The 56,971-nt window shown below is 67.0% G+C and carries 47 protein-coding genes and 1 tRNA gene (1 of these 48 cut by a window edge); 31 read left to right on the top strand and 17 right to left on the bottom strand.

What is annotated here, in order from left to right; all coding sequences use genetic code 11:
• Positions 1-838 carry the beginning of a xanthine dehydrogenase molybdopterin binding subunit gene (gene xdhB / locus ACTJKQ_RS23445; RefSeq protein ID WP_440598246.1) on the bottom strand. The gene continues 1,511 nt to the left of window position 1, outside the view, so 838 of the gene's 2,349 nt are visible here — the first part of the coding sequence; its start codon is at positions 836-838; the stop codon falls past the left edge of the window.
• The gene (xdhA, locus tag ACTJKQ_RS23440) at positions 835-2,346 is read right to left on the bottom strand and encodes a xanthine dehydrogenase small subunit (RefSeq protein ID WP_440598245.1); all 1,512 of its coding nucleotides are present in this window, start codon (positions 2,344-2,346) and stop codon (positions 835-837) included. The genes xdhB and xdhA overlap by 4 nt, the downstream gene beginning before the upstream one ends.
• A gap of 104 nt (positions 2,347-2,450) precedes the next feature.
• Here xdhA and ACTJKQ_RS23435 point away from each other — a divergent pair, with 104 nt between their 5' ends.
• The 12 genes from ACTJKQ_RS23435 (at position 2,451) to ACTJKQ_RS23380 (ending at position 16,481) form a co-directional block, all read left to right on the top strand.
• The gene (locus tag ACTJKQ_RS23435; protein WP_121943578.1) at positions 2,451-3,383 is read left to right on the top strand and encodes a LysR family transcriptional regulator; all 933 of its coding nucleotides are present in this window, start codon (positions 2,451-2,453) and stop codon (positions 3,381-3,383) included.
• Between the two features lie 79 nt (positions 3,384-3,462).
• Positions 3,463-5,049, top strand: a complete 1,587-nt coding sequence (locus ACTJKQ_RS23430; RefSeq protein WP_440598244.1) for an ABC transporter ATP-binding protein — start codon at positions 3,463-3,465, stop codon at positions 5,047-5,049.
• A complete protein-coding gene (locus ACTJKQ_RS23425; RefSeq protein WP_116749156.1) occupies positions 5,042-6,115 on the top strand; it encodes an ABC transporter permease in 1,074 nt (357 codons plus the stop codon). Before ACTJKQ_RS23430 ends, ACTJKQ_RS23425 begins: the two co-directional genes overlap by 8 nt.
• Complete coding sequence (locus tag ACTJKQ_RS23420; protein WP_056060799.1) at positions 6,115-7,035, top strand: ABC transporter permease; 921 nt, start codon at positions 6,115-6,117, stop codon at positions 7,033-7,035. Before ACTJKQ_RS23425 ends, ACTJKQ_RS23420 begins: the two co-directional genes overlap by 1 nt.
• A gap of 109 nt (positions 7,036-7,144) precedes the next feature.
• A complete protein-coding gene (locus tag ACTJKQ_RS23415) occupies positions 7,145-8,311 on the top strand; it encodes a BMP family ABC transporter substrate-binding protein (protein WP_056060802.1) in 1,167 nt (388 codons plus the stop codon).
• 387 nt (positions 8,312-8,698) lie between these two features.
• Positions 8,699-9,682, top strand: a complete 984-nt coding sequence (locus ACTJKQ_RS23410) for an aromatic ring-hydroxylating dioxygenase subunit alpha (protein ID WP_440598243.1) — start codon at positions 8,699-8,701, stop codon at positions 9,680-9,682.
• Entirely contained in the window at positions 9,682-10,734 is a 1,053-nt protein-coding gene (locus ACTJKQ_RS23405) for an adenosine deaminase (protein ID WP_056747408.1), read from the top strand. Before ACTJKQ_RS23410 ends, ACTJKQ_RS23405 begins: the two co-directional genes overlap by 1 nt.
• A gap of 215 nt (positions 10,735-10,949) precedes the next feature.
• Positions 10,950-12,524 (top strand): methyl-accepting chemotaxis protein, encoded by a 1,575-nt coding sequence (locus ACTJKQ_RS23400; protein ID WP_108498050.1) that lies wholly within the window; start codon positions 10,950-10,952, stop codon positions 12,522-12,524.
• 179 nt (positions 12,525-12,703) lie between these two features.
• Positions 12,704-13,804, top strand: a complete 1,101-nt coding sequence (locus ACTJKQ_RS23395) for a BMP family ABC transporter substrate-binding protein (protein WP_440598242.1) — start codon at positions 12,704-12,706, stop codon at positions 13,802-13,804.
• A gap of 112 nt (positions 13,805-13,916) precedes the next feature.
• Positions 13,917-15,215 carry a guanine deaminase gene (gene guaD, locus ACTJKQ_RS23390; RefSeq protein ID WP_440598241.1) on the top strand — a complete coding sequence of 433 codons (1,299 nt, stop codon included), beginning with the start codon at positions 13,917-13,919 and terminating at the stop codon, positions 15,213-15,215.
• Positions 15,216-15,295: 80 nt separating this feature from the next.
• Complete coding sequence (gene dcd / locus ACTJKQ_RS23385) at positions 15,296-15,868, top strand: dCTP deaminase (protein ID WP_015012892.1); 573 nt, start codon at positions 15,296-15,298, stop codon at positions 15,866-15,868.
• Positions 15,869-16,004: 136 nt separating this feature from the next.
• Positions 16,005-16,481 carry a hypothetical protein gene (locus ACTJKQ_RS23380; protein ID WP_436075645.1) on the top strand — a complete coding sequence of 159 codons (477 nt, stop codon included), beginning with the start codon at positions 16,005-16,007 and terminating at the stop codon, positions 16,479-16,481.
• On the opposite strand, the gene ACTJKQ_RS23375 is transcribed toward ACTJKQ_RS23380, so the two are convergent.
• The 3 genes from ACTJKQ_RS23375 to pcp all read right to left on the bottom strand — a co-directional run bounded on the left by ACTJKQ_RS23375 (position 16,433) and on the right by pcp (position 19,915).
• Positions 16,433-18,130: a diguanylate cyclase gene (locus ACTJKQ_RS23375; protein ID WP_440598240.1), complete on the bottom strand. Its 1,698-nt coding sequence runs from the start codon at positions 18,128-18,130 to the stop codon at positions 16,433-16,435. The genes ACTJKQ_RS23380 and ACTJKQ_RS23375 overlap by 49 nt on opposite strands.
• A complete protein-coding gene (locus tag ACTJKQ_RS23370; protein ID WP_440598239.1) occupies positions 18,130-19,119 on the bottom strand; it encodes a delta(1)-pyrroline-2-carboxylate reductase family protein in 990 nt (329 codons plus the stop codon). The genes ACTJKQ_RS23375 and ACTJKQ_RS23370 overlap by 1 nt, the downstream gene beginning before the upstream one ends.
• Before the next feature lie 121 nt (positions 19,120-19,240).
• Positions 19,241-19,915 carry a pyroglutamyl-peptidase I gene (pcp, locus tag ACTJKQ_RS23365; protein WP_099729462.1) on the bottom strand — a complete coding sequence of 225 codons (675 nt, stop codon included), beginning with the start codon at positions 19,913-19,915 and terminating at the stop codon, positions 19,241-19,243.
• Positions 19,916-20,027: 112 nt separating this feature from the next.
• On the opposite strand from pcp, the gene ypfJ reads away from it, so the two are divergent.
• From ypfJ to ACTJKQ_RS23325, 8 genes are all read left to right on the top strand, one after another.
• Positions 20,028-20,912 (top strand): KPN_02809 family neutral zinc metallopeptidase, encoded by an 885-nt coding sequence (gene ypfJ / locus ACTJKQ_RS23360; RefSeq protein ID WP_056747416.1) that lies wholly within the window; start codon positions 20,028-20,030, stop codon positions 20,910-20,912.
• Between the two features lie 34 nt (positions 20,913-20,946).
• Positions 20,947-23,136: a cyclic nucleotide-binding domain-containing protein gene (locus tag ACTJKQ_RS23355; protein WP_440598238.1), complete on the top strand. Its 2,190-nt coding sequence runs from the start codon at positions 20,947-20,949 to the stop codon at positions 23,134-23,136.
• A 124-nt stretch (positions 23,137-23,260) separates the two neighbouring features.
• A complete protein-coding gene (locus tag ACTJKQ_RS23350; protein ID WP_440598237.1) occupies positions 23,261-23,683 on the top strand; it encodes a group II truncated hemoglobin in 423 nt (140 codons plus the stop codon).
• A gap of 113 nt (positions 23,684-23,796) precedes the next feature.
• Positions 23,797-24,390 carry a LemA family protein gene (locus ACTJKQ_RS23345; RefSeq protein ID WP_015012900.1) on the top strand — a complete coding sequence of 198 codons (594 nt, stop codon included), beginning with the start codon at positions 23,797-23,799 and terminating at the stop codon, positions 24,388-24,390.
• A gap of 19 nt (positions 24,391-24,409) precedes the next feature.
• Complete coding sequence (locus tag ACTJKQ_RS23340) at positions 24,410-25,501, top strand: M48 family metalloprotease (RefSeq protein WP_440598236.1); 1,092 nt, start codon at positions 24,410-24,412, stop codon at positions 25,499-25,501.
• 40 nt (positions 25,502-25,541) lie between these two features.
• On the top strand, positions 25,542-26,015 hold the full coding sequence (locus tag ACTJKQ_RS23335; RefSeq protein WP_440598235.1) for a RidA family protein: 474 nt from the start codon (positions 25,542-25,544) through the stop codon (positions 26,013-26,015).
• 28 nt (positions 26,016-26,043) lie between these two features.
• Positions 26,044-26,310, top strand: coding sequence for a DUF7661 family protein (locus tag ACTJKQ_RS23330; protein ID WP_082753478.1), 267 nt, complete (start codon positions 26,044-26,046; stop codon positions 26,308-26,310).
• A gap of 120 nt (positions 26,311-26,430) precedes the next feature.
• Positions 26,431-28,497: a bifunctional 2',3'-cyclic-nucleotide 2'-phosphodiesterase/3'-nucleotidase gene (locus ACTJKQ_RS23325; protein WP_440598234.1), complete on the top strand. Its 2,067-nt coding sequence runs from the start codon at positions 26,431-26,433 to the stop codon at positions 28,495-28,497.
• A 139-nt stretch (positions 28,498-28,636) separates the two neighbouring features.
• Here the strand turns inward: ACTJKQ_RS23325 and ACTJKQ_RS23320 are convergent, their stop codons facing one another.
• Positions 28,637-29,383, bottom strand: coding sequence for a Smr/MutS family protein (locus tag ACTJKQ_RS23320; RefSeq protein WP_409557804.1), 747 nt, complete (start codon positions 29,381-29,383; stop codon positions 28,637-28,639).
• A 185-nt stretch (positions 29,384-29,568) separates the two neighbouring features.
• Entirely contained in the window at positions 29,569-30,282 is a 714-nt protein-coding gene (gene radC, locus ACTJKQ_RS23315; RefSeq protein WP_288853526.1) for a RadC family protein, read from the bottom strand.
• Between the two features lie 88 nt (positions 30,283-30,370).
• Between radC and ACTJKQ_RS23310 the strand changes: the two genes are divergently transcribed.
• Both ACTJKQ_RS23310 and ispH read left to right on the top strand, forming a co-directional pair.
• On the top strand, positions 30,371-30,835 hold the full coding sequence (locus ACTJKQ_RS23310; protein WP_056060856.1) for an FKBP-type peptidyl-prolyl cis-trans isomerase: 465 nt from the start codon (positions 30,371-30,373) through the stop codon (positions 30,833-30,835).
• Positions 30,835-31,830 carry a 4-hydroxy-3-methylbut-2-enyl diphosphate reductase gene (gene ispH, locus ACTJKQ_RS23305; protein ID WP_440598233.1) on the top strand — a complete coding sequence of 332 codons (996 nt, stop codon included), beginning with the start codon at positions 30,835-30,837 and terminating at the stop codon, positions 31,828-31,830. The genes ACTJKQ_RS23310 and ispH overlap by 1 nt, the downstream gene beginning before the upstream one ends.
• Before the next feature lie 126 nt (positions 31,831-31,956).
• On the opposite strand, the gene ACTJKQ_RS23300 is transcribed toward ispH, so the two are convergent.
• On the bottom strand, positions 31,957-32,685 hold the full coding sequence (locus ACTJKQ_RS23300) for a CBS domain-containing protein (RefSeq protein WP_440598232.1): 729 nt from the start codon (positions 32,683-32,685) through the stop codon (positions 31,957-31,959).
• A 168-nt stretch (positions 32,686-32,853) separates the two neighbouring features.
• Here ACTJKQ_RS23300 and ACTJKQ_RS23295 point away from each other — a divergent pair, with 168 nt between their 5' ends.
• The 5 genes from ACTJKQ_RS23295 to mnmH all read left to right on the top strand — a co-directional run bounded on the left by ACTJKQ_RS23295 (position 32,854) and on the right by mnmH (position 37,812).
• Positions 32,854-33,792, top strand: a complete 939-nt coding sequence (locus ACTJKQ_RS23295; protein WP_440598231.1) for a threonine/serine dehydratase — start codon at positions 32,854-32,856, stop codon at positions 33,790-33,792.
• Positions 33,793-33,962: 170 nt separating this feature from the next.
• On the top strand, positions 33,963-35,279 hold the full coding sequence (gene serS / locus ACTJKQ_RS23290; RefSeq protein ID WP_395455973.1) for a serine--tRNA ligase: 1,317 nt from the start codon (positions 33,963-33,965) through the stop codon (positions 35,277-35,279).
• A gap of 33 nt (positions 35,280-35,312) precedes the next feature.
• Positions 35,313-35,402: transfer RNA gene (locus ACTJKQ_RS23285), tRNA-Ser, on the top strand.
• 251 nt (positions 35,403-35,653) lie between these two features.
• Complete coding sequence (gene selD / locus ACTJKQ_RS23280; protein WP_260666636.1) at positions 35,654-36,706, top strand: selenide, water dikinase SelD; 1,053 nt, start codon at positions 35,654-35,656, stop codon at positions 36,704-36,706.
• The gene (gene mnmH / locus ACTJKQ_RS23275) at positions 36,706-37,812 is read left to right on the top strand and encodes a tRNA 2-selenouridine(34) synthase MnmH (RefSeq protein ID WP_440598230.1); all 1,107 of its coding nucleotides are present in this window, start codon (positions 36,706-36,708) and stop codon (positions 37,810-37,812) included. The genes selD and mnmH overlap by 1 nt, the downstream gene beginning before the upstream one ends.
• On the opposite strand, the gene ACTJKQ_RS23270 is transcribed toward mnmH, so the two are convergent.
• The 5 genes from ACTJKQ_RS23270 to ACTJKQ_RS23250 all read right to left on the bottom strand — a co-directional run bounded on the left by ACTJKQ_RS23270 (position 37,813) and on the right by ACTJKQ_RS23250 (position 44,202).
• On the bottom strand, positions 37,813-40,149 hold the full coding sequence (locus tag ACTJKQ_RS23270; RefSeq protein WP_440598229.1) for a CHASE2 domain-containing protein: 2,337 nt from the start codon (positions 40,147-40,149) through the stop codon (positions 37,813-37,815).
• 103 nt (positions 40,150-40,252) lie between these two features.
• Positions 40,253-41,941, bottom strand: coding sequence for a FecR domain-containing protein (locus tag ACTJKQ_RS23265; protein ID WP_440598228.1), 1,689 nt, complete (start codon positions 41,939-41,941; stop codon positions 40,253-40,255).
• Positions 41,942-42,069: 128 nt separating this feature from the next.
• Positions 42,070-42,768 carry a response regulator transcription factor gene (locus ACTJKQ_RS23260; RefSeq protein ID WP_056060880.1) on the bottom strand — a complete coding sequence of 233 codons (699 nt, stop codon included), beginning with the start codon at positions 42,766-42,768 and terminating at the stop codon, positions 42,070-42,072.
• A 118-nt stretch (positions 42,769-42,886) separates the two neighbouring features.
• Complete coding sequence (locus ACTJKQ_RS23255) at positions 42,887-43,894, bottom strand: formylglycine-generating enzyme family protein (protein WP_440598247.1); 1,008 nt, start codon at positions 43,892-43,894, stop codon at positions 42,887-42,889.
• A 47-nt stretch (positions 43,895-43,941) separates the two neighbouring features.
• Positions 43,942-44,202: a hypothetical protein gene (locus ACTJKQ_RS23250; RefSeq protein ID WP_015013035.1), complete on the bottom strand. Its 261-nt coding sequence runs from the start codon at positions 44,200-44,202 to the stop codon at positions 43,942-43,944.
• Between the two features lie 179 nt (positions 44,203-44,381).
• On the opposite strand from ACTJKQ_RS23250, the gene ACTJKQ_RS23245 reads away from it, so the two are divergent.
• Positions 44,382-46,391, top strand: coding sequence for a CHASE2 domain-containing protein (locus ACTJKQ_RS23245; RefSeq protein WP_440598227.1), 2,010 nt, complete (start codon positions 44,382-44,384; stop codon positions 46,389-46,391).
• Between the two features lie 35 nt (positions 46,392-46,426).
• Positions 46,427-49,843 carry a FecR domain-containing protein gene (locus ACTJKQ_RS23240; protein WP_440598226.1) on the top strand — a complete coding sequence of 1,139 codons (3,417 nt, stop codon included), beginning with the start codon at positions 46,427-46,429 and terminating at the stop codon, positions 49,841-49,843.
• A 200-nt stretch (positions 49,844-50,043) separates the two neighbouring features.
• On the opposite strand, the gene ACTJKQ_RS23235 is transcribed toward ACTJKQ_RS23240, so the two are convergent.
• A complete protein-coding gene (locus ACTJKQ_RS23235) occupies positions 50,044-51,345 on the bottom strand; it encodes a tryptophan--tRNA ligase (RefSeq protein WP_056060893.1) in 1,302 nt (433 codons plus the stop codon).
• Positions 51,346-51,401: 56 nt separating this feature from the next.
• Positions 51,402-52,070, bottom strand: coding sequence for a site-2 protease family protein (locus ACTJKQ_RS23230; RefSeq protein ID WP_288853237.1), 669 nt, complete (start codon positions 52,068-52,070; stop codon positions 51,402-51,404).
• A 255-nt stretch (positions 52,071-52,325) separates the two neighbouring features.
• Between ACTJKQ_RS23230 and ACTJKQ_RS23225 the strand changes: the two genes are divergently transcribed.
• A complete protein-coding gene (locus tag ACTJKQ_RS23225) occupies positions 52,326-53,474 on the top strand; it encodes a methyl-accepting chemotaxis protein (RefSeq protein WP_440598225.1) in 1,149 nt (382 codons plus the stop codon).
• 113 nt (positions 53,475-53,587) lie between these two features.
• On the opposite strand, the gene ACTJKQ_RS23220 is transcribed toward ACTJKQ_RS23225, so the two are convergent.
• Complete coding sequence (locus ACTJKQ_RS23220; protein ID WP_056060901.1) at positions 53,588-54,223, bottom strand: L-threonylcarbamoyladenylate synthase; 636 nt, start codon at positions 54,221-54,223, stop codon at positions 53,588-53,590.
• Positions 54,224-54,320: 97 nt separating this feature from the next.
• Positions 54,321-55,178: a 3',5'-nucleoside bisphosphate phosphatase gene (locus ACTJKQ_RS23215; protein WP_440598224.1), complete on the bottom strand. Its 858-nt coding sequence runs from the start codon at positions 55,176-55,178 to the stop codon at positions 54,321-54,323.
• A 183-nt stretch (positions 55,179-55,361) separates the two neighbouring features.
• Between ACTJKQ_RS23215 and ACTJKQ_RS23210 the strand changes: the two genes are divergently transcribed.
• A partial coding sequence (locus tag ACTJKQ_RS23210; RefSeq protein WP_440598223.1) for a methyl-accepting chemotaxis protein occupies positions 55,362-56,971 on the top strand: 1,610 nt, incomplete at its 3' end.

Below are 56,971 nucleotides of genomic sequence, written 5' to 3'. Positions count from 1 at the left end.
AGTCCTCGTCCCGGTCCAGCCGCAGCTTGATGGGGCGGCCCAGCTTGTTCGCGGCCACGGCGGCCCACACAGCCAGGTGTCCGGCCTGGGTCTCCTTGCCGCCAAAGCCACCGCCCATGCGGCGGCATTCCACCTTGACCGCGTGGTTGTCGATGCCCAGCGCGTGCGCCACCCAGTGCTGCACCTCGCCAGGGTGCTGGGTGCTGGAGTAGATCCACCACTGCTTTTGCTCCAGCGGCATGGCGTAGGCGATCTGGCCTTCCAGATAAAAATGCTCCTGGCCGCCGACTTCAAACGCTCCCTGCATGCGGTGCGCCGATTGCGCGAGGCCCGTGGCCGCATCGCCCCGGCGCACAAACACCGGCGGCAGCACATAGCTTTGCGCCTTCAGCGCGTCCTGCACCGTCAGCACGGCAGGCAGGGGGGTGATGTCGAGCTTCACGGCCCGCACCGCGCGGCGCGCTTGCATGACCGAGTCGGCCACCACCAGGCCGATCACCTGGCCGACAAACTGCACGCTGTCCAGCGCAAACACGGGCTCGTCGTGTCCGAACGCGGCCAGGATCTTGTCGCCGGGCACGTCGGTTGCCAGCACCACGCCGCGCACGCCGGGCAGCGCGAGGGCGGCGGTGGCATCCACCCCATTCAGGGTGCCGTGGGCCACGGTGGAAAGGATGGGCGCCGCATACAGCGTGCCCTTCACCTCCGGCAGGTCGTCGATGTAGTGCGCGGCGCCCGCCACCTGGGCGCGGGCGCTTTCGTGGATGTGCGACTGGCCCATGGCGGCGCGGGCGGGCGCGGGCAGGGCGGTCTCTGCGATGGTGTGGGGGGCGTTCATACGGCGGCCTCCAGCGTCAAGGTGTCCAGGCTGACCGAGGGCTGGCCCTGGCTCTCCAGCCAGTAGCGTTGCAGCAGGTTGCCCAGCACCTGGCGGCGGTAGGCGCCGCTGGCGCGCATGTCGGAGATGGGGCTGAACTCGGCCTGCAGCACCGCAGCGGCGCGCAGCGCGGTGGCCTCGGTCCAGGGCTGGCCGGTCAGGGCGGCTTCGGTCTGCCGCGCACGGGCCGGTGTAGCAGCCACGCCGCCCGCGCCAATGCTGGCGCGCTGCACGGTGCCGTCAGCGATGTCGAGGTTGAGCACCAGGCAGACGGCGGAGATGTCGTCGTCAAAGCGCTTCGAAATCTTGTAGGCCCGCAGCTGTTCTTGGGCCGAGGGGCGGGGCACCACGATGCGCACCAGCAGCTCGTCCGGCGCCATCACGTTTTGCCGATAGCCGGTGTACAGGTCTTCCAGCGGCAGCTGGCGCTCGCCCCGGGCCTGGCTGGCCAGCACCACCTGGGCGCGCAGCGCGATCAAGAGGGGCATGGAGTCGCCAATCGGCGAGCCGTTGGCCACATTGCCGCCCAGCGTGCCCGAGTTGCGCACGGGCAGCCCCGCAAACCGCGTGGCAAATCGATGCAGCTGCGGCCACTGTGCGGTGAGGGCTGCAAACGCGTCGGTCAGCGTGACCGCAGCGCCGATGTGGATGGCGTCGGGGTGCTGCGCCACCTGCCGCAGCTCGGCCGCGCGGGTCACATCCAGCACCTGGGTGTATTGCTTGTGCTGCTTGGTCACCCACAGCCCCACGTCGGTACAGCCCGCCACCACCTGGGCGCCTGGGTGGGCGGCGCGTGCTGCCAGCAGCTCCGGGAGGGTGGAGGGCACGATATAGGCCGAATCGGTCGCATGCGCTAGTGCATCATGCCTAAGCAGCTTCAATTTTTGTAGCACTTCGGCCTCGTTGACCGCCATGCCGGGCAGCGACGCCATCTGCTGGGCGGCATCGAGGATGGGGCGGTAGCCGGTGCAGCGGCACAGGTTGCCCGAGAGTTCTTCCTGCGCCAGTTCGCGGGTGATGGGTTGGCCGTGGCAGACATGGTTCTGGTACATGCCGAAGAGGCTCATCACGAAGCCCGGCGTGCAGAAGCCGCACTGGGAACCGTGGCACTGGACCATGGCTTCTTGGGCGGGGTGCAAAGTGATGGCTTGCCGCGCCGCAGCGGGGGCGTCGCCCACTGGCTGGATCAGCGGATCTTCCGCCAGGTCTTCCACCGTCCACAGTGCCATGCCGTCCACAGAATGGGCCAGGCGGATGCAGCTGTTCACGGCGCTGTAGTGCAGCTGGCCGTCGCGTTCTTCGCCCAGCACCACGGTGCAGGCGCCACAGTCGCCTTCGCCGCAGCCTTCCTTGGTGCCGGTGTTGCCCAGGTCTTCGCGCAGCACCTCCAGCAGGGTGCGGTCGGGTGGTACATTGCCCAGCGCCACGGGCTGGCCTCGGCGCAGGAATTGCAAGGGTCTTGTTGTCATGACAAACGCCACTTCGATCTTGGATGGAAAGGTTCAGCAGAGGGTAGAGCGCACTACCGCCACCGGCATATGCGCAAGCTTATGGCACCCATGCCCACACCGCTATGAGAGACCACGCCCTTTTCGACAAGATAGACCTCCATCTCATAAGGGTCTTGCACACCGTGCTCACAGAACGCAGCGTATCGAGGGCCGCCGTCCGACTGGGCATGCACCAGCCGGCGGTGTCGGCTGCGCTCAAAAGGCTGCGCGACCTGTCGGGCGACCCTCTGCTGGTGCGCTCCGGCGCCAGCATGATGCCCACCGACGCCGCGCTGCGCATGGTGGAGCCCGCCGGGGCCATCCTGCGGGCGGCGGAGGCCCTGTTTTCGGATGCGCGTGGGTTTGACCCGCGCACGGCCACCCGCACCTTCCGCGTGGCCGCCAGCGATTACCTCGACCCCCTTTTTCTACCCCAGCTCGTGGCCCGCATCAAGGTCGAAGCGCCCTTGTGCCCCATCGAAATCCTGCCCCTGTCGGCCGACACGCACTACCACGCCCATCTCGCGCAGGGCGAGGTGGATGTGGTGATTGGCAACTGGCCCCAGCCGCCGGACGACCTGCACATGGGCCGCCTGTTTGGTGACGAGGTGGTGTGCCTGGTCGGCAAAGACCACCCCGCCGTGCGGCGCGGCTGGGACGTGGAAAGCTGGCTGGCCGCCGAACACATCGCGCCCACGCCCACCCACCCCGGCGCGCGCGGCGTGATCGACGCCCACCTGGACAGCCTGGGCATGCAGCGCCACATCACGGCGCGCTGCGCACATTTCAGCCTCATCCCCAGCATCGTGGCATCGAGCTTGCTTGTGCTGACCACCGGCCGCCAGTACTGCGAGCGGTATGTGGAGCAACTTCCGCTGGCTATATTGCCGTGCCCGGTGCCGTTTCCTCGGCTCATGTACTACCAGCTGTGGCACGCCCGCACGCACCACTCGGCGGCGGCCGCCTGGCTGCGAGATTGCGTGAAAACCGTGGCTGCTTCGCTACGAAAAGAATAGCTGCTTGAGCATGCTGAACAAGCGCCATGAGGTATTTTCATTCTTATAACAAGTTGTAAAACTGAGAGACAATCCCCGCATGAGTTCTCCCCCCAATCCTTCAGCGCCTGGTGCGGCGCCGCCACGGCTGCAGCTGGTGGGCATCACCAAGCGCTACCCGGCCGTGGTGGCCAACAGCGGCGTGTCGCTCACGGTGCTGCCGGGTGAAATCCACGCGGTGCTGGGCGAAAACGGCGCGGGCAAGTCCACGCTGATGAAAATCATCTACGGCTCGGTCAAGCCCGATGAAGGCAGCGTGTTCTTCAACGGCCAGGCCGTGCAGGTGCGCAACCCGCAAGAAGCGCGGGCCCTGGGCATCGCCATGGTGTTCCAGCATTTCAGCCTGTTCGACACCCTCACGGTGGCCGAGAACGTGTGGCTGGGCCTGGACAAGAGCCTGACGCTGGCCGAAGTGACCGGCCGCATCACCGCCAAGGCCGCCGAATACGGCCTTGACATCGACCCCCTGCGCCCCGTGCACACGTTGAGCGTGGGCGAAATGCAGCGGGTGGAAATCATCCGCGCGCTGCTCACCAACCCCAGGGTGCTGATCCTGGACGAGCCCACTTCGGTGCTCACGCCCCAGGCGGTCGAAAAGCTTTTTGTGGTGCTGCGCAAGCTGGCCAGCGAGGGTTGCAGCATCCTCTACATCAGCCACAAGCTGCACGAAATCCGCGCGCTGTGCACTGCCTGCACCGTGCTGCGTGGCGGCAAGGTGACGGGCGTGTGCAACCCGGCCGAGGAATCCAATGCATCGCTGTCGCGGCTGATGATCGGCGCCGAGCCGCCGGCGCTGGAACACCGTGCCGTGCAGACTGGCGCCACGGTGCTGCGCGTGCAGGGCCTGTCGCTGCCGCGCGCTGACCAGTTCGGCGTGGACCTGATCGACCTGCAGTTCGAGGTCAAGGCGGGCGAGGTGGTGGGCATTGCCGGGGTGTCGGGCAACGGGCAAAAAGAGCTGCTCTACGCGTTGTCGGGCGAAGACCAGCGGGCTGACGCGGCCTGCATCCAGGTGTCCGGCCAGAACGCGGGCCGCATGGGTCCCGGCCATCGCCGTGCGCTGGGCCTGCATTTTGTGCCCGAAGAGCGCTTGGGCCGGGGCGCCGTGCCCACCATGGGGCTGGCGCACAACCTGCTGCTCACCCGCACCAATTCGGTCGGCGGCAGTGGCTGGATCAAGGTGGGTGCGCTGCAAAAACATGCCGAGGACATCATCCGACGCTTCAATGTGAAGGCGGGTGGACCCAACGCAGCGGCCAAGTCGCTGTCGGGTGGCAACCTGCAGAAGTTCATCGTGGGGCGCGAGATTGACGCCAACCCCAAGCTGCTCATCGTCTCGCAGCCCACCTGGGGCGTGGACGTGGGTGCCGCCGCACAGATCCGGGGCTCCATCCTGGCCCTGCGTGACGCAGGCTGCGCCGTGCTGGTGGTGAGCGAGGAGCTGGACGAATTGTTTGAAATCTGCGACCGGCTGCATGTGGTGGCCAAGGGGCATCTGTCGCCCTCGGTGCCCCGCGCCGAGGCCACCGTGGAGCGCATCGGTGAATGGATGAGCGGGCTGTGGCATGCCGATGTGCAAGCGCACCTCGCACAACAGGCCAAGGCAGGGGAGGTGCAGCATGCTTAAGCTGGAACCACGCCCCCAGGCGTCCAAGCTCTGGACCTATGGCTCGCCCCTGCTGGCGCTGGCCTTTACCGTGTTGATCGGTGTGGCCCTGTTCATTGCGCTGGGCAAAGACCCGGTGCGCGGGCTGCAGGTGTTCTTCTGGGAGCCCATCAAGACGCAGTACGCCATTGGCGAACTCATGGTCAAGGCCACGCCGTTGTTGCTGATTGCGCTGGGGCTGGCCGTGTGTTTCCGCTCCAACGTGTGGAACATCGGCGCCGAAGGCCAGTTTGTCATCGGCGCCGTGGTGGCGGGCGGCGTGGCGCTGCTGGCCGACAAGACCACGGGCCCCTGGATCGTGCCCGCCATCCTGCTCGCCGGGGTGCTGGGTGGCATGGCCTGGGCGGGGCTCACGGCGCTGCTGCGCGACAAGTTCAACGCCAACGAAATCCTGGTCAGCCTGATGCTGGTCTATGTGGCTACGCTGGTGCTGGGCTACCTGGTCTATGGCCCGTGGAAGGACCCGATGGGCTACAACTTTCCGCAGACCAAGACGTTCGAGAAGGTCACGCAGATCCCGCGCCTGATGCAGGGCTCGCGCGTGTCCATCGGGCTGCTGCTGGCACTCGCAGGCGCTGGGGCCTTGTGGGTGTTCCTGTTCCGCACGCGGGCGGGCTTTGCCCAGCAGGTGGGCGGGCTGGCACCGGCAGCAGCGCGTTACGCGGGCTTTTCGTCGCGCCGCGCGCTGTGGACGGCGCTGCTGATCTCGGGCGGCGCCGCTGGCCTGGCCGGTGCGCTGGAGGTGGCAGGGCCCATCGGCCAACTCACGCCCTATGTGCCTGCGGGCTACGGCTTCGCGGCCATCATCGTGGCCTTTGTGGGGCGGCTGCACCCGGTGGGCATGATCCTCTCCGCCATCCTCATGAGCATGTTCTACATCGGTGGTGAACTGGCGCAGTCGCGCCTGGGCCTGCCCAAGTCGCTCACCGGCGTGTTCCAGGGCCTGCTGCTGTTCACGCTGCTGGCCTGTGACACGCTGATTGCCTACCGCATCCGCTGGGTCGGCAGCAAGAAAGGAGGTGTCTGATGGAGTCTTATGCACTGCTCATCGGCGCCACGCTCAGCGCGGGCACCGTGCTGGCCATTGCGGCCCTGGGCCTGCTCATCAACGAAAAGGCGGGCATCGTCAACCTGGGGGCCGAGGGCATGATGCTCTGCGCCGCCATTGCAGGCTTTGCCACCGTGGTGCACACGGGCAACACCTGGCTGGGCTTTGCGGCAGGCATGGCGGCCGGTGCCGTGCTGGCTGCCATCTTTGGTGTGCTGGTGATCTGGCTCAACACCAACCAGTACGCCACGGGGCTTGCGCTCAGTCTGTTCGGCGTGGGCTTCTCCGCGTTTGCGGGCATAAGCTACGTGCAGGCCAAGCTGCCCGAGCTGCCCAAGTACGCTATTCCCGTGCTGGGCGATGTGCCGCTCCTCGGGCCAGCGCTGTTCCAGCAGCACCCGCTGGTGTATCTCACCATGCTGCTGGTGGCGGGGTTGATCTGGTTTCTGTACCGCTCGCGCGCCGGGCTGGTGCTGCGGTCGGTGGGCGAATCGCCTGAGTCAGCCCATGCGTTGGGCTACCCGGTGCGGCGCATCCGGCTGGCGGCCGTGGTGGTGGGCGGGGCGCTGTGCGGTCTGGCCGGGGCTTACATCTCCACTGTCTACACCCCGCTGTGGGTCGAGGGCATGGTGGCCGGGCGCGGCTGGATTGCGCTGGCGCTCACCACCTTTGCCACCTGGCGCCCGGCACGGGTGTTGCTTGGTGCTTATCTGTTTGGTGGCGTGACCATGCTGCAGTTCCATTTGCAGGCCACGGGCGTGCAGGTGGCCAGCCAGTTGCTGAGCATGCTGCCGTATGTGGCCACCATCGTGGTGCTGGCGCTGATCTCGCGCAATCCGGCGTGGATCCGCATCAACATGCCGGCCTCGCTGGGCAAACCGTTTTATCCGGGCTCCTGAAAGGGCTAGCCCACCGGAAAATCTGGTTACCCTGCGGTAGATCGCACCATAATCATTGTTTTCGTCCCCCAACCTTTGCAAGTCCTACTTCTTCGATAAGGAAACCGACATGACTGATCTGCAGAAACGCTCCCTGCTCAAGGTGGCAGCGCTCTCCGCTGTGGCTGCTGCTGCCCTGGTGGGCTGTGGCAAGAAGGAAGAACCGGCACCGGCCCCTGCGCCTGCACCGGCCCCTGCCGCAGAAGCACCGGCACCCAAGCCCGAGCCACTGAAGATCGCGTTTGCCTATGTCGGCCCGGTGGGCGACGGCGGCTGGTCGTTCGCGCACGACAACGGTCGCAAGGCCATCGAGAAGGAATTTGGCGACAAGGTCGTGACGAGCTTTGTGGAAAGCGTGCCCGAGTCTGCTGACGCAGAGCGCGTGCTGCGCGACCTGGCCGGCCAGGGCAACAAGCTGATCTTCGGCACCACCTTCGGCTACATGGAGTCCATGCTCAAGGTCGCGGAAGACAACAAGGGTGTGAAGTTCGAACACGCCACCGGCTACAAGACGGCCGAAAACCTGCGCACCTATGACAGCCGCACCTACGAAGGCGCGTACATGGCCGGCATCATCGCTGGCGCCATGACCAAGTCCAACACGCTGGGTGTGGTGGGCTCGGTGCCGATCCCTGAGGTGATCCGCAACATCAACAGCTTCACGCTGGGTGCGCAGTCGGTCAATCCCAAGATCAAGACCAAGGTGGTGTGGGTGAATGAATGGTTCAGCCCACCGAAGGAAACCGAAGCCGCGACCAGCCTGATCAACGGTGGCGCCGACATCCTGTTCCAGAACACCGACTCTCCCGCCGTGCTCAAGACCGCCCAGGAAAAGGGCAAGCGCGCCTTCGGCTGGGACAGCGACATGACCGCCTACGGCCCCAAGGCCCACCTGGCATCGGCGGTGATCAACTGGGGCCCGTACTACGTCAAGGCCACCAAGGACGTGCTGGACGGCACCTGGGCTTCGGGCCAAAGCTGGTGGGGTGTGAAGGAGGGCGCTATCGACATCGTCTCCATCGCTGAAGACGTGCCTGCCGACACCAAGGCCAAGGTCGAAGCCGTGAAGAAGGGCCTGGCCGACGGCAGCTTCAGCATCTGGAAGGGCCCCATCGTGGGTCAGGACGGCAAGCCCGTGCTGGAAAAGGACGCTGTGGCCGACGACAAGTTCCTGGGCGGCATCAACTTCTATGTCAAGGGCGTGGAAGGCAAGATCCCTGGCGGCGACAAGAAGTAATTCGCACCGCGTTCATCAGCAGTTCTTGCGAGCTGCTGTGACAAAGGGCCGCCTTGGGGTGGCCCTTTTGTTTTGCAGGCGTGCTTGTGGCCTGCAGCATTGAGAACCTGTTCAAAGTCTTTTTGGAGTCGCACAAGTACCCTGCCGGGATGGGATGCAATGCGCGGTGCGCAGCCAATAGCCCGTGCTATTGGCAAGCTTTGCTCCTCCGCAGACCGCCCTGCAAGGCACTTGCCCGAAGGGTTGGAGTGAAATCGGGCGATTGGACGCCCCGGCTGCTTGCATGGGCATGAGCCCACGCGGCGCACCCAAAGCATCCGCTCATCCCGATTGCACTCCAATGCAATCTCCAAAAAGACTTTGAACAGGTTCTAAGGAGCAAGGACGATGTTGGAATCTACGTTGTGGCACCCGGTGGCACTGTCAGAAGCCGTGGCGGCGCAGGCGCCGCTGGCCGTGCAGGTACTGGAGCAACCCGTGGTGTTGTGGCGCGACAGCGAAGGCGCCGTGCTCGCGCTGGCCGACCAGTGCCCGCACCGGGGCGCCCGCCTGTCGCTGGGCCGCGTGACGCCCCAGGGCCAGTTGGAGTGCCCCTACCATGGCTGGCAGTTTGCGGCCGGTGGGCAATGCACGCACGTGCCTGCACTGCCCACCTTTGCGCCCCCGGCCACGCACTGCGTCCGCCATTTCGAGGTGCAGGAGGCCTATGGCCTGGTGTGGGTGCGCATCGTACCGGGCGAGCAGGGACTGCCTGGGTTTGCGGCGGAGGGGGATGCTCGCCTGCGCAAGCTCAACTGCGGTCCCTACGACGTGGCGGCCAGCGCGCCGCGCATCGTCGAGAACTTTCTGGACATGTCGCATTTCGGCTTTGTGCACGAAGGCTGGCTCGGCAGCCGTGAGGCGACGGCCATCGACGATTACCGCGTGGAGCCCACGCCCACAGGCCTCCTGGCCACGGGCTGCAAGGCCTGGCAACCGCAATCCAACCTGCATTCCACGGCGGCCGCCCAGGTCGAATACACCTACGAAGTCACGGCCCCCTATGGGGCCGTGCTGACCAAGGTGCCCGAGGCGGGCACCACGGCGGTCGATGGCTGGCGCGAGTCCATTGCGCTGTTCATCTGTCCGGTGACGCCGGTGCGCAGCCGGGTGTGGTTCCGCCTGGCCGTGGCGGATTTCGAATCGCCGGACGAGAAACTGCAGGCCTTCCAGCACACCATCTTCACGCAGGACCAACCCGTGCTGGAGTCGCAGACGCCACAGTGCCTGCCACTCGACCTGCGCGCGGAGTTGCATACCGCTGCCGACAAGGCATCATCTGCGTATCGCCGCTTTCTGCGCCAGAGTGGCATCACCTTTGGAGTCTGCTGATGTTCAAGATCCCCCCCATCTCCGCCGAGCGCCTTCCCAGCCTGCTGCGTGCCATGCCCAAGGCCGAGCTCCATATCCACATCGAGGGCTCGCTGGAGCCCGAGCTGATCTTTACGCTGGCGCAGCGCAATGGGCTGACGTTGCCCTATGCCAGCGTGGACGCCTTGCGCAGCGCCTATGCGTTCACCAATCTGCAGAGTTTTCTGGACATCTACTACGCCGGTGCGAGTGTGCTGCTGCATGAACAGGATTTTTACGACATGGCGCGCGCTTACCTGGGTCGTGCGGCGCGCGACAACGTGCTGCACACCGAACTCTTCTTCGACCCGCAAACCCATACCGCACGCGGCGTGGCGATGGAGACCGTCATCAACGGTCTGCACCGTGCCTGCCAGGATGCCCGCGCCGAACTGGGAATCAGCGCCACGCTGATCCTGTGCTTCCTGCGCCACCTGAGCGAGGAGTCGGCATTCGAAACGCTGGAGCAGGCCATGCCGCTGCTCGACAAGATAGTGGGTGTGGGCCTGGACTCCAGCGAACTGGGGCACCCGCCCGAGAAGTTTGCCCGCGTGTTCGCCCGCTGCCGCGAGCTGGGCCTGCACCTGGTGGCCCATGCGGGGGAGGAGGGGCCTCCCGCCTACATCTGGAGTGCGCTGGATGTGCTCAAGGTCGAGCGCATCGACCATGGCGTGCAGGCGGTACACGACGCTGCCCTGATGCAGCGCCTGGCGCAAGACCGCATTGCGCTCACGGTGTGCCCGCTTTCCAACCAGAAGCTGTGCGTCTTCCCCAACCTTGCAGACCACAACCTCGGCAAGCTGCTCGATGCCGGGCTGGCTGCCACCGTGAATTCGGACGACCCTGCCTACTTTGGCGGCTACATCAACGAGAACTTCACCCAGGTGTTTGCGGCCACGGGCCTCACGGCCAAACATGCCTACCAGTTGGCTTTCAACAGTTTTGAAGCCAGCTTTGCAGGCAATGCCGACAAGCGGGTGTGGGAGCACAAGCTCAAGGAAGCGTTCGAGCGTTGCGTGGAGCACGACTACTGAGCTTCGGGTAGCGCGCAGTGGGCTTGGGACATGGCGCCCGGGGGACTGTCGCCAGTGCGGCAGGGGCCTGATCTGGGTAAACCCTTAAAATAGTAAGTATTCGTTCGAATTGCTTCCGGCCCAGGCCCACGGGGTGATCCACCACCATGGCCCTTACCCTGCGCTCCCTTGTGGAGTGCACGGGTGCCGTGTTGCCCCCTTTTTTGGAGCCTTCCATGTTTCTCAGTCAAATCTCCATTGGCAAGCGCCTGACCCTGGTGCTTGGCCTCATCCTGGCGCTGTTTTTTGCCAGCAGCGTGGTGGCCGTGGTCAAGCTCAGCCAGCTGGGCCGGGAGATCGACGCCATGGTCAACGACAACATCAAGACCGAGCGCGCGGGCTCGGACTGGCTGCGCCACACCACATCGGGCGTGCAGCGTGCGGCAGCCATTGCCAAGAGCAGCGACGCGAGCCTGATCCCCTACTTTGCACCCGCCACGGCCGCGTCGATCCGCGATACCAACGAGCTGCAGAAATTCATCGAGTCCAAGATGGACACGCCGGAGAAGAAGCAGCTTTTTGCCAAGGTGGGTGACCTGCGCAAAGACTACCTGGCGGCCCGCGAGGAAGTGAGCAAGTTCAAGCAGGCGGGCGATGCCGAGAACGCCAACAAGGTTTTCACCGAGCGGTTTGAGCCCACCTCCCGCAGCTATCTGGCGGGTGTGCAGCAGATGGTGGATGGCCAGCGCGCCGAGCTCGATGCTGCCGGCAAGCGCAGCGAAGAGCTGCGTGCCCAGACCACGCTGCTGTTGCAGATCTGCACCGGCGTGTCGCTGCTGCTGGGCGCCTTGCTGGCCTGGCTGCTGACCACCAGCATCACGCGTCCGCTGCGCAAGGCCGAGGCCATTGCAGAGACCATCGCCAACATGGACTTGACGGGTGCCCCCCAGGCGAGCTACGCCAATGACGAAACCGGCCACCTGCTGCGCGCGCTGGATGCCATGCGCAGCGCGCTGCACCGTTCGCTGCAGCAAGTGCGGGGCGTGGTGGACAGCATCTCCACCGCCAGCACCCAGATCGCGATTGGCAACCAGGACCTGAGCGCGCGCACCGAGCAGACAGCCAGCAGCCTGCAGGAGACCGCCAGCTCGATGGAAGAGCTGACCAGCACCGTGCGCCAGAGCGCCGATTCGGCCGTGCAGGCCAACCAGCTGGCCGTGTCGGCGGCGCAGGTGGCCCAGCGCGGTGGCGATGTGGTGGCACAGGTGGTGACCACCATGGACGAGATCAACACCAGCAGCAAGAAGATTGCCGACATCATCGGCACCATCGACGGCATCGCGTTCCAGACCAACATCCTGGCCCTCAACGCCGCGGTGGAAGCCGCCCGTGCAGGCGAGCAGGGCCGAGGCTTTGCCGTGGTGGCCAGCGAAGTGCGCTCACTGGCCCAGCGCTCGGCCCAGGCGGCCAAGGAAATCAAGACGCTGATTGGCGTGTCGGTGGAAAAGGTCGAGTCGGGTGCTGCCCTGGTGCAGAACGCTGGCACCACCATGGGCGAGATCGTGAGTTCCGTGCGCCGCGTGACCGACATCATTGGCGAGATCAGCGCAGCCGCTTCGGAGCAGAGCCAGGGCATTGGCCAGGTGAATGTGGCGGTAACCCAGCTGGACCAGATGACCCAGCAAAATGCAGCCCTGGTGGAAGAGTCCACCGCTGCCGCCGAAAGCCTGAAGGATCAGGCTTCGCGCCTGGCCGAAGTGGTGGGTGCCTTCCGCCTGGGCGCGGGCCCGCAGGCGCTGCGGCTGAATTGAAATTGATGGCGGGGCTCTGTGCGCTGCTGCAGCGCACGCCCGCACTTGAATCCTGTTTTTAACCCGGCAGTCTTTGCAACACCACTCCATGTAGTTTTCGCACAGTCTGACCGTCCCGGTGGCACCGTTGTCCTGCGGTGCTTCCGTTCCATTCCATCAGGGCCATGTAGAGGAACACCATGTACAAAAACCTCGCTGCCACGCTCGTGGCCGCCTGTTTTTTCTCCCCCGTTTTTTCCCAGACCACGTCCGCCAAGGGTCATACAGCCGAGCCGGTCAAAGCCGGTTTTGTCTATGTTTCGCCCATCACCGAGGCGGGCTGGACGCGCCAGCATGACGAAGGCCGCAAGGCCGTCGAGGCCGCGCTGGGCAACCAGGTGAAGACCACGTTTGTCGAGAACGTGGCCGAAGGCGCCGATGCCGAACGCGTGATCCGCGACCTGGCCGCCACCGGCCACCAGATCATCTTCACCCCCAGCTTTGGCTACATGGAGCCCACGCTCAAGGTGGCGCAGGACTATCCGCAGGTGAAGTTCGAGTCCATCACCGGCTACAAGACCACCCCCAATGTGGCCGCCGCCAATGCGCGCTACTACGAGGGGCGTTACCTGGCGGGCATCGCCGCAGGCCGCATGAGCAAGACCGGCGTGGCAGGGTTCGTGGCCGGGTTTCCCATCCCCGAAGTGCTGCAGGGCATCAACGCCTTCGCGCTGGGCATGCGATCGGTCAACCCCAAGGCCACTGTCAAGGTGGTGTGGCTCAACGTATGGTTCGACCCGCCCAAGGAGCGGGATGCCGCCATGGCACTGTTCAACCAGGACGTGGACGTGATCGCGTTTCACACCGGCTCCACCGCAGTAATGGCGGCTGCGCAAGAGCGCGGCAAGATGGCCGTGGCCTATCACTCGGACATGCGCAAGACGGGCCCGGACGCGCAGATCGTGGCCGTGACGCACGAGTGGGGCAGCTACTACACCGAGCGCGTGCGCGCCGTGCAAAACGGTACCTGGAAAAGTGCCAACCTGTGGGGCGGCGTGCGCGAGGGCATGATCCGCGTCGGTGACTTTGGCACCCGGGTGCCAGCGGCCGTCCAGCAGGAGGTGCTGAATGCCCAAAAGGCCGTGGGCGCGGGCAAGCTCCAGCCCTTCCGTGCGGGCAAAGTGCCGGTGCGCGACAACGAAGGGCAGGAGCGCATTGCTGCTGGCCAGGCACTGCCGGATGCCCAGATATTGCAGATGAACTGGCTGGTGGAAGGCGTGGTGGGCAAGGTGTCCCGCTGATCCTGCAGGGCATATCGCCCATCGTTTTCACTGGTCGGCGCTCCCCGAACCCCATAGCCACTATGGGGTGCTGCATATACAAACGGCGCCCCCTGCCGCTAAGCTTGTCGCCATGCCTGTTTACCGTTCCGCCCTTTTGCGTTTTGCCGACGACGGCAGCGCCCTCTATGACGAAGATGGCCTGCTGGCCGTTGGCCCTGACGCTCAGGGCTGCCAGCGTGTGCTGGCGGCAGGCGCTTGGCAGACTCTCGCGCCACAATTTGCCGGGGAGCCTGTGGTGCATCTGCCGGGGCGTATCCTGGCGCCGGGGTTTGTGGACATGCACATCCACTTCCCGCAGACGGACGTGATCGGCTCGCCAGCCGATGGCCTGCTGCCCTGGCTGGAGAACTACACCTTTCCCCACGAATCCCGGTTTGTAGACCCCAGCTACAGCGCACAGGTGGCCGAATTTTTTGTGGCCGAGCTGCTGCGCAACGGCGTGACCACAGCCCTGGCGTTTTCGACGTCACACCCCGCGTCGGTGGATGCCCTGTTCACCGAGGCCCAGCGCCAGCGGATGCGCCTCATCACCGGCAAGGTGCTGCAGGACCGCCACTCGCCCGATGGTGTGCGCGACGACACCGAGCAGAGCCTCATCGACACCGAGGCGCTGATCCGGCGCTGGCACGGCGTGGACCGCCTGGGGTATGCCATCACCCCGCGTTTTGCGCCCACCAGCACGCATGAACAATTGCGCGGCGCGGGCGAGCTGGCTGCGCGCTACCCCGATGTGTGGATCCAGTCCCACGTGGCCGAGAACCGCGACGAGATCCGCTGGGCGCGCGAGCTGTTCCCCGCCGCGCGCAGCTACCTGGGCGTGTACGACGACTTTGGCCTGATGCGCGAACGTGCGGTGTATGCGCACTGCATCCACTTCGATGACGACGACCGCGCGCTGATGCGTGACACCGGCGCGGTGGCGGCGGTCAGCCCCACCAGTAACCTCTTTCTGGGCAGCGGGTTTTTCGACTACGCCGGTGCCGACCGCGTGGGGTTTGGCTATGGCCTGGCCAGCGACGTGGGCGGAGGCACCAGCTTCAGCCCGTTCCACACCATGCTGGCCGCGTACTACGTGGGGCGTGAGGGCCAGACCAAGCAGGGCCTGAGTCTGTCACCCCAGCAACTGTGGTGGCAACACACGGCGGGCGCGGCCAGGGCGCTGGGCCTGGCGGGTGTGGTCGGCAATCTGCAGCCGGGCTGCGAGGCCGATTTTGTGGTGCTGAACCCCGAAGCCACGCCGCTTTTGGCGCGCAAGACCCGCCAGGCGCGTAACCTCGATGAGCTTTTGTTTGCGCTGATCGTGCTCGGCGACGACCGTGTGGTGCAGCAAACGGTGATTTCTCAAGCAAAATACGGCTCTAGCGCTTGATATTCATGCGCTACCAGCTACGTATTTAATAGCGCCCGGCAGTCCACCACTGAGCGGGCCACAGCGCAGGGAGTTCTGCTATGAGCATCAAGAGCGACAAATGGATCCGCCGCATGGCGGCCGAGCACGGAATGATCGAGCCCTTCGAGCCCGGCCAGGTTCGCGAGGTCGAAGGCCGCAAGATCATCAGCTACGGCACCAGCAGCTACGGCTACGACATCCGCTGTGCGCCCGAATTCAAGGTGTTCACCAACATCCACAGCACGGTGGTGGACCCGAAGAACTTCGATGAAAAGAGCTTTGTCGATTTCGAGGGTGACAGCTGCATCATCCCGCCCAACAGCTTCGCGCTGGCCCGCACGGTCGAATACTTCCGCATCCCGCGCAATGTGCTCACCATCTGCCTGGGCAAGAGCACCTATGCGCGCTGCGGCATCATCGTCAACGTGACGCCGTTCGAGCCCGAGTGGGAAGGCTATGTGACGCTGGAGTTCAGCAACACCACGCCGCTGCCAGCGCGCATCTACGCAGGCGAGGGCTGCGCACAAGTGCTGTTCTTCGAGAGCGACAAGGACGACGTGTGCGAGGTCAGCTACCGAGACCGGGGCGGCAAGTACCAGGGCCAGGTGGGCGTGACACTGCCCAAGGCCTGACCAGGCGCACATGGCGGGCGGTGGCAGGGGTTGTGTCCTACACGCGCCATGCGCCTTGGCTGAAATGCAAGCATCGGTAAGTTTTCTAGCATTGGTGACACGCCTCCCGGGAGATGGAGGCTGATGGAGTTTCACCATGCTGATGTCCGCTGCCGCCTCAACCTTGTTCTTTGCGCCCATCCGCGCTCTGGCGCCAGCGCTGGCCGATCCCGCTCCAGCACCTGCGCCTTCTGTCATCCCGCCGCCTCGGCGCCCAGACGCTGCGCCGCATTCCGCCGACGCCGACTGCCAGGCACACCACACCTACTGGCCCTGTGAGTTGCTCAATGCCTTTGTGCTGCGCATGGCAGCTCACGGCCACTGCGTGAACATGTCGATGATGCTGGGCCACCGGCCCTATGCCCTGGAGCGATTGGCGTTGGCGGCTGGCGCTCCGGACGCTGGTCTGCAAGAGCTGTCGGCCCAGCTGCAGCCGTATTTTGAGGCGCCCGTGCTGCAAGCCGAAAGCCCGGAGCCACGGCCCGCAACACCGGGGGACGGCGCCACTATGGGCTCGGGCAGCCCTCACGCCTCCACGCAGACCCTGTTGCGTCCCTGGCCCTTGGCCTCGTAGAGCGCTGCATCGCCCCGACGCAGCATGGCGGCGCCGTTGTCGTCTGCGCTGCGCATGGTTGCGACACCTGCGCTGACGGTGATGGTGCCCACGACCGGGTTCTGTTGCTCTGCCATGGCGGTGACAAGGGCCTGCGCAATGGACTGGGCGCCCTCCAGGTCGGTGTCGGGCAGCAACGCCACGAACTCTTCTCCCCCCAGTCGCGCCACCACATCAGAGCCACGCAGGCGGGACTCCAGCGTGCGTGCCAGGCGCCGCAGGACCTCGTCTCCGGCTTCATGCCCGTAGGTGTCATTCACCCGCTTGAAGTGGTCCACGTCCACGGTGATCAGACTCAGCGGACGGCTGCTGCGCCGCGCCAGCGCCACCGCAAAGGCCATTTGTGTCTCGAAGCCGCGCCGGTTCAGCAACCCGGTGAGGGCGTCGGTGCGTGCCTGCAGGTCCAGCGCGCGGTTCGCGGCCTCCAGCTCCAGCGTGCGCAGGCGCACTTTTTCTTCCATCGCCTCGCGGGCGGCCAGCAGGCGGTGCGTCATGCGGCCCAGAGACTGAGACAGCTGTTGTACCTCGCGGCTGCTTTGCATGGTCGGAATGTCGCTGCCGGGGAGCCCGGCCTCCACCGCACTGGCCGCGTCGGCCAGTGCATACAGGTCCACGCTCAGGCGCCGGGCGGCCAGCCAGGCCAGGGCGGATGCCAGCAGCGCGGCCGTCAGGCCAATCACCAGTGCCAGTTGCACGGTGTTGTCTGCCTCCGCAAAAGCCAATTCCACAGGCTGGCGTGCCACGATGCGCCAGCCCAGATCGCTGGCCGCGTTGCGCGGCTGCAGCTGCGTGGCAGCGGTCAGGTAGCGCTTGCCATCCCTCCACCGCACCACGGTGGTCTGCGTGCGGTCGCCATCACGGTTGTTGTTGACACTGATGTCCTCGGGCAGTCGCTGCCCGGCAGACCGCATCACCTCGGTCTGTCCGCCAGGTGCAAAAATTAACTGGCCTTCGCGGTCAAAGATGAACAGTTCCAGCGCGCTTTCATCGGATGACGCAGGGGTCAGACTCTCCAGTACCTCGCGTGTCCACTGCCAGCTGCCGTGGATGCCCAGCACGCCCACCGTGGTGGGGCCGACGCGAATGGGCGCTGCAAAGTCCACAAACCGGTGTGGTTCGCCAGTGGCGGTGGGGGGCAGCAGGGACTCCAGCAGCTTGGCGGGGTGGACGTCGCCCACATGCACCCCTTCGAGTCCGTGTTGAAACCAGGGCCGCTGGGCCACGCTCTGGCCCACCAGCAGGCCGCGTGTGGCATTGCGCACCACGCCTTGCGCATCGGCAACACCGATCCAGATGTTGGTGGGCTGCATGGCCTGGCTGCGGGCCAGCATGTGCTGGGCCTCGGCGGAGTCGAGCCCCTTGGACCACACCACTTCGGCACTGGCCATCACCTCGGCCTCCAGGCTGCGCTGCATGAGGCCCAGGGCCAGAAGCTTGCCTGCGTTTTCGGCGACCACCTGCAAGGAACTGCCTGCATCGCGCTGAATGCGGTGCTTGAGCAACTCGCCAAACCCCAGCGACAGCAGTACTGACAGGGTCACGACCAGCGTGCCAAACACCAGCGCGATCTGCATGCGCAGGCTGTGGTCTGAAAAACGTGTGATGAGCATCATGCGGAAGGGTCTGCCCAGTGTGCCGTCGCGGCCGGTGCCGGGCTGGCGCGGCGCAGGGCCAGCCGGGCTGCTGCCAAGTCCCAGCCGGCCCAGCCGCAACTCTTGAACAGCACCGGGCCCGAACGCCGCTCGGGGGCTGCGGCACCGAGGCTCCGGACCATCTCACCCAGCGTCGGCAGCGCCGCCACATCCAGGCCTGCCTGCAGCAGGTCGCCCGCCTCATGGAGTGCATCGCTGGTGTCCACCAGGATGCGTCCGTGCCGCGCCACATGCTGGCAAAGGGCTGGGGCCAGCTCTGCCATGGCGGGCGTGAAAGCGCCCACGGCTGCCAAAAATGCGTCGGGCCGGGGCGGGGCGCTCAGCACCCGTGCGCTGGCCGTGGTGCAGGTCGCTATCAGCGGGCAGTGGGGCACGGCGGCATCGGCATCGGCCACCACCCGCACGTGGGCGCCCAGGCCGCGCACCTGCGCTGCCAGGGCCTGGGCGCTGGCGCTGCTGCGCGAGGCAATCCACACCTCGCGCACGCCCAGGCCGTGGATGAATGCCTCGGCATGTGCCAGGCCCTGCACCCCTGCGCCGACGATGAGCAAAGGGCCCTGCGGCACCTGCGCCAGATGCCGGGCGGCCAGCAGAGAGACCGCGGCGGTACGCCGTGCGGTGACAGTGGGCCCGTCCAGCACCAGCCGACGCTCGCCCGTGGCGATGTCAAACACCACCACATCGCCCTGGATCGACGGGCGTCCTGTGCCCGCGTTGCCCGGGGTGAAGGTGATGAGCTTGGTCATGGCCACCGATTGATCCGTGGCGGGCATCACAAACAAGCTGCCGCCTTGCGCCAGCGGCAGCACGGCGCGTTGCGGCACCACGACTGTGGGGTCTTTGAGCAAGGCCGCTATTTCATCAGCCAGATCGGACCAGGGCAACCGCGCAGCGGTGGCTGCTGCATCCAGCACGCCCGAGGGGGCTGAAGAGGGGGCAAAAAGCATAGGCGGACTGTACACAGCATGCCGCTCTCGTGGGAGCGGAGAAGCCCTCACCTGTGCAGTGCCCAAGGTCACCCAGCGTGTGCTTGGCGCGGGTTCAGGTTCGCCATGGCTGCCATGCCCATCAATGCGTGGCCCCCGCCTGCAGCGCGATGTCCTGCGGCGTCAGCACCGCAGCCCACAGGGCAGCATGCATGCCGCGCACCATGTCGCGAAGGGGCAGATGGGGGTCCCCCTGGCCACTGAGCCAGGGCACATGCACAAAACCGCCCCGTGCGCCCTCTGGGCCTATGCCTTGTGCCAGCAGATGCATGAGGCCGTACAGCACATGGTTGCAGACAAAGGTGCCAGCGGTTTGCGACACCTCGCAGGGCACGCCTGCGCGTTGCACGGCGCGCAGCATGGCCTTGATGGGCAGGCTGGCGAAGTAGGCGGCAGGTCCGCCGGGCTGCACCGGGGTGTCTATGGGCTGTGCGCCACCGTTGTCTGGAATGCGCGCATCGTTGATGTTGATGCCGATGCGCTCGATGGACAGCGCTGCCCGACCACCTGCCAGGCCCAGGCACAGCGTGACGGTGGGCCGGTGTTCTAGCAAAAGCGACTGCAGCCGCTGCAACGACTGCCCGAACACCGTGGGCAATTGCGCGGCCACCACCTGGTGTCCTGCGATGCGCTGCCCGTGCAGCGCTTGCGCAATGAGCCAGCTGGGGTTGTGCGCGCCACCACCAAACGGATCAAAACCGGTCAGAAGAATGGTGGGCCCGGCATGGGGCGCGCCATGGTGTGCGGCAGATGTCATGAAAGGCAGGCAAAAGCGGGGTGGAACACATCGTAAATCGTCCGCGCCAGGGCGGCCCCGCGCGTAACATGCAGGCTTGGCCGCCCCATCTGGAGGGCGCTGGAGAGACGCAATGAAATGGGAAGGCAATCGCGAGTCCGACAACGTGGAAGACCGCCGTGACGAGGGCGGCGGCGGTGGATCGCCGGTGTTTGGTGGGCGCAGCATCGGCATTGGCACCATCGTGATCGCGCTGGTGGGGGGGTGGGTGCTGGGCATCAACCCTTTGACCATCCTGGGGCTGCTCAGCGGCGGCGGTCCGGCGCCCCAGGTGCAGACGCAACCCCATGCCCCGGCCCACCGCCCACCGGCTGATGACACCATGGCACGGTTTGTGTCCACGGTGCTTGCCGACACGGAGGACGTGTGGGGCGAGGTGTTCCGCCAGGGCGGCGGGCGCTACCAGGACCCGCGGCTGGTGTTGTTCCGGGGCGCTACGCCCACCGCATGTGGTACGGGGCAGGCAGCCATGGGGCCGTTCTATTGCCCCGCTGACCAGAAGGTCTACATCGACCTGGGGTTTTACGAGACTCTCAAGACCCGGCTGGGTGCCCCGGGCGACTTTGCCCAGGCCTACGTGATTGCCCATGAGGTGGGCCACCACGTGCAGAACCAGCTGGGCATCAGCGCCAAGGTGGACCAGATGCGGGGCCGTGTGAGCAAGGTGGAATACAACGCGCTGTCGGTGCGGCTGGAGTTGCAGGCCGACTGCTTTGCGGGGGTGTGGGCCCACCACGCCCAGAAGTCCCGCCAGATCCTGGAGCAGGGCGACGTGGAAGAAGCCATGAACGCCGCCGCCAAGATTGGTGACGATGCGCTGCAGCGGGCCAATGGCGGCGCGGTGGTGCCCGAGAGCTTCACGCATGGCACGAGCGCCCAGCGGCAGCGCTGGTTCAACAGCGGCCTGCAAAGTGGCAGTGTCAAGACCTGCGACACCTTTGCGGCGCGCAGCCTGTAGGCGCGCAATGCCCGGGGATTATTAGACCTTCTCCATGCCGCCGACCGCACCCGTGACTGCCTCGCTGCATCGCCGTGCCGGGCCTTCGGCGGGGGCTGAGGTTGGGCCGTCGGCGCCGCAGCCCTCGGGCGCAGCGGCGGCGTGGTCTGCGGCAGCGGTCACCGTACCCCACGCCGTGGGGCTGGGGCTGCTGGCATTTGCGCCGCTGGCGGGCGAACATTCGCTGGCCGCGCTGGCTTTGTGGTCGGCTGCATTGCCCGGCCTGCTGCTGACCCTGGCGACACCCCGTGCCGGGGTGGTATATGCACCGACCACGGTGGTGGCCCTGCTGTTTGCCGCCGTGCTGGCGACTGCCCACGGTGCGGCCCCCAGCCTGGGCCTGAGCGCGCGCCAGGTGCTGGCGGTCAGCGGTGCCACGGTGGCTTTGGCCTTTGTGTTTCAGTGGCTGCTGGGGGTGTTGCGGCTTGCGTCGGTGGCGCGGTTTCTTCCTATCTCGGTCACCCACGGGTTTGCAGCCGGTGTGGGCTTGTCGATGGTGGTGGGACAGGTGCGCAATGGCTTTGGTGCGGGTGCCGATGCGCTGTGGGACGCACGCACCGGCTGGCACCTGCTGGCTGCGCTGGCCGTGGTGGCGCTGGCCTGGGGGCTGCGCCAGCGCTGGCCCCGCATGCCAGGGCTGCTGTCGGCCGTGGCCCTGGTGGCACTGGCCGTGGCGCTGGCGGGGGTATGGGGTGTGGGGCTGGGCAGTGTGTTTGTGCCGGCCGTGCCGCCCAGCGTGTTTGCCTGGCCCATGCTGCCCGACTGGACGGGCATCCCCTGGATGGCCCTGGCCCGGCAGCAGGGCTCCGCTCTGGTGGTGCTGGCGGTGCTGATGGCGCTGGTCAACAGCCTGGAAATTCTGGTATTTAACCAGGAGCTGGAGCTGGACCATGGCCTGCGTGGCAATGCCAACCTGGCGCTGCGCCGCGAGAGTTTGCTGGGTGCGCTGTGTGGGCTGATGGGCATGATTCCCGCGTCCACCAGCGCGTCGCGTTCGCGCATTGTGCTGGCGCAGGCGGGGGCCTCGCGCGATGCCCCGCGCTGGCACGCCGCCATCATGCTGGGTGTGGCGGTCACCGGGGCGTGGTGGCTGCACTGGGTGCCCATGGCCTGTCTTGCCGGGGGGCTGGTGCTGGCGGGGCTGATGCAGGTGCCGGGCCTCATGTGGTCGCTGGGCTATGCCCGCCGGTCCCGGGTGACCTGGGCGCAAAGCTGGCTGGTGGCGCTGGTGTTTGCCGTGATGGGGGGCGTGGGGGCGCTGGTGGCTGGCCTGGTGGTGGCCACGTTTGTGCTGCTGCACGACTCTGCCGCCACGGTGCTGCGCCATGTGCGTCTGGATGGCGAGCTGCGCTCGCGGCGCTTGCGCCGTGCCGGGTCGGACAGCTGGCTGACGCCGCGCATGAATCAGGTGGCGGTGTTTGAACTGCAAGGTGTGATGTCTTTTGGCGTGGCTGCCCACCTGGCCGAGCAGGTGCGCATGCTGCTGCTGCCGCGCCATCTCTGGGTCATTCTGGACGCGGGCCGCGTGCCCGCGTGGGACAGCACGGCAATGGCCCAACTGCGGGCGCTGGTGCGTGACCTGGACCAGCAGGGTATCGCCGCGGCCGTGGCAGCCCTGGACCCCATGGCCGCCGAGCATGCGGGGGAGCATGTGCGCGCTTTTGCCGACCTGGACCGGGCGCTGGAATGGGCCGAGGTGGGTATCCTGTCGCAGCGGCCCATCGAGCAACGCCCTGTGCACCCCGAGCGCGATGTGCTGGGCGAGGTGGGCGAGGGCGTGCCCAAGGCCGCTGCCGAGGCCTTGCAGGCGCTGCTGGTGTCCCAGGCCGTCCCGCCCCATGGCGTGGTGTTCCATGCGGGGGATACGGACCATGACCTCCTCGTGGTCAAGTCCGGCCACATCACGCTGGTCACCCAGTGGCCGCCCGACAAGGGCTTGCGCCTGGCCACCGTCGGTCCGGGCATGGCGTTTGGCGAAATGGCCTTCCTCAATGGTGCGGCACGCAGTGCCTGCGCGGGCGCCGAACGTGGCCCGGCGCATCTGGTGCGTTTGTCGCGCGCACATTTTGATGCCTGGGCAAGGCAGTACCCCGAGGCGGCCCTCACGGTGATGAACAATCTGGCCCAGATCGGCGCCCGGCGCTTGGCGGTGACCACGCGGCAGCTGCGGGCGGTGCTGGAGTAGCAGGGCAGGGCATCTGGTGTCGGAGTGCGGCTGTCCCAAGGTCCCACAAGGCGAATGAAAGGCCCTTGATTTCTATAATCAAAGGCTTCCCGACACCGTCTGGCAACCTCTCCTTGCCAACCCCATGGAATCCACCCCCTCGTCCTCCGCCGCAGATGCCCCCGTGGCCACCACCCCTTTTGAATGGATCGGCGGCGAAGAACGCGTGCGCGCCTTGACCGAGCGCTTCTATGACCTAATGGACCTGGAGCGCGGCTACACCGAGCTGCGTGCCGCCCATGGCAGCGACCTCGGCCAGGCGCGGCAAAAGCTGTTCATGTTTCTGTGCGGATGGCTGGGTGGGCCGTCGTACTACACCGACCAGTTTGGCCACCCGCGCCTGCGCGCGCGCCACATGCCGTTTGCCATCGGCATCAAGGAGCGCGACCAATGGGTGGCCTGCATGGACCAGGCCATGGGCGAGACCGGCGTGCCCTCCGACCTGCGCGTGCGGCTGAAGGAAAGCTTCATGGGCACGGCGGACTGGATGCGCAACAAAGGGGTGTAGCCCGCCCGCGAGGTGGTGCCCGTTTGCGCCGTTGAATGGCGCCCTGGTATGTTTCCTGGGGCCGCCTTCACAGGCTCTAAGATGCTTCCTCCAACAAATACAGGAGGTGGGTTATGTCGGCAACTGCATGGGTCGTGGTCGTTGTGCTGGTCGCTGTGGGGTTGTGGGCTGTGGCGGTCTACAACCGGCTGGTGCAGTTGCGCAACCGCATTGCCAACGCGTTTGGCCAGATCGATGTGCAGCTCAAGCGCCGGTATGACCTGATTCCCAATCTGGTGGAGGTGGCACGTGGTTATCTCGCGCACGAGGCCGCCACGCTGGAGGCCGTCATCAAGGCCCGCAGCCAGGCGCAGGGCGCGGCTGCAGCGGTGCGTGCCGCACCGCAAAGCGCCAGCGCCATGGGCGCGCTGGCAGCGGCAGAGGGCGTACTCGGCGGCAGCCTGGGCCGCCTGATGGTGGTGGCCGAGAGCTACCCTGAACTCAAGGCCGACGCCACCATGCAGTCGCTGTCCGAAGAAATCACCAGCACCGAAAACCGCCTGGGCTTTGCGCGCCAGGCCTACAACGACCAGGCGCTGGAGTTCAACGATGCGGCGGCGCAGTTCCCGGACCTCATCGTCGCGCGCCTGCTGGGTTTTGCGCCCGCGCCCATGCTGGCGTCCACGCAGTCCGACGAAGAGCGCGCCGCGCCCCGGGTGAAGTTCTGACCCTTCCATTGCCGCATCCATGAAGTTCTGGGATCACCAGCACAACGCGCGCAGCGAGACGCGTCGCCTGCTGCTGGGTTTTGCCTTCGCTGTGGTCGTTCTGGTGGCGGCCGTGCATGCGGCCCTGGCGCTGGCCTGGTGGCTGATGGTGGCGGTGCTGCCCGTGCACTTGCCCTTCCCACAAGGTTTTCTGGCCGCCAATGTGGGGGTCTCGCTGATGCTGGTGCTGGGCGGCTGGTGGGTGGAGACGTCCAACTTGCGCGCAGGCGGTATCAAGCTGGCGCAGCGCGTGGGCGCGCGCGAGTTGCGCCCGTCGCTGTCGCACGCCGAGCAGCGGCTGTCCAACATCGTGGACGAGCTGTGCATTGCAGCGCACATGCCACGCCCGCAGGTCATGGTCATGCCGCGCACCGATGCCATCAACGCGTTCGCTGCCGGGTGGGACGAGAGCGATGCCGTCATTGCCGTGACGCAGGGCGCCCTGGACTACCTCACCCGCGAAGAGATGCAGGGCATGGTGGCGCACGAGTTGAGCCATCTGCACGAGGGCGACACGCGTCTGAAGATGCGCCTGGCGGGGATGGTGTTCGGGCTGGAGCTGGTCTACAACTTTGGCGACACGATGCGCGAGCGCCGGGGCCTGGCCTGGTGGTTCGGTTCGGCCATCATGGTGGCGGGCTTTGCGGGCTGGCTCACCGGCCGCCTGCTCAAGGCCGCCGTATCGCGACAGCGCGAATACCTGGCCGATGCACGCGCGGTGCAATGGACCCGCAGCCGCGATGGCTTGGGTGGTGTGCTGCGCAAGGTCATGGCCCAGCGCCGCGACACCCCGGCCGGGTATGCCGAGAACCCCGTCCACACCGGCCTGGCCCACCCGGCCGTGCAGCACATGCTGCTGGTGGACGTACCCGCCCCCAGCCGTATGGAGCGCTGGCTGGACACCCACCCCACGCTCGACGACCGCGTGCAGCGCGTGTATGGCCGCCGCATGCAGCCCTTGCCCGCCGTGCCCGTGCCGGCAGGGCATGAATCGGCGCGGCGTGACGAGGGCGGGGCGGCCGGCACCGTGTCGATCGCCTCGCTGGTAGACCCTTTTGCGCGCTTCATGTAGCCCGCAGCGAAGACTGCAGTTTTTCAGAAGACCCATGTTCATGTCACGCGATGCGAGATTTGAGGAACAGGCCCAGGCACTGGGCTACCGCTTTGATGGCGAGATCAAGATTGGTGGCAACTACGTCCCGCTGGTGCGTGACGGCCACCACATCTACCTGAGCGGGCAGATCCCGCGCGTGGGCGACACGGTGGTCGTCACGGGCGCGGCGGGGGCCGATGCCTCGCTGGCCGATGCGCAAAACGCTGCCAAGGTCTGCGCGATGCGGGCGCTGGCGCTGCTGCAGCGCGCCTTGGGTTCGCTGGATGCCGTTCAGTCCATCCTGCGCATTACCGTGTATGTGCAGTCGGCGCCCACCTTCACGCAGCAAAGTGAGGTGGCCGATGGCTCGTCGGAGGTGCTGTTTGCCGTACTGGGAGATGCCGGCGCCCACACCCGCACGTCGGTCGGAGTGCTGCAGCTACCCAAGAACGCAACGGTGGAGGTGGACTTGATCGCCTCGGTGCGAACCTGACGACTCCCCCGCGTCTGGACAACATCCTATGACCGCCGCTGAACCATTCCCCACACCTGCTCAACAGCCAGAAGCCCATGGGTACCCGCGCTTCAATGTGTTCGGCCGCATCGTCGAAGTGCGCCGCGAAGGCGCGCTATGGCAGGCCTACCGCGTGGGCGCTGACGGCAAGCGCACGCCCTCGGGCTTTGTGATCCCCGACTTTGTCGAAGAGCATGAGCTCGTGCAGTTTCTGGAAGACCTGTTTCACGAGAGTGCATCGCCCCACAACGGCGACGTGCACCGCATCGATTGAGCCGCTACGAGGCCCGCAGACTGCCGCGTGCGGCGAGGGTGTTGCATCGACGTTGCCACGTCACACCGCTGTCAAACCCGGCCCAGACACTCGGTCCCTTGTTTCCAACAGGGACTGTTCATGTCTGAACGCATTCTGGGTTTTCTGATTTCTCCTTCGCAGGTTTCACGCCGTGTCGCCGCACTGGGTGTGGTAGCACTTGCTGCGTCGCTGGCCGCCTGTGGCGGCAGTAGCGACAACGCCAGCAGCAACGCGGGCGCCACAGCCACGCTGGCTGTGCTGGAGACCACCGACCTGCACTTCAATGTGCGCAGCTACGACTACTTCAAGCTGGCTGAAGACAAAAGCTACGGCTTTGAGCGCACCGCCACGCTGGTGCGCGCTGCCCGCAAGGAGTTTGCCAACACGCTGCTGGTGGACAACGGCGACACCATTCAGGGCACTGCGCTGGCCGACTACGAGGCCACCGTCAGCCCCATCCCTTGCACGCAGCAGCTGTCCATGTACAAGGCCATGGGCGCGCTGGGCTTTGATGCGGGCACGCTGGGCAACCACGAGTTCAACTACGGCTTGCCCTTCCTGAACCAGGTGCTGGGCGGTGGGCTGGATGTGGACGGCGTGGACGCCACCAAGAAATGCGCGGGCGCGGGCTACCCCGCCGTGCTGGCCAACGTGTACAGCAACAAGACCAAGAAGCCGCTGGTGCAGCCTTACACGTTGCTGGAACGCACGCTGGTGGCCAAGGGCACCGATGGCAAGGAAGTGAAGCTGCCGATCAAAATTGGTGTGATCGGCTTCACCACCCCTGGCATCATGAACTGGGACAAGCGCTACCTGGAAGGCAAGGTCTACACGGAAGGCGCCGTGGAATCCGCCAACAAGTACGTGCCCGAGCTGCGCGCCAAGGGCGCCGACATCGTGGTGGCGCTGTTGCACGGCGGGCTCGATAGTGCCGCCTACTCGGCCACCATGGAGAACCCGGGCTTGTACCTGTCCAAGGTGGCGGGCATTGATGCCATGGTGATGGGCCACCAGCACGGCGTGTTCCCCGACACCGCAGCCACCCCCAGCTTCAACCTGCCGGGCGTGGACCACAAGGCGGGCACGGTGAACGGTGTGCCCGCGGTCATGGCCAGCTCGTGGGGCAAGGCCCTGGGCGTGGTGCAGCTGGCGCTGCAGTGGGACGGCAGCAAGTGGATGGTCAACAAGTCCGCCAGCAAGAGCGAGCTGCGCAACATCCAGAGCAAGAATGCCGCTGGCGCCACGGTGACTGTGGATGCAGACCCCGCCATCGCCCCGCTGATAGAGACCCAGCACCAAGCTGCGATCCAGTATGTGAAGACACCGATCGGCCAGACTGACTTCCGCATGAGCACGCTGTTTGCTGATGTGGGTGACCCCGGCGCGATCCAGATCGTGAACCAGGCACAGCAGGCCTATGTGGCGGCTTACATCAAGGCCAGCCTGCCGCAGTACGCTGCGTTGCCCGTGCTGTCGGTGAGCGCACCGTTCAAGAGCGGCTTCCAGGGCGGGGCCGACTACACCGACGTGGCCGTGGGTCCGCTGGCCATCAACAACGCAGCCGACCTGTACCTCTACCCGAACACGGTGTACGCGGTGAAGGTGAACGGCGCGGACATCAAGAACTGGCTCGAAGCCGCTGCCAAGCGCTTCAACCAGATCGACCCGGCCAAGACGGGTGAGCAGCAGCTCATCAGCAGCTTTCCTGGGTACAACTTCGACATGTTCACCACGGCAGACATGCAGTACGAGATCGACGTGACCCAGCCCGTGGGCAGCCGCATCAAGAACCTGACGTATCTGGGCAAGCCCATCGATGTGGCGCAGGAGTTCGTGATAGCCACCAACAACTACCGCGCGACCAGCGGCAAGAGCTTCATCGACAAGCTCGACGGCTCAGGCACCATCTGGGCCTCGCCCGACGCCAACCGCGATGTGGTCATCGACTACATCCGCAAGAACCCGGCAGTGACCCGCGCGGCCAACGGCGCTGCCAAGAGCTGGCGCTTTGCCAAGGCCACGGTGGCGGGTCCGGTGGTGTTCAGCTCGGGCGCCAATGCCCTCAGCGTGGCGCAGGCGGCCGGGCTGGGCAATGTGTCGCTGCTGGCGGCCGATGACGGCTCGGGCAAGGGCACGTCAAAGTACGGCGTGGACCTGTCCAAGTAGTCGTCCCTCTCCTGTTACGGAGGCCGTGGCGGTGCATGCGTTCGCAGCACCGCTACGGAGCAGCCTGCTGTAGGGTGCTGAAATGCTCTACTTTCGATAGCTGCAAACGCATATGGATGTAGCGCTTGCAGCTATTTTTTCATGAATTTTTGCGTAGAACGGGTTGCAGCAGCACCACGAGCGCCCCTGCGCCCCCATCCATGGGCCGCGCCTGTACGAAGGCCAGCACCTCGTTCTTCTGCACCAGCCAGCGTTGCACGCGGCCTTTGAGCACGGGGCTTTTGCCGGGCGAGCCCAACCCCTTGCCATGCACCACGCGCACGCAGCGCAGGCCCGTCTTGTGGGCATGACGGATGAAGTCGCCCAGCGCTTCGCGCGCCTCGTCCACGCGCAGGCCATGCAGGTCCAGCTGGCGCTGGATGCTCCAGTGGCCAGAGCGCAGGCGGCGCGTCACTTCCACACCAATGCCTGGGCGGCGAAAGCTCAACTGGTCGTCGGTGTCGAGCAGGGTGCTCACATCGAAGTCGTCGCTGATGGATTCAAGCAGCACCCGTTCCTCGTCCAGCCAGTGCTGCACCGGCAGCGGCGGCGGCTGGTGGCGGCGCAGACGCGCCACATTCGGGTTGCGCAGTGGGGTGACGGGGCCCACGCTGCGGCTGAAGAGGTGGCGCTCGGCCTCGGCCCGGGCGGCGGCTTCGCGCCGGGCTTTGTCTTCGGCCTCGCGCCGCTCTTGGTCCTCGCGCAGGCGGCGGGCGACGGTGGCCAGGTCCTGCAGTTGGGTGATGCGTTCGCCCGCGCGGCGCGGGGCCGGGGGGGCGCGGCGGCGGGGTGGTGCGGGGTTGTCTGCGGCCGCGGGCGCGGCGGGGGCGTGGCGTAGCGGGCGCATGGCTGCCTTGGCCGCCGCTTTTTTGTCGGCCAGCCCTGCGCGCCGGGTGGACCGGGGCGCGGTGGGGGCCGGTGCGGGAGCGGTGGTTTCCATCGGCGCGGCTTTACCGGGAGCAGCGCACGCAGCACGTGTCAGCGCCGCTTGTAGGGCCGTGGGCGGCGGGGTTGGCGCGGGGGCTGGGGCGGTCACATCAGACCCTTTTCTGCCATCGATAGCGCCTGGCCCGGCGCCACGATCACATGGTCGAGCACGCGCACATCCACCAGGGCCAGCGTGGTCTTCAGGCTCTGGGTCAGCGCCTCGTCGGCGCGGCTGGGTTGTACGCTGCCGCTCGGGTGGTTGTGGGCCAGCACCACGGCGGCCGCCTGGTGGTGCAGGGCGCGCAGCACCACTTCGCGCGGGTACACGCTGGTCTGCGTGAGCGTGCCGCGAAACAGCTCCTCCAGCGCCAGCAGGCGGTTTTGCGCATCGAGGAACAGCACCGCAAACACCTCGTGCCCCTTGGCGGCCAGGTGCAGCTGCAGGTAGTGCTTGACGGTGTCGGGCGAGTCAAACACCTCGCGTTCGCGCAGTTGCTGGGCCAGGGCGCGGCGCGCCAGCTCCAGCACGGCCACCAGTTCGGCACGTTTGGCCGGGCCCAGGCCCTTGATGCGCTCCAGGTCGGCCGCGCTGGTGTGCAACAGCCCGGCAATGCCGCCAAAGCCGCCGGTGACGGCGCCCGTGTCCGGGTCAATGCCGGGCGGGTCCAGCAGCTCCTGCGCCATCTGCAGGACGCCCTTGCCCACGATGCCTGTGCGCAGCAGGATGGCCAGCAGCTCGGCATCGGCCAGGGCGGCGGGGCCGCGTGCCAGCAGTTTTTCGCGGGGCTGGGCGTCGGCGGGCAGGTCTTTGATGGCCATGGAAGAGGAGGTGGAACGCGCCAGCAGCGGTGGCTGCGGTAGGGGTTTGCCCGGTTTTCTACAATCGCGGCAGTTTATCGGGACTCTCATGACCTCTATTTCCACCTCCCTTCCCACTGTTCAGCCGGGCTCCTTCCTCACGCTGCACTACCGCCTGGCCGGCCCGGCGGGGGATGTGATCAACACTTTTACCGACAAACCCGCCACCCTGTCGCTGGGCACGGGCGAGCTGTCGCCCGCCATGGAGCAGCGCCTGCTGGGCCTGGCCGAGGGCACGCGCACCACCTTCGAGCTGCCCGCGGGCGAGGCCTTTGGCGAGCGCAACCCCGACATGCAGCAGTGGGTGGCGCGCAAGCTGATGAACGAGCTGGGTGACCCCGACGAAAAATACAACGTGGGCGACGTGGTGCAGTTCCCCACGCCCGACGGCCAGGGCAGCTACGCCGGGGCCGTAATGCAGGTGCGTGACGACGGCGCCGTGCTGTTCGACTTCAACCACCCGCTGGCGGGCCAGCCCGTGACTTTCGAAGTGCAGCTGATCGGGATCCTGTGATGCTGGCGCCGAAAGAAATCCTGCTGGCCGAGCCGCGTGGCTTTTGCGCCGGTGTGGACCGCGCCATCGAGATCGTGGAGCGCGCCATCCAGAAGTTTGGCGCCCCCATCTATGTGCGCCACGAAATCGTGCACAACACCTACGTGGTGAACGACCTCAAGGCCAAGGGCGCGATCTTCATCGAAGAGCTGTCGGACGTGCCACCCGGCGCCACGCTGGTCTTCAGCGCCCACGGCGTGAGCAAGGCCGTGCAGCAAGAGGCCGAGGCGCGTGGCTTCAGCATTTTTGACGCCACCTGCCCGCTGGTGACCAAGGTGCACGTTGAAGTGGCCAAGCTCGCCAAAGAGGGCTACGAGTTCATCATGATCGGCCACAAGGGCCACCCCGAGGTGGAGGGCACCATGGGCCAGCTGGACCACGGCATCCACCTGGTGGAAGATGTGGAAGACGTGGCGCGCGTGCAGCCTGCGCAGACCGAAAAGCTGGCCGTGGTCACACAGACCACGCTCTCGGTGGACGATGCGGCCGAAATCTCTGCCGCCGTGCGTGCGCGCTTCCCCAGTGTGCGCGAGCCCAAGCAGCAGGACATCTGCTACGCCACGCAAAACCGGCAGGACGCCGTCAAGGTGCTGAGCCCTCAGGTGGATGTGGTGATCGTGGTGGGCAGCCCCACCAGCTCCAACAGCAACCGCCTGCGCGAGTTGGCGGCCAAGCTGGGCACCACCGCCTACATGGTGGACAGTGCTGACGAGCTGCAGGGCGAGTGGTTCAAGGGCCGTTCGCGCGTGGGGCTCACGGCGGGCGCATCGGCGCCTGAAATTCTGGTGCAGCAGGTCATCGACCGCATCAAGGCGCTGGGCGCTGTGTCGGTCCGCAACATGGCGGGCATCGAGGAAACCATCAAGTTCCCGCTGCCCAAGGGGCTCAAGATCGACGCGGCCACGGGGCTGGAGATTCGTGAGCGCACGCCAGAGACAGGTCCATCGGCCCACTGACGGCGGCGTGAAGGGCCGCCGGTGATCGTGCAAGGGCGCCAACAGGCGCCCTTTTTTACTCCTGAATTGATAGCGGCAGGCGCATATTTTTCTGGCGCCAGCGGCCATTTTTATCCAAATATCCCCTTACAAGGGCACGGCGGGCCCGCTCCACAGGTCCAGTGGCGGGTCGGCTGCCACGGCGCGCAGGATGTCGGTGCGCGAGATAAAGCCCGACAGCACGCCCGCCTCGTCCGTCACCGGCAGCCCGGGCAGGCCAGTGTCCAGCAGCACGGCAGCCACGCGGCGCAGCTCGGTGTCGGGGGACACCGTGGGCACCGGGCTCACCATCACCTCGGCCACCGGGCGGCGGGCCAGGTCAATGGCCTGTTTGACGGCGCCGGGCTCGGGCAGCAGGTCCAGTGGCGCCATGTCGGCCCTCAGCAGCAGTCCGATCACACGGCCCAGCACATCGACGACGGGCGCCTGTGCCACTTTGTGCTCGGCCAGGGTCTGCCAGGCATCGTTCACACGCACGTCGGGCGCCACGCTCACGCCGCCGGTGGTCATCACATCGCTCACCTTGGTCAACGGCTGGCGGGTGCTGGCCTGGGGGCCTTGCTCTGTCTGTGCGTAGGCGCTCACGGCGTCGTGCATGCGCAGGTTGACGATGGCTGGAGGTGCAGCAGCGTTGGTGTCGGCCGCAGTGGGGCGGGGCGGGGCCGCGAAGACAGGCCCTGGCTGGCCATCTTGCGCGTCCATGGCCCGCGTGCGCAGGGCCTGCGGGCGCTGCACGCTGCGCACCGCAGAGATACGTGCCAGGTTTTCGGGGCCGCCCCGGTACATCTGGCCTGACGGGCCGAACACAAAGAACATGGTTTTTCTCCTGCGCGCAGGCCGGCCGGCGCGGTGGGGTGGGGACTGCTCTGCCCATGTTATCGGCAGTTGTGCGGCGCGCGTGCAGTCAGCGTTGTGTCTGCATGTTGCGGGCAGCCCCTACACTGCCCCCTTCTTTTGACATCACCTGCCATTCGGAGTCCCTGCATGATCGACCGCGCCGCCATTGCCGCTGCCCGCCGCCAACTGGCCACCCAGCCCGACTTTCTGCGCACCACGCCGCTGATGCGCCTGTCCGGCAAGTCCTTGGGCGTGGACTGTGCCGAGGTCTGGCTCAAGCTGGAGCATTTGCAGGTGGGCGGCAGCTTCAAGGCGCGGGGCATGTTGTACCGCCTGCTGGCCAACCCGGTGCCCGAGAGCGGCGTGATCATTGCCTCCGGCGGCAACGCCGGCATTGCCGTGGCGGCGGCCGCCCAGGCCCTGGGGGTGCGCTGCGAGGTCTTTGTGCCCGAGGTCTCGCCCGAGGCCAAACGTGCCCGCCTGCGCGCGCTGGGGGCCGAGGTGGTTGTCACTGGCGCCGCATATTCCGAAGCGTTTGAAGCCTGCGTGGCCCGCCAGAAGGCCACGGGTGCGCTGCAGGCCCATGCCTACGACCAGCCCGAAGTGGTATCGGGTGCGGGCACGCTGGCGCTGGAGATGGAAGAGCAGGGTGGCCGCCTGCCCGACTCGGTGCTGGTCAGCGTGGGTGGTGGCGGCCTCATTGGCGGTGTGGCCGCGTGGGTGGAGAGTCGCGCCCATGTGGTGGCACTGGAGCCCGAACGCGCGCCCACGCTGTACGCCGCGCGGGCTGCTGGCCAGCCGGTGGATGTGGAGGTGGGCGGCGTGGCTGCCGACTCGTTGGGCGCGAAGCGCATCGGCGCCATTGGCTGGGAGGTGAGCCAGCGCCATGTGCACGATGCACTGCTGCTGCCCGACGATGCCATCCGCGCTGCCCAGTTGTGGCTGTGGAAGGAGTTGAAACTGGCTGTGGAACCCGCCGCCGCGTTGGGCCTGGCCGCACTGCAAACCGGCGCCTACAAGCCCCAGCCACAAGAAGCGGTGGCCCTGATTCTCTGCGGCGCCAACTTTGATCCGGCAAATCTATAGCCCCCTGAGCCGCTGCGCGTCTTCCCCCTCAAGGGGGACGCCCTCTGCGCGGTGGGGCGGCCCTTGCGCGGGGGCCCTGCTCTGGTGCGTGCCAGTTGCCAGGGCTCTGCACGACAGCTGTGCCGTTGCTCTGAACTTGGCTTTTCTGCCAGCCCTCTAAAATCGACCCCATGCTTGACATTCTTCTCCTCCGCAAAGACCTCGACACCGCCATCGCGCGGCTGGAAACCCGCAAAAAGCCCCAGGCCTTCCTGGACGTCTCCGCTTTCCAGGCCCTGGAGTCCGAGCGCAAGACGCTGCAGACCCGCACCGAAGAGCTGCAGGCCCAGCGCAACCAGCTGTCCAAGCAGGTCGGCATGCTGATGAGCCGGGGTGACAAGGACGGCGCCGAAGCCGTCAAGGCCCAGGTGGCCGCAGGCAAGGTGGAGCTGGAGCAATCCGCCGCGCGCCTGGAGCAGATCCAATCCGAACTGTTGGCCATGCTGGTGGCCGTGCCCAACTTGCCGCACGAGTCCGTGCCGGTGGGCAGCGACGAAGCTGGCAACGTGGAAGTGCGCCGCTGGGGCGCGCCTGCCAAATTTGATTTCGAGGTGAAAGACCATGTCGATGTCGGCACGCCCCTGGGCCTCGATTTCGACATGGGCGTCAAGCTCTCAGGTTCGCGCTTCACCGTGATGAAGGGCCCCATCGCCCGCCTGCACCGCGCATTGAGCCAGTTCATGCTGGATGTGCAGACGCAAGAGCACGGCTACACCGAGTGCTACGTGCCCTATGCCGTGAACGCCGACTCGCTCAAGGGCACAGGCCAGTTGCCCAAGTTCGAAGGCGACCTGTTCGCTGCCAAGAAGGGCGGCCAAGATGGCGAGCCCGTGCCCGACAACGCGGCCCTCTACCTCATCCCCACCAGCGAAGTGCCGCTGACCAACTTTGTGCGCGACGTGGTGGTGGCCGAGTCCGATCTGCCCATCAAGCTCACGGCCCACACGCCATGCTTCCGCTCCGAAGCCGGCAGCTACGGCCGTGACACGCGCGGCATGATCCGCCAGCACCAGTTCGACAAGGTCGAGATGGTGCAGATCGTGCACCCCGACAAGAGCTACGAAGCGCTGGAGGAAATGACCCGCCACGCAGAAGCCGTGCTGCAAAAGCTGGGCCTGCCCTACCGCGTGATGAGCCTGTGCACCGGCGACATGGGCTTTGGCGCCGCCAAGACCTACGACCTGGAAGTGTGGCTGCCCGCGCAGAACACCTACCGCGAGATCAGCTCGGTGAGCAACTGCGAAGCCTTCCAGGCCCGCCGCCTGCAAGCCCGCTTCAAGAATGCCCAAGGCAAGAACGAGCTGCTGCACACCCTGAACGGCTCGGGCCTGGCCGTGGGCCGCACGCTGGTGGCAGTGCTCGAAAACTACCAGCAAGCCGACGGCAGCGTGACGGTGCCCGAGGTGCTGCGCCCCTACCTTGGCGGCACCGCTGTGCTCAAGCCCTGAAAATCTGGCTATAATCGAAGGCTTCGACACACAGGAGAGGTGGCAGAGTGGTCGAATGTACCTGACTCGAAATCAGGCGTAGTGGCAACACTACCGTGGGTTCGAATCCCACCCTCTCCGCCAGCATCAAGGCCCTGTAGCTATCTAATCAATAGCACGGGGCCTTTTTCTTTGGGTCCGTTAGAACAATTCAGGCAGCTCGCTGGCCCGCTTCGCATGCTTCAGGTGAAGCGGCTCGCAGATTCGCCATGGTGTTCGTATCGCTGTGCGGGCGTAGGAGGGGTAAGGTATTCGTTGCAATGCATGGCCGCGTTCCGCGCAGCGCCAGAATACGGGTAGCGCGCCCCGCGCCTGATGCCACGAAAGAACCTCGCATGCTTCCTGAGACCCTGACGACATCCCCCATCCGCCTGACCCAGTACAGCCACGGCGCAGGCTGTGGCTGCAAGATCAGCCCCAAGGTGCTGGACGTGATCCTGGCGGGCAGTGGGGCGCAGCACCTGGACCCCCGGCTCTGGGTGGGCAACACCTCGCGGGACGATGCGGCGGTGTATGCCCTGGATGCCGAGCGCGGCGTGGTATCCACCACCGATTTCTTCATGCCCATCGTGGATGACCCGTACGACTTCGGGCGCATTGCTGCCACCAATGCGATCAGCGACATCTACGCAATGGGTGCCGATCCGCTGATGGCCATCGCCATCCTGGGGTGGCCGGTGAATGTGCTGTCGCCCGAGGTGGCGCGTGAGGTGGTGCGCGGGGGGCGTGCAGTGTGCGACGCAGCAGGCATTCCCCTGGCAGGCGGTCACTCCATCGATGCGCCGGAGCCCATTTTCGGTCTGGCGGTGACGGGCATCGTCGAAAAGCGCCATCTCAAACGCAACGACACGGCCACGGCGGGTTGCCGCCTGTATCTGACCAAGCCCCTTGGGATCGGCATTCTGACCACCGCAGAGAAAAAGGCCAAGTTGCGCGCCCAGGATGTGGGGGTGGCGCGCGACCTGATGTGCACGCTCAACCGGCCAGGGAGCCGATTCGGCCGGCTGGCAGGCGTGGCAGCCATGACGGATGTGACCGGCTTCGGCCTGTTGGGGCATCTGGTCGAAATGGCGGAGGGCAGTGGCTTGAGCGCTGTGATTGACTACGCGGCAGTGCCCCGCCTGGAGGGAGTGGACTACTACATGGACCAGGGCTGTGTGCCAGGAGGCACGCTGCGCAACTTTGACAGCTACGGCGCGAAGATTGCGCCCCTGACCGAGGTGCAAAAGCACCTGCTGTGCGACCCTCAGACCAGCGGGGGGCTGCTGGTGGCCGTGAGTCCGGAGGGCGAGGCCGAGTTCCTGCAGGCGGCTGCGGAACTGGGCCTGGCGCTGCAGCCCATCGGCCAGCTCACCCCGCGACAGGCCTTTGCCGTCGAGTTGCGCTGATGCCCGACAACCTGACGGACTACCGGCACATCTTCCTGAACGATGTGCCCATGATGGATGTGCGCGCGCCGGTGGAGTTTGGGCAGGGCGCGTTTCCTGGGGTTGCCAACCTTCCCCTGATGGACGATGGCGAGCGCCAGCAGGTGGGCACCTGCTACAAGCACAAGGGCCAGGAGGCCGCGATTGCGCTGGGGCACCAGCTGGTGTCTGGCAGCATCAAGCGCCAGCGCGTTAAGGCGTGGGCGCAGTTTGCGCAGGCGCACCCACAGGGCGTGCTGTATTGCTTTCGTGGCGGGCTGCGCTCGCAGATCGTGCAGCAATGGTTGCTGAACGAAGCGGGCATGGACTACCCCCGGGTGGTGGGGGGCTACAAGGCCATGCGGGGTTTCCTCATCGGCACCACGCAGGCTGCGGCGGCGGAGTGTGGGTTTGTGGTGCTCAGTGGCCTGACCGGCACCGGCAAGACCGAGGTGATTGCGCAACTGGCCAACGGCTTGGACCTGGAAGGCCATGCCAACCACCGTGGCTCCAGTTTTGGCCAGCGCGTGAGCGGCCAGCCGACGCAGATCGATTTTGAGAACCGGCTGGCCATCGACGTGCTGAAGAAGCGAGCACGGGGCCATGCGACTTTTGTGCTGGAGGACGAGGGTCGCCATGTGGGCAGCTGCTCAGTGCCCCTGGAGCTGCGGCAGCGGCTGGAGCAGGTGCCCGTCGTCTGCCTGGAGGACGCTTTCGATGCCCGTGTAGAGCGCATCTTGGGCGACTACGTGTGGCAGCAGTGCGCAGATTTTGTGGCCGTCCATGGCGAGGTGGCGGGTACCGACCTGTTTGCAGCGCGGTTGCTCGATAGCTTGGGCAAACTCGCCAAGCGCCTTGGGGGCGACCGCTACCAGGCGCTTCGTGGGTCGATGCAGGCAGCGCTGGTACAGCAACGCAATCAGGGTGACCTGTCTCTGCACCGCGGCTGGATTGCTGCACTCATGCGCGACTATTACGACCCGATGTATGCCTACCAGCGGCAAAGCCGGGCTGATCGCATCGTTTTCCAGGGCGACCACCGGGCGGTGCTCGATTTTCTGCAGTCGCAGTCAGCCCCTCGCCGCTAGCTATTGCTCGTCGTCGTCCGGCGGCGCATCCAACCGCTGCGGCAGCACCAGCCGGAACTCGGCCCCCCGCCCTACGTCGCTGTCCACCTCCAGCGCCCCGCCGTGGCGCAGCACGACGGTCTGCACCAGTGCCAGGCCCAGGCCGACCCCTGCTATGGCCGGGTGGCTGTGGTCGTGCAACCGCTGGTAGGGCGTGAACAGACGGCCTTGCTGCTCGGGGGCAATGCCCGGGCCCTGGTCCCGTACCGACACCACCCAGTGCGTACCTCGCGCCACGATGGCGCATTGCACCGTGCCGCCATCGGGGCTGAACTTGATGGCGTTGTGGATCACGTTGGTCAGCGCGCGGGACAGCAGGGCGCGGTCGCCCAGGCAGGGCGCAGTGTCTGGGGTGGACACCGTGCGCACGTCCACGTTGCGGTCACGGGCCAGGGTCCAGAGGTCGTCGGTGGTTTCGGATAGCAGGGCGGCCAGGTCCAGCGGCGCCATGCGGTATTCCTGCGTCTGCGCGCTGGCCAGTTGCACAAAACTTTCGGCCATGCCCAGCGAAGCCTGTGCATAACGTTCGATGCGCTCCAGCAACTCGTGGTCCGACAGGCGGCCGGGGTAGGCACGCTGCATCTCCAGCAGCGTCAGGATGGACGCGTTGGGCGCGCGGATGTCGTGCGAGATGAAGTGCATCGCCTGGTCGCGTTGCTGCAGCGCACGGCGCATCTCGGTCAGGTCCACCAGGGTCAGCAGCCAGCCTGCATTGGCCAAGTTGGTGAAAGGCTTGCACTGCACCAGTAGGCTGCGGCCCCGGGCGTCGGTGCCCTCGGTCTGTTCTGGCAAGGCAGCATGTTGCAAGGCTGCCTGGGTAACGATCGGCTCTCGAGTCCCTGTCTGCACCAGATCGGCCAGCAGGTCCACCACGGACAGGCCCTGCAAGGAGGGCTGGGCGGGCCCCCCCAGGTGTTGGCGGGCCGCCTGGTTGGCCAGCAGGATTTCACCGTCGGGGGCGCAGACGATGGTGGGTGAGGGCAACTGCTGCAGGCTCTCGCTCACGAACTGGTGCAGGTCACGCAGCTGGCGGGATGCGCGCTCCACGGCGTTGATGCGGCGCTCCAGAAAGTCGGCGGAGTCTCCGGGCCGTCTGCGCAACCGCATGGCCAGGCCTTGGCGCTGCAGGTTCTCCATCTCCAGCCGCAGAAAGTGCGCAGCCGCGCTCAGGCGCCGCCAGCTCCAGAGCGGGTAGGCCAGCGCCAGGCCCAGCAAGGCGGCGGCCGGAGCGAACTGCAGACCTGCCCACCAGGGCAGGGCCATGCTCAGCAGCAAGGTGGCCAGGGCCAGCCCGGCGCTGGTCAGCAAGGCGGCCAGGGGGCCGATGAGCAGCAAGGCCACCAGCGCACAGGCCACAGGCACCAGGTTGAAGGCGATGTTCAAGGCCTGCGGTGCGCGCACGATGTGTTCGCCGGCCAGGCGGGCATCCAGCACATGGGCAACCACCTCCACGCCCGGCATCAGGCGCGACTGCTGGCTGACGGGCGTAGCAAACATGTCGCCCAGCCCCGAGGCTGCAGCGCCGACCAGCACGTACTTGCCCTCCAGTGCTCCGGCTGGCACCTGGCCACGCAGCACATCAATGTAGGAGTAGGTGGTGAAGGGCGATGGCCCCGCGGCGTAGGCGATGAGCGTGGGGTCATTGCGTTGCCAGGGGCTGGTGTCCGATGCGCTGGCAGGCGAGGGCGCGCAGGCGGCCACAGATTGACGGTCTGCCACGCACTGCAGCGCCATGCTGAAGTGGTGCCAGGGGGCGGCTGCCGGACCTTCCTGCAGGTACAGGCTGCGCACCACGCCATCGCTGTCGGGCGCCACATGCACATGGCCCAGGCCTGCGGCAGCCTCGGCAAAGGCGGGCCAGGGCAGGTCGGTCTGGTTGCTGACCGGGCCATAGCCGCGTCGCAGCACGGGCAGCACCACACGGGCGCTGCGCCGGATGGCGTCGGTGAGCAGCACGTCGTCCTCGGGATAGTCCAGGTCGGCTTCGTTGAATAGCACGTCCATGCCGATGGCACGGGGGTTCTGGGCGGTCAAGCGCGAGATCAGCTCGGCATGCAGCGCCCGGCGCCAGGGCCAGCGGCCGATGGCGGCAATGCTGGCGTCGTCGATGGCCACGATCACAACGTCGGGGTGTGCGGGCCGCGAGACCAGTCGCATGCCTGCATCCTGCACCAGGTGGTTGACGCGGCTCAGGCTATCCGCGGTGCTGAGCCAGGCCACCAGCGCCATCAGCGCGCAGGCCAGCAGCGCCCATTCCAGACGGCGTCGGCGGCGGCGCAGGTGGGCGATGGTCAGCATGAAAGGGGTGGTGGGATGCGGGGCGTCTGCTCAGCGCATGCCAGGGACGCTGCGCGCGCTGGTGCGACCCGCAGGGCTGGGCTGGACGGGCTCCATGCCCCGCTCAAGGGCGCCCCACGGGCGTGCCGCTGCTGGTGGACACCGGCAAACCCGCACCGGTGCGGATGCCAGTGCCCACGCGGATCTTGCGCGGGGGGGAGAAATCGCTCTCCAGCCCGCTGGCATCCAGCACCTGGATGCGCACCAGGTACTCGCCGGCAGCGAGGTTGCTGGCCGTCCAGGTTGGGGCGTCGAGCACGGTGTCCTCTGCGACCTTGGCAAAGTCCAGATCGGTAGCCACAGTGCGCTGCAGCCGGAAGCGCTGGCCCGCCTGGGCAGGCCAGTGCAGGCGCACGGTCGGGTCTCCGTCCTCCGCCTGCAGAGCTTGCAGGGACAAGGCGGTCGGCCGGTCGGCCACTGTGAAAGGCTGTGGCGGTGCAAACGGCCCCTGGTCTGCTTGCCCGTCGGGCAGCGCCAGCAGGCTGGCGATGCGCCAGAAGTAGCTGCCTGCGGGCAGCGCCCCCATGGGCAGGCGGCATTCGGTCAGGCGCTGCTCGTCGCGCAGGGGCTGGGTGAACTGGGCGTCGGCGGCCACCTGCACGCGGTACCAGCGCACGCCGGGGACTTCCGTGCAGCGCAGCTCGGCCGCGCCACTGGGTACGACGGCGCCGGGCGCAGGGTGCTGGTACAGCGGTGCGACCGGGCGTGTTTTGACGGTGAACGGCTGCACGGCGGGCAGGCCCGCGATGCCTGCATCGTCCAGCGCCCGAACGGCCAGGTAGTAGCGCCCATCGTCCAGCGCCTTCCAGCGCAGGCGGCCGTCGGGGAAGCTGCCATGGCGCAGCACCTGGGTGAACGCCGGGTCCTGCGCCACCTGCGCCACATACCGGGTGGCCCCGGAGGCCATGGGCAGGTCGAAGGCCAGCAGTCCCGCATCGCCCAGTGTGGTGGGCATGCCGGAGGTATCGGGGGCGGGCAGCAAAGGGCGGGGGGCGCCCACCGTGCCATCCGTGGCCACTGCCAGACCCTGGCCCGGAGCCAGCAGCGCGGTCGGCGCCTTGAGTGCAGCGCCGGGCTCGCTGTCAGTGTCACGCCGCGATTGCACCGCGACCGAGCCATGCTCTACCGACGCCGTGGTCTGGCCCGAATCGGCCAGTGCCACGCTGAACTGCGTGCCCCGCACGCTGGTCACCGCCAGCGGTGTGCGGATCTCCATGCGGCGCAGGGGCTCGGCGCTGGGGGGCACGGTCGATTCCACGCCGCCCTTGTGCATCTCCAGCACTGACTGCACGCTGCCTGCGCGCCCCCGCCGACGCAGCTGGCGCAGCTGTAGCTCGGACTGCGCCTGTACCCGCACCACGGTGCCATCGGCCAGCTGCACTGCCACGAACGACTCGGGGCCGACCTTCAGCTCGGTGCCCTCTTCCAGCTTGCTGCCGGTCGCAATGGGGGCGGGCGTGCCGCTGCCCCGCGTCTGCGCCGTGACCTCGCCCTGCACAAACTGTACGGTGGCCGATTCGCTGGGCTGCAGCTGCACGGGGATGAAGATCAACGAGCCTGGCTGCAGACGCTTGGGGTCGACCACCTTGTTGCGTGCTTGCAGCAACGGCCACTGGCGCGGGTTGGCGAGGTAGCTGCGGGCCAGTCCTTCCAGGGTGTCGCCCTCTTTCACGGCGTGGGCAATTTCATCGCCTTGTTGGGGGGCTGCCGGGGCAGCGACCGGCTGGGCCGAGAAGGCGGTGGTTGCTGCCACGCACAACAGGGCTGCAGCACTTGAGTGCATGCGAAATGGCAGAGGGGTGATCAAGTCATGTCTCCTTCATGGGGCACGGAACGGGCAGGCTTGCTGGTGGCAGAGCCCGCCGGACTCTGTCGCGGCCTTCAGCCTTTGTGCTGGGCTTCGACGGCTTCAAAACGGTAGCCCACGCCATACACCGCTGTCACGATGAAACCGTTGGCGGGGCGCAGGTCGAGCAGGGTGCGCAGGCGCGAGATGTGGGTGTCCAGCGAGCGCGACATCACATCGGCCACCTGGCCCCAGACGACTTCCTTGAGGTGGTCGCGCGACAGCAGCCGCCCCATGTTCTGGAAGAGGAACAGGGCGAGGTCGTATTCGCGGTTCTTCAGCTCCACCGCCACTCCGTCCATTTCGATGGACCGGGTTTCGGGCAGGAAGCGGTAGCGGCCAAACTCCATCACGCCGCCGGTGTTGTCGGGGTAGGCGCGGCGCAGCAGGGCGGCCACGCGGGCATTGAGTTCGCCGATGCGCACGGGCTTGACCATGAAGTCATCCGCCCCACTGCCCAGGCCTTCCACAATATCGCGCTCCTCCTGGCGGTGCGTGACGAACAGGATGGGCACGCGGGCCGCAACGTTCTGGCGCACCCAGCGCACCACCTCGGGCCCGGTGGTGTCGGGCAGGTGCCAGTCCACGATCAGCAGATCAAAGGTTTCGCGGCGCAGCGTACGCATCAGCTCCGCACCGGTCAGGTGGGTATGGCACACATGGCCCATCGCCTCCGTGGCCTGCTTGATCAGATCCAGCTGAAGCGCATCGTCGTCCAAAGCGGCTATGCGCATGGTTCTCCCCATCCAAAATCGAACTGCGGATTATTGGCCATAACTACCACGGCGCGGGCTCGCGCCGAGCGGAGCGAGAGGGGATTTGACATTTGTTAACCCTCCCGGCCCGTGGTGGTCACCGCGCGGGTGGCTCTGCCGCTATCTCGCGCACCAGCCGCATGCCGACCAGCGTGTAGCGGGTCTCAGGGCTGTTCCAGTTGCGGTAGCCGCAGCGCGCATAGAGCGCCCAGGTGTGCCACGAGCCACCCCGGCGCACACGCACACTGCCCGTGGCCGGACCGGTGGGGTCGTTGCGTGGAGACTCGGCGTAGTAGGTGTCGCCATGCCAGTCGCCCGTCCACTCCCAGGCGTTGCCCAGCATGTCGTACAGCCCGAAGGCATTGGGGGCAAAGCGGCCTACTGGCGCGGTAAACGCGTATCCGTCGTTGCCCGCCAGCGCATGCTGGCGCCAGCGTGACCACTGAGGGGCTGCGGCCTGGTCGAAGGTATTGCCCGCTGAGACCAGCTCTTGCGGGTTGTCGCCATGCGGGTACAGGCTGCGGCTGCCCGCGCGGCAGGCGTATTCCCACTCCGCCTCGGTGGGCAGTCGGTAGCGGTGGCCCTCGGTGCGGCTGAGCCACTGGGCCATGGCCTGCGCGTCGTTCCAGGTCACGTTCACCACGGGGTGGTCCGGGCCCTGCGCAAAGCCGGGGTTGCGCCATGAGTAGCGCGGGTCGCGCCCCTCGAACGCATCGCCGCGCCGCGTGGTGGCCGGGTCGTAGGCGGGGTTGTAGCCATAACCCCCGGTGCCGTCGGCCTCAGACTCTGGCCGGTAGCCGGACGCCTCCAGGAAGCGCTGGAACTGCCCCACCGTGACCTCGTGCTGGCCGAGGTAGAAATCACGGGTGATCAGCACCTCGTGCGCTGGCGATTCATCTGCCAGGTCGGTCAGGCGCTTGCGCTCCAGCAGCGGGAAGTTCTTTTCCAGCGTTTCGACGGGGGGCACGCCCCCCATCCAGAAGGTGCCCGCAGGCACACGGACAAAGGCCATGCCCAGGCTGTTGACCCAGGGCGATGTGACGGTGCCTGCCTGGGTGGACGGTGTGTGCTGGCAGCCCGCCAGCAGTGCGGACAGAGCCAGCAAGGCCGCACCGCTCGCCCAGCGGCGGCACGCTGGTGGGGCGGCTGGCCTCAAGGCTTGTCCTGCAACTCGCTCACGCATTCAAACACCAGACGCGAGCCATCGTTGCGCAACAGTTTGGCGTGCAAGGCCATGCGCTGGCATTCGCGGCTGGCCGCCGCATACGCCTGGGAAGTGTCGGGCCCGTAGACCGGCACGCTGAAGGTGCGGTCGCGGCCCGAGGCCATGGGGCCCGATGGGCCGTAGGGGTTGGTGGCATTGCAGCCCGCCAGCAGGGCCAGCACGGACACGGAGGCACACAGCAGTTTCATGGAAGTCTCCCAAACCGATCAAAAGACCAGTTTACGCACATGCCCGGTGGCTGCCCATAGGTGTTGTGCGGGGCGGCCATGGCGCGAGTCATGCGTGTAAGCCCCCACTGTGCACGCGCAGGCACAGCCACTACAGTGGGTGCTGCGTGCACGGCCGCATGCAGCGGTGGAGGGGCGGAATGGCAAGTGCAAGTACGCGAGCACCGGTTACACAAGACGCCTGGCGGGCCTGGGCGTTGCGGGTACTGCTCGCGCTGGGCTTGCTGGCGCTGCTGCCCGCCTTGCCGGTGTGGACGCCGCTACAGCGGCTGGAGCATGACCTGCTGGCCAGCTGGACCGCTGCGCCGCCGCCCGACGTAGGCGTGCTGGTGGTCGGACTGGACGAACCCAGTCTGGCGGCGCTGAACCTGACCCCACCCCTGCCGCGCCGCCTGCACGCACAACTGGTGGAGGCCTTGTCTGCGGCGGGCGCCTTGGCGCTGGGCATCGACATGCTGTTTGCCGCACCCCAGTCCCCTGCGGACGATGCGGCGCTTGCGGCAGCCCTGCAAGGGCGCATGCCGGTGGTGCTGGCTGCGGCCGATGTAGCGGTGAACACCTCGCAGGTGGCGCAATACCGGCAGACCGTGCCCTCGGTGTTTCCCATGGCCCGCCAGGGCAGTGTGGCGGTGCAGCCGGACGACGATGGCGTGCTGCGCCTGGCACCCGCTCGGAGTGATGCCCTGTGGCAGGAGTTGGCGCGCAGCGGCGGGCGCAGTGTGCAGCCCCCACCACCGGGCGCGTTGCTGCGCTACTACGCCCCCGAGGTCCCGCTGCCCTACGCCCACTACACCCAGGCGCTGGAGGCCAGCCAGGCGCTGCCGGCTGCGGCCGTGCAGGGGCGCCTGGTGTTGCTGGGTCAGAACACGCCGGTGGACGGGGTTGATCAGTTCGCCACGCCCCTGCGTGCGCTGGGCGCGGGCACGCAGACCGGCGTGCTGGTGCACGCCACGGCTCTGGTGAATGGCTTGGCGGGGGACTGGGTGGTGCCCGCCCACCCGGCAGGCCCTTGGCTGCAGGCCGCGCTGGCCGTGGGCTGCGTGGCCGCCTGGACCCGGCGCTGGCGCGGTGGGCGGGCGGTGCTGTTTAGCGCAGCATTGGCAGTGCTGGCCCTGCTGGGTGGGCTGTGGGCCTACCTGGCAGGGGTGTGGTGGACGGCACTGCCCACCCTGGCGGGCCTCGCCCTGCACCTGAACGTGGGCGCGGCCGACAGCTACTGGCGCGAACACCGCCGCCGCGAACAGCTGCGCGCGGACTTTGCCCGCTACGTGCCCGCCGCCGTGGTCGATGCCCTGGTGGCCGACGGTGCCCAGCCGCAACTGCATGGCGAGCGCCGTGTGCTGACGCTGCTGTTCTCTGACCTGGCAGGCTTCACCGCCGCCAGCGAGCACCTTCCGCCCGAGGCCGTGGCCCGGGCGCTGAATGCCTACTTCTCCCGCATGACCCACACGGTGCACCAGCACGGCGGCACGCTGGACAAGTTCATCGGCGACGCTGTCATGGCCTTCTGGAACGCGCCTTTGCCGGACGCCCGGCACGCAGACCGTGCCCTGGCCTGCGCGCTGGCCATGCAGGCCGACATGGTGGACCTGCGGGCCCAATGGCAGGGCACACCGTTTGCCCAGGTGCAACTGCGCATTGGCTTGCACACGGGTGAGGCGGCGGTAGGGCACCTCGGGTCGCATGAGCGCTTTACCTACACCGCCGTGGGCGACGCCGTGAACACAGCCGCGCGGCTGGAGGGCGCCAACAAGGCCTTCGGCACAGGCATCCTCCTGTCGGGCGCCACACACGATGCGCTGCACGCAGTGCCAGCGGGTGATGCCCCAGAGGTCCCGCTGATGTGGCTGGACACCGTGGTGCTGGCTGGGCGCAGTACTGGGGTGGACGTGTACACGCCGTGTGACGACCCCGCGCTGGCCTCCATCAGCCACGCGCTGCGGGACCACCTGCAGGCTGCGCGTTGGGCGCAGGCTCTGCAGTGCTGTGCCGATGCATGCGCGCACGCCGCCGCACATGCCCCGCAGTGGCACGGGCAGGCGCTGCGCTGGCAGGCCCGGGTGCAGGCCCAGGCAGACACCGCGCTGGCGGACGGCCCTGTAGCGGGCGCTACTGCCGTATTCACCGCGCAGGCGCTGGACAAGACCTGAGTCCCCGGCGCAATACTCCCCCAGAGAGGCCCACCATGCCCATCCCCCTTGTGTCCTCCCCGTCACGCCTGGTGTGGCTCACGCCGGTGGGTGTTGCCCTGTCGGCCTGGAGTGCTGCCAGTGCCAGCGCGCAATGTGCCGGTGTACCTCTGGCGCCTGACGCAGTGGCTGCGCAAATTGTGGCGCTCAGCGGCCAAGGCGAAACGCGCCCCCTCGGCACCGAGCCCTGGCTGCCTGCCACGCTCGCCCAGCCGTTGGGCCCGGGGGCAGACATGCGCACACTGGCGTTGTCATCCGCCGCATTGCTGCTGGCGGACCGCACGCAGATCCGCATGTCGGCCAACGCGCAATTGAGGCTGTGCGAGGCCCAGCCAGCGCGCACCCTGCTGGAACTGGCTGCGGGCCGGCTGTGGGCGCGCACCAAGAAGGTCCCGGCCAACCTGCAACTGCAAACGCCTGCAGCGCTGGCCGTGGTGCGGGGTACCGACTGGGACGTGGAGGTGGACGGAGCGGGGCGGACCACGCTCACCGTGCTGTCCGGCGCTGTGGAGTTGCGCAACGATGTGGGCAGCGTGCAACTGGGGCCCGCCGAGCAGGGCGTGGCCGAGCCCGGCCAGGCGCCTATCAAGCGCCTGCTGGTCAACCCCCGCGAGCGGGTGCAGTGGGTGGCCGCCTACCCGGGCGACCTGACGCGTTGGACCGAGTTCCAGCCCGTTCAGACGGCACCACCCGCTCTGGCAGAGGTTCGCGCCGCATTACAGGCGGGGCAATGGGCCCAGGCGCGTGCCCTGTTGCGGGCCCTGTCGGCGCAGGGCGATGGTGGGGCGGTGGTCGAGCTGGCCCTGGCGGACCTGGAGGTGCTGGACGGCCAGCCCGACGCCGCGCAGCAGCGCCTGGCCCTGGCCTGGCAGCGCACGCGAGATCCCCGTACCGCTGCGGGCCGGGCCGACCTGCTGATGGCGCTGGACCGCCTGTCAGAAGCGCGCACCTGGATGGATACCACGCGGGCCGCGTCGCCCGGCTTTGCGCCATTGCTGCAGGCCGACGCCGACTGGCACCGGCTGCAAGGGCAGGGGGACGCCGCCCTGGCCTTGTACCGGCAGGCGTTGACCCACGCGGAGGGCGATGCGCAGCGGGCCGCCGCCCTGGCAGGGCTGGGCCGCGCATTGCAAGAGCGTGGAGACCTGCGCGCGGCCCGCAGTGCCCTGGCCCAGGCCGTGGCCCTGGCGCCAGACCAAGCGGCCTACTGGGGCGAAGCCGCCACGGCGGCCATCGAAGCCCTGCGCCTTGCCGAGGCGCGCTCCGCCCTGGATGCCGCCCTGGCGCAGTCGGGCGACGACTATGTGGCCCTGGCGGCTACCGGACTGCTGGCGCTGCGGCAAGGCGATGCCGAGGCCGCCCGCACCGCGCTGCTCAAGGCCCTGGTGATCGAGCCGCGATACGCCCGCGCACAGGTGTGGCTGGCGGTGGCCGAATACACGCTGGGCGAGCGCGCCGCAGCGATGGACGCACTGGACCGCGCACGCGTAGCTGACGCGCGCGACCCACTGCCCTGGCAGGTGGAGGCCATGCTGCGCAACGACAGCGGCGAGCCCGTGGCGGCCATGGCCGCAGCGCGCGAGGCACTCACACGGCTGCCCTACCTGAAGTCGCTCAACCCGCTGGCCTCGGACAGCCAGGGCTCTGCCAACCTGGGCAAGGCGCTGGGCGACTTCGGCATGGAGCACTGGGCACGGGCCTACGCCAGTGCGTCGTACTACCCGCTGTGGGCGGGCAGCCACTTCTTTCTGGCCGACCGGTACGAGAGCGACTTCAGCCGCCGCTCCGAGCTGTTCCAGGGCTACCTCACCGACCCCACCGTGTTTGGCGCCAGCGACAAGCGCGCGCCGCTCCTGCTGTCTGCAGGCAGTGAATGGGCGATGGGCACGAGCGCTGAACGCAACCCGCTGCGCCACAACGCCACGGCCGATGTGGGCTACCGCGGCTTTGCCGCCAGCAGCGTGCCTGTGGCCTGGCTGGTGCGCGCCAACGACGTGCAGATGTGGCCCCGCGAAGGCTCCGCCACCACGCAGTACCGCCTGTCGTCGCCCGGGGTGGACCTGGCGCTGGGTGTGCGGCCCAACGAGAGCCTGTCGCTGTTCGCGCTGCATGGTGACACCACCTTGCGCTATCGCTTTCCGCAAGGCCTGGACTTCGGCAACGGCATCACCTTCACCGGCGGCGCCGAGACGCGCACCCGCCGCACGGACCTGGGCGCCGCGTGGCGATGGTCGGCCGACAGCCAGACCTGGCTCAAGGTGCACAGCGGGCGCCAGACCTCCGGACTGGTGCTGGACGATGCGCGCTGGGGCCCCCAGGACTACCGCTATGCCAGTGACGAGCAGGGCCTGTTCCTGCGCCACACCGTGTTGTGGGGCGCGCACCGCCTGAGCGTGGGCTGGGAGGGCGTGGACAGGGATACCGTCAGCGCGATCTCTGACCCCGGCATCACCACGCCGCGCACCAACACCGAGCGCTACCACATGCCCTGGGTGGCGGGCGAATGGCGCAGCGGTGCCTGGACCTGGATGGCCGAGGCGTACTGGCCCCGGTTCACCACCCGGCAGCGCGACCGTTATGCCGACACAGCAACGGGACAAGACCTGCTGCCCGTGCAGGACGACGGCGCGGCGCACCGCCACCGGCTGCTGCCGCGCCTGGGCACCAGCCTGCGCCTGGGCCCGGGCCGCGCCCTGCACTGGGCCTGGCAGGAGAGCGTGCGAGCGCCCGGCACGCACACCCTGTCGCCCGTCGCCATGGGTGCTATTGCCGTGGACAACCAGTACCTGCTGGCGGGCAGCTACGCCCGCAAGCACGCGGTGCAACTGGACTGGGAGGCCAGCGCCACCACCTTCTGGGGCGCCAGCCTGTCGGGGCAGCGCATCAGCAACCTGGTGGCCGCCAACGGTCGCCTGTTTGCGCAGAACACGGGGGCGCTGTTCGACAACGTGGCCACCATCGCCCCCGTGGTGCTCAATGCCCAGACCACGCTCAACACCTATGAGGAAACGCCTGTCTTCGGGCAGGGGCAGCTGGCGCAGGCCACAGTGTCCGTCAACCATTTGCTAGGTCCGCGCTGGAGCGTGCTGGGCAGCTACATCCACACCACATCGCGCAACACCGGGGCGGGTCTGGAGGGGCGTTGGCTGCCCGGCTTTGCCCGCCACGTGGTGCTGGGCCAGACCACATGGCGCCATGAGGCGCGCAGCTTTTCGCTGCTGCGCCTGACCTGGCGCGGCATGCGCTACAGCGATGAGGCCAACACGTTGCAACGCGCACCGGGCTGGAGCCTGGCGCTGGCCCATGGCTGGGAGTCGCAGGACCGGCGCTGGAGCTTCACCGGCACGGTGCAGACCGGGCTGCGCACCGGAGAGCGCCCCACGCTGTGGGCCCTGGTGCGGTACCGGGACTGAAGTGGCGCCCAGTGTGCAGAGGGCGCCTTTACCGGGTGATGGAAGGGTGTGTGAGGCCTTTTTGGCCGGTAGCGCTAGTGAAATATGCCTGAGTAGCTATCAAAAACGTAGCTTTTTGGACATTGGAAAGAGTAAAAAAAGCCCGCAGCCTTGCGGCTCGGGCTGTGTGTCTTGCACGCTGCGCTCGGTGGCGCGCCGGCTTATGCTGCGGCGGCCTCGGCCAGCGCCTGCAGGGCGGCCGTCACTTCGGCAGCTTCCACGCCGTCCACGGGCGCCAAACGCGGGGCCAGGGTCTGCAGGGCTGCGCTGTCCTTCTGCAACTGGGCAATCGCCTGGCCGGCCTCCTTGGGTGCGTCAAATCCCGTGCTCTGCAGCAGCAGGCGGCCGTCGGCCGCCACGAGCTTGAAGTAGAACTTGCCGTCGGCCTCGCGGTACTGCTTGAAAGCGGGCAGTGCGGCCTTGGCGGCCTTGGCCGGTTTGGCGGCTGTGCTGGCCTGCACCAGGCTGCGCAGGCCCACGGCGCTGCGCAGTTCGCGGATGAACGGCGTGGCCAGAGCGCGGGCGCGCTCGGCTCCAGCCAGCAGGGTCTGTTCGATGCGGGCGGGGTTGTGGATGAGTTCTTCGTACTGCGCGCGCATGGGGGCGATCACCTGGTCCACGCGCTCCAGCAGCAGGTGCTTGGCGTCGCCCCAGGCAATGCCGTCGGCATAGGCCTTGCGCAGGGCCTCGGTCTCTTCGGGCGTGGCAAAGGCCTGGTAGATCTGGAACAGGGCCGAGCCTTCGACTTCTTTGGCCTCACCAGGCGCACGCGAGTCGGTCAGGATGCCGCCGATGAGCTTTTGCAACTGGGCGCGCGAGCTGAACAGCGGAATGGTGTTGTCGTAGCTCTTGCTCATCTTGCGGCCGTCCAGCCCGGGCAGTGTGGCCACGTGGTCGTCGATGGCCGCCTCGGGTAGCACGAAGTGCTCGCCGTACAGGTGGTTGAAGCTGGCTGCCATGTCGCGGGCCATCTCGATGTGCTGGATCTGGTCGCGGCCCACTGGCACTTTGTGGGCTTTGAACATCAGAATGTCCGCGCCCATCAGCACCGGGTACATGAACAGGCCTGCGGTGACACCGTCGTCATGCTCGCGCCCGGCGGCGGTGTTCTTGTCCACGCTGGCCTTGTAGGCGTGGGCGCGGTTCAGCACGCCCTTTCCGGTCACGCAGGTCAGCAGCCAGGTCAGCTCGGGGATCTCGGGGATGTCGGACTGGCGGTAGAACGTGACCTTCTCGGGGTTGAGCCCTGCGGCCAGCCAGCTGGCTGCGATCTCCAGCGTGGAGCGCTGGATGCGCACCGGGTCTTCGCATTTGATGAGCGCGTGGTAGTCGGCCAGAAAATAAAAGCTCTGCACGCCGGGCGTGAGGCTGGCCGCCACCGACGGGCGGATGGAGCCGACGAAGTTGCCCAGGTGGGGGGTGCCGGTGGTGGTGATGCCGGTGAGAAAACGGGTGGTGCTCATGGGAAACAAAAACTCAGCAGATCAAATGAACAGGAAGTGGCGGGCTTCTGCTGCGCTCAGCGCAGCAAGGCCGTCAGCGGGGTGAGCAACAGGTTGATGGCGGTGTAACCCACGGCCATCAGGGGGCGCAGCCACAGCGTGCCCACTACCCCGGCGATCACCAGGCCCATCACGATGAAAAAGCCCCAGGGCTCGATGCGCGACACCATATGGGCCTGTTTCCAGGGCAGCAGGCCCACCAGAATGCGCCCGCCATCGAGCGGCGGCAGCGGAAACAGGTTGAAAGCCCACATCACCAGGTTGACCATGACCCCGGCGCGTGCCATTTCCAGGAAGAAGCGCTCCTCGGTCCCCGTGCCCACCAGCACTACCAGCAGCACGGCCCAGGCGATGGCCTGGATGAAGTTGGACGCGGGCCCCGCCAGGGCCACCCACACCATGTGCTTCTTGGGGTTGCGCAGATTGCCGAAGTTGACCGGCACCGGCTTGGCGTAGCCAAACAGGAAGGCGCCCGAGGTTGCAAAGTACAGCAGCAGCGGCATCAGGATGGTGCCGACCGGGTCGATGTGCTTGAACGGGTTGAGCGTGATGCGCCCCATCATGTACGCGGTGTTGTCGCCAAAGTGGCGCGCCGCGTAGCCATGGGCCGCCTCGTGCACGGTGATGGCAAACAGCACCGGCAGGGCGTAGATCAGAACGGTTTGGATGAGATTGGAGGTGTCCACGCCGGGATTGTCTCAGACGCCCCGCTGTCCCCGGCGTTGCCAGGGTGACCCGGCGGGTGTTCAGGCGCCCGGCGGCAACCGCGTATTGTGGGTTGTACGTATGCCGATGGGTCTCCAGGCGGGGTGTTCGTTGCTAGCATCAACTTCTTGCCCGCAGCCCGTGCCAGTTTGTGCGAGTTCGTGCCCTTTGGCGCGCAGCGCTGCGCGGCGGCCCCTCCCACAACGACATACAACAGGCCTGGAGACATTGAAGCCATGTGGAACAACTTGAAGATCGGAACGCGCCTGTTGCTGGCGTTTGGCGGCCTCGCACTCGTCGTGCTGCTGCTGATGGTGATGGCACTGTTCGGCATCGGCGGTGCCGAGCAGGCGCTGCAGGGTGCCACGCCCCCGGCTCAGGCGGCGCTGGCGCAGTTGCAAAGCGCGCGCACCTGGGTGATCGGTTGCAGTGTGGTGGTGTTTGTGCTGGCGTTGGTGGCCACGCTCAGCCTGCGCGCCAGCATCGTGGCGCCGCTCAACCAGGCCATCCTGATTGCCGAAACCGTGGCGTCAGGCGACCTGAGCCAGGAGTTCAACTCCGACCTGGAGGGCGACTTTGGCCGCCTGCTGGGCGCGCTGGGCACCATGGAGGACACGCTGACCGACCTGGTGTCCCGCATCAAGCAAAGCACCGATTCGATCACCGCCTCTGCGGCAGACATTGACCATGGCAACACCGACCTGTCGCGCAGGGCGGAAGACCAGGTGTCGTCCCTGACCGAGACGGCAGCCAGCATGGAGCAGCTGACAGCCACCGTGCGCCAGAACGCCGAGCGCGCCCATTCGGCCAGCGGCCTGGCCGTGCAGGCGTCGGCGATTGCCGAGCAGGGCGGGTCGGTGGTGGGCGAGGTGGTGCAGACCATGCAGGCCATCAGCGGCAGCTCGCGCAAGATCGTGGACATCATCCAGGTGATCGAGGGCATCGCCTTCCAGACCAATATCCTGGCGCTCAATGCTGCCGTGGAGGCCGCGCGTGCCGGCGAACAGGGCCGGGGTTTTGCCGTGGTGGCCAGCGAGGTTCGCAACCTGGCCCAGCGCAGCGCGGTGGCGGCGCGCGAGATCAAGGCACTGATCAGCGCGTCGGTCGAACAGGTCGAAAGCGGCGCCGGTCAGGTGGGCAAGGCGGGCAAGACCATGGAAGAGATCGTCGGCGCCGTGGGCCAGGTGAGCGCGCTGCTGGGCGAAATCTCCACCGCCCTGCGCGAGCAGAGCGAAGCCATCAGCCATGTCAACGGGGCCGTGTCGCACATGGACGGCAGCACGCAGGAGACGGCCTCGCTGGTGCAGCATGCGGTGAGCACGGCGTCGGCATTGTCGGCACAAGCCCGCGACCTGCAGCAGGCGGTGGGGGCGTTCAAGCTCTGACGAATCCCTGAGCCGCTGCGCGGCTCTCCCCTCCAAGGCGCGCTACCGGCGGCTGAGCGAAGCTCGCTGCACGGCAGCAAATGTATTGGGCGTGGCGCCGCTTCGGCGGGCTCTTACAGCCCCAGCGCTTGCAGGCTGCCCCGGCCTTCGCGCACCACCACCGGGTCGCCGCCGGTGCCCATGGGGGTCAGGTCCACCACCGTGGTGGGCTCCAGGGGGCAGGCCCCGGCATCGACGATGGCATCCACCAGCTTTTCGTAGCGCTCGCGGATTTCCTGCGGGTCGTTCAGGGGCTCGGTCTCACCCGCAGGGATCAACGTGGTGGCCAGCAGCGGGGCGCCGTGCAGCTCCAGTAGCAGCTGCAGGCCTTTGCGGTCGGGCACCCGCAGCCCAATGGTCTTGCGCGAGGGGTGGCTCACGCGGCGGGGCACTTCCTTGGTGGCTTCGAGGATGAAGGTGTACGGGCCTGGCGTGCCCAGCTTGAGCAGGCGGTACTGCCGGTTGTCCACGCGTGCGTAGTTGGCCAGCTCCGACAGGTCGCGGCACAGCAGTGTGAGGTGGTGCTTTTCGTCCACCTGGCGGATGCGGCGCAGGCGGTCCACTGCGTCCTTGTCGTCCAGGTGGCAGACCAGCGCATAGCTCGAATCCGTGGGCACGGCCACGATGCCGCCCTTTTGCAGCAGCAGTGCGGCTTGCTTGAGCAGCCGGGGCTGCGGGTTGTCGGGATGGGCTTCGAAATACTGGGCCATGGGGCAGGTTCTCAGTGATGCGTGGCGCTGCGCGTGGGTGCCTTGCCTGGTGGCAGGTCGTCCAGAGGGCGCCTGGCGCGCCTGCGGCAGCGCGGGGTCATCGCAAAATTCGGTCGGACAGCAGTTCCCATACGGGAGTCAATGCGCCGGGCAGCAGGGGCAACGTGCCCAGGTCGGTGTGCGACTCGTCGGGGCTGTGGAAGTCGCTGCCACGCGATGCGGCCAGGCCAAACTCCTGCGCCATGTCGGCGTAGGTCACGTACTCGGCTGCGCTGTGGCTGCCCGTGACGACCTCGACCGCCCGGCCACCATGTTGCTTGAATTCGGAGAACAGCGCGAATTCTTCATTGGCGCTGAACTTGTAGCGCGCCGGGTGGGCGATCACCGCAATGCCCCCGGCCTGTGTGATCCAGCGCACGGCATCCCCCAGGCTGGCCCACCGGTGGGGCACATAGCCCGGTTTGCCTTCGGTCAGGAATTTGCGAAACACCTCGGAGGTGTCTTTGCACACGCCGGTTTCCACCAGAAAACGCGCGAAATGGGTGCGCGAGATGAGTGCCGGGTTGCCCACAAACTGCAGCGCCCCTTCGTAGGCGCCCTTGATGCCCACCTGGGCCAGCTGGGCCGCCATCTCCTGCGCCCGTTCGCCGCGCCCGCCGCGTGTGGCGGCCAGGCCCTGGGCCAGCTGGGTGTCGTCAGGGTCAAAGCCCAGACCCACGATGTGGACGGTGGTGTCGGCAAAGGTGACCGAAATCTCGGTGCCGGTGAGGTAGGCCATGCCTTGGGCGCGGGCGGCAGCGGCCGCACGGTGCTGGCCGCCGATCTCGTCATGGTCCGTCAACGCCCACAGCTCCACCCCGTTGGCCTTGGCCCGCGCGGCCAGGTCTTCGGGCGTCATGGTTCCGTCGGAGACGACGGAATGGCAGTGCAGGTCGGCGTTGAGTATGGAGGTCACCGATTCATTTTAGGGCTTGTACTGATAACGCGCCCCACGGAATCCATTAACACTTGTTACATGCACATTTCGCCTGGCTGGCGGGTGTTCAGCCGGGTCGAATGCCGGTAGTGTGGTGGTTTTCCTTGGGCAAGATACAACAACGCGGAACCTCGGGGTTTTTGCAGAGCATCAGGAGCAACCATGAAATTCAATGACCTGCGTGTCGCCCACAAGATGTGGAGCGTGATTCTGGGTCTGCTGGCGCTGATGCTGGTGGCCGCCGTCTGGACCCAGTGGTATGGGCGGCAGGTCACTGCTGCGACCGAAGAGTCCGTCAACAAATACGAGTCCGCCATCACCACGGCGGTCAGCTGGCGTGGCCTGGCGGAAGTGGCTGTCACCATGTCGATGGCCGGGTTTGTGACCACCGACCAGGCGCTCAAGGCAGACTTTGATACCCGGGTGGCTGCGCTCACCGCACGCATCACCCCGGTGCAGGAAAAGATCAACAAGGCGGCGGTGTCCCCCGAGGACAAGGCGGCATTGGCCGCGGTGGCCGCTGCGCGTGCCGATGTCCGCGGCCAGACCGACAAACTCAAGGAGCTGACCGATGCGGGCGATGCCGCCGCCAAGCAGGCCTATGTGGACAAGGTTTACCGGCCCAAGGTGTTGGCTTATCTGGAGTCGATCGACAAGTTCGTGGCCGTGCAGGAGCGCCAGCGTGACGATGCGGTGCAGGCCGCACGTGCCACGCGCGGCAACCTGGTGCTGATCGGGGCTGCCGCAGCCATCGCGGTGGTGGCCCTGGGCATGCTGCTGGCGGCCCTGCTGGTGCGCTCCATCACGCGGCCGCTGGATCGGGCCGTGGTGCTGGCCGAAGCCATTTCGGCCGGGGACCTGACCCAAGACATCCACGATGACCGCAAGGATGAACTGGGCGTGCTCACCCGGGCGCTGTCGGCCATGTCGGCACGGCTGCGTGGTGTGGTGAGCGAAGTGCGCCAGGGGGTGGATTCGGTCTCGTCGGCGTCGGTGGAGATTGCCAACGGCAACCACGACCTGTCGGCGCGCACCGAGCAGACGGCCTCCAACCTGGAAGAGACGGCAGCCAGCATGGAACAGCTCACGGCCACCGTGAGCCAGTCGGCCGACACGGCTCGCCAGGCCAACCAGCTCGCCGGCACGGCGGCCCAGGCTGCAGCGCGGGGCGGCGAAGTGGTGGGCCAGGTGGTCACCAGCATGCAGCAGATCACCGACAGCAGCCGCAAGATCAGCGACATCATCGGCACCATCGACGGCATCGCCTTCCAGACCAACATCCTGGCGCTGAACGCAGCGGTGGAAGCCGCCCGGGCCGGCGAGCAAGGCCGTGGGTTTGCGGTGGTGGCCAGCGAAGTGCGCAGCCTGGCGCAGCGCAGCGCCGAGGCGGCCAAAGAGATCAAGACCCTGATCAGCGCCAGCGTGGAGAACGTGGAATCGGGCTCGGCCCAGGTGGCGCAGGCAGGGCAAAGCATGCAAGAGATCGTTGCCAGCGTACAGCGCGTGAGCGACCTTATCGGCGAGATCACGGCCTCCTCGACAGAACAGCGCGACGGCATCGCGCAGGTCAACCAGGCCGTCACACACCTCGATCAGATGACGCAACAGAACGCGGCGCTGGTGGAAGAGTCCACGGCGGCAGCCGCCTCGATGCGTGACCAGGCACAGCACCTGGCGCAGGTGGTGTCGGTGTTCAACGTGGGAGCGGTGGCCACCCGGGCGCCGGCAGCGGCACCCCGCGCTGCAGCACCGGCGCCTGCGCCACGGCCCGC

The organism is Acidovorax sp. 22279 (assembly GCF_052045435.1).
Classification (GTDB): domain Bacteria; phylum Pseudomonadota; class Gammaproteobacteria; order Burkholderiales; family Burkholderiaceae_C; genus Acidovorax; species Acidovorax delafieldii.
The sequence above is the reverse complement of the archived record's forward strand: the minus strand, read 5'-3'. Positions and strand labels throughout refer to the sequence as shown.

What these genes read in the sequence shown, in the direction of transcription:
- xdhA (WP_440598245.1), bottom strand. Translation starts at nt 2,346, where the DNA reads ATGACAACAAGACCCTTGCAATTCCTGCGCCGAGGCCAGCCCGTGGCG.
- ACTJKQ_RS23435 (WP_121943578.1), top strand. Translation starts at nt 2,451, where the DNA reads ATGAGAGACCACGCCCTTTTCGACAAGATAGACCTCCATCTCATAAGG.
- ACTJKQ_RS23430 (WP_440598244.1), top strand. Translation starts at nt 3,463, where the DNA reads ATGAGTTCTCCCCCCAATCCTTCAGCGCCTGGTGCGGCGCCGCCACGG.
- ACTJKQ_RS23425 (WP_116749156.1), top strand. Translation starts at nt 5,042, where the DNA reads ATGCTTAAGCTGGAACCACGCCCCCAGGCGTCCAAGCTCTGGACCTAT.
- ACTJKQ_RS23420 (WP_056060799.1), top strand. Translation starts at nt 6,115, where the DNA reads ATGGAGTCTTATGCACTGCTCATCGGCGCCACGCTCAGCGCGGGCACC.
- ACTJKQ_RS23415 (WP_056060802.1), top strand. Translation starts at nt 7,145, where the DNA reads ATGACTGATCTGCAGAAACGCTCCCTGCTCAAGGTGGCAGCGCTCTCC.
- ACTJKQ_RS23410 (WP_440598243.1), top strand. Translation starts at nt 8,699, where the DNA reads ATGTTGGAATCTACGTTGTGGCACCCGGTGGCACTGTCAGAAGCCGTG.
- ACTJKQ_RS23405 (WP_056747408.1), top strand. Translation starts at nt 9,682, where the DNA reads ATGTTCAAGATCCCCCCCATCTCCGCCGAGCGCCTTCCCAGCCTGCTG.
- ACTJKQ_RS23400 (WP_108498050.1), top strand. Translation starts at nt 10,950, where the DNA reads ATGTTTCTCAGTCAAATCTCCATTGGCAAGCGCCTGACCCTGGTGCTT.
- ACTJKQ_RS23395 (WP_440598242.1), top strand. Translation starts at nt 12,704, where the DNA reads ATGTACAAAAACCTCGCTGCCACGCTCGTGGCCGCCTGTTTTTTCTCC.
- guaD (WP_440598241.1), top strand. Translation starts at nt 13,917, where the DNA reads ATGCCTGTTTACCGTTCCGCCCTTTTGCGTTTTGCCGACGACGGCAGC.
- dcd (WP_015012892.1), top strand. Translation starts at nt 15,296, where the DNA reads ATGAGCATCAAGAGCGACAAATGGATCCGCCGCATGGCGGCCGAGCAC.
- ACTJKQ_RS23380 (WP_436075645.1), top strand. Translation starts at nt 16,005, where the DNA reads ATGCTGATGTCCGCTGCCGCCTCAACCTTGTTCTTTGCGCCCATCCGC.
- ACTJKQ_RS23375 (WP_440598240.1), bottom strand. Translation starts at nt 18,130, where the DNA reads ATGCTCATCACACGTTTTTCAGACCACAGCCTGCGCATGCAGATCGCG.
- ACTJKQ_RS23370 (WP_440598239.1), bottom strand. Translation starts at nt 19,119, where the DNA reads ATGCTTTTTGCCCCCTCTTCAGCCCCCTCGGGCGTGCTGGATGCAGCA.
- pcp (WP_099729462.1), bottom strand. Translation starts at nt 19,915, where the DNA reads ATGACATCTGCCGCACACCATGGCGCGCCCCATGCCGGGCCCACCATT.
- ypfJ (WP_056747416.1), top strand. Translation starts at nt 20,028, where the DNA reads ATGAAATGGGAAGGCAATCGCGAGTCCGACAACGTGGAAGACCGCCGT.
- ACTJKQ_RS23355 (WP_440598238.1), top strand. Translation starts at nt 20,947, where the DNA reads ATGCCGCCGACCGCACCCGTGACTGCCTCGCTGCATCGCCGTGCCGGG.
- ACTJKQ_RS23350 (WP_440598237.1), top strand. Translation starts at nt 23,261, where the DNA reads ATGGAATCCACCCCCTCGTCCTCCGCCGCAGATGCCCCCGTGGCCACC.
- ACTJKQ_RS23345 (WP_015012900.1), top strand. Translation starts at nt 23,797, where the DNA reads ATGTCGGCAACTGCATGGGTCGTGGTCGTTGTGCTGGTCGCTGTGGGG.
- ACTJKQ_RS23340 (WP_440598236.1), top strand. Translation starts at nt 24,410, where the DNA reads ATGAAGTTCTGGGATCACCAGCACAACGCGCGCAGCGAGACGCGTCGC.
- ACTJKQ_RS23335 (WP_440598235.1), top strand. Translation starts at nt 25,542, where the DNA reads ATGTCACGCGATGCGAGATTTGAGGAACAGGCCCAGGCACTGGGCTAC.
- ACTJKQ_RS23330 (WP_082753478.1), top strand. Translation starts at nt 26,044, where the DNA reads ATGACCGCCGCTGAACCATTCCCCACACCTGCTCAACAGCCAGAAGCC.
- ACTJKQ_RS23325 (WP_440598234.1), top strand. Translation starts at nt 26,431, where the DNA reads ATGTCTGAACGCATTCTGGGTTTTCTGATTTCTCCTTCGCAGGTTTCA.
- ACTJKQ_RS23320 (WP_409557804.1), bottom strand. Translation starts at nt 29,383, where the DNA reads ATGCGCCCGCTACGCCACGCCCCCGCCGCGCCCGCGGCCGCAGACAAC.
- radC (WP_288853526.1), bottom strand. Translation starts at nt 30,282, where the DNA reads ATGGCCATCAAAGACCTGCCCGCCGACGCCCAGCCCCGCGAAAAACTG.
- ACTJKQ_RS23310 (WP_056060856.1), top strand. Translation starts at nt 30,371, where the DNA reads ATGACCTCTATTTCCACCTCCCTTCCCACTGTTCAGCCGGGCTCCTTC.
- ispH (WP_440598233.1), top strand. Translation starts at nt 30,835, where the DNA reads ATGCTGGCGCCGAAAGAAATCCTGCTGGCCGAGCCGCGTGGCTTTTGC.
- ACTJKQ_RS23300 (WP_440598232.1), bottom strand. Translation starts at nt 32,685, where the DNA reads ATGTTCTTTGTGTTCGGCCCGTCAGGCCAGATGTACCGGGGCGGCCCC.
- ACTJKQ_RS23295 (WP_440598231.1), top strand. Translation starts at nt 32,854, where the DNA reads ATGATCGACCGCGCCGCCATTGCCGCTGCCCGCCGCCAACTGGCCACC.
- serS (WP_395455973.1), top strand. Translation starts at nt 33,963, where the DNA reads ATGCTTGACATTCTTCTCCTCCGCAAAGACCTCGACACCGCCATCGCG.
- selD (WP_260666636.1), top strand. Translation starts at nt 35,654, where the DNA reads ATGCTTCCTGAGACCCTGACGACATCCCCCATCCGCCTGACCCAGTAC.
- mnmH (WP_440598230.1), top strand. Translation starts at nt 36,706, where the DNA reads ATGCCCGACAACCTGACGGACTACCGGCACATCTTCCTGAACGATGTG.
- ACTJKQ_RS23270 (WP_440598229.1), bottom strand. Translation starts at nt 40,149, where the DNA reads ATGCTGACCATCGCCCACCTGCGCCGCCGCCGACGCCGTCTGGAATGG.
- ACTJKQ_RS23260 (WP_056060880.1), bottom strand. Translation starts at nt 42,768, where the DNA reads ATGCGCATAGCCGCTTTGGACGACGATGCGCTTCAGCTGGATCTGATC.
- ACTJKQ_RS23250 (WP_015013035.1), bottom strand. Translation starts at nt 44,202, where the DNA reads ATGAAACTGCTGTGTGCCTCCGTGTCCGTGCTGGCCCTGCTGGCGGGC.
- ACTJKQ_RS23245 (WP_440598227.1), top strand. Translation starts at nt 44,382, where the DNA reads ATGGCAAGTGCAAGTACGCGAGCACCGGTTACACAAGACGCCTGGCGG.
- ACTJKQ_RS23240 (WP_440598226.1), top strand. Translation starts at nt 46,427, where the DNA reads ATGCCCATCCCCCTTGTGTCCTCCCCGTCACGCCTGGTGTGGCTCACG.
- ACTJKQ_RS23235 (WP_056060893.1), bottom strand. Translation starts at nt 51,345, where the DNA reads ATGAGCACCACCCGTTTTCTCACCGGCATCACCACCACCGGCACCCCC.
- ACTJKQ_RS23225 (WP_440598225.1), top strand. Translation starts at nt 52,326, where the DNA reads ATGTGGAACAACTTGAAGATCGGAACGCGCCTGTTGCTGGCGTTTGGC.
- ACTJKQ_RS23220 (WP_056060901.1), bottom strand. Translation starts at nt 54,223, where the DNA reads ATGGCCCAGTATTTCGAAGCCCATCCCGACAACCCGCAGCCCCGGCTG.